We start from the raw sequence: 56,573 nt of genomic DNA, 5'->3' as shown, positions 1-56,573 counted from the left end.
GACGGCCAGGAGCGTTTCGCGCAGTGTTTCGTCATCGAGCGACGCGACCTCGGGCGAGCCGCCGGCGACGGCGATCCCCGCCAGCAGCACCTGCGCGGTCACGATCGCGGTGAGATCCGGATCCGGGCCGACCAGGATCTCCAGCAGCCGGTTCTTGAAACTGTCCGAGCTGTGCACGGACTTCTCGATCGCACGGGCGATGCCGGGGTCGCTGGAGAACAGCGCGACCAGCGAACGGTGCCGCACCACGAGATCGACGAAACCGTCCAGCAGATGGTCGATCTGCGCGCCCCGGGTGCGCTGGGCGCGGGCGTCGTCGACGATGCCCTCCAGCTCGCGCAGCACCGGCTCGGCGACCGACTCGGTGATCTCCGCCTTCGTCTTGAAGTGGTAGTAGACGGCGGCCTTCGTGACGCCGAGGGCGTCCGCGATCATCTGCAGCGAGGTGCCTTCCACGCCGTGTTCGGTGAACAACCGCAACGCCGTGCCCAGTAGTCGCGTGCGGGTGTCCTCCGCGTGGACGACGTCCATGTTCCCTCCTCGTTCAGCCGTCGGAGATTACGTCAAGCGTGCCCGCGCGGCCAAACGAGTACTAGCCGTGCGGCTAGTCACACACTTGCCGATCGGCTTGTAGGCCCCTAGCCGATCGGCTAGCTTGGAATGAACCTGATCGAGTGAACGGGAGACTTTCGTGGCCAGCTTCCTCTACCGCCTGGGCCGGTTCTCGTTCCGGCGCCGGGCACTGGTGACGGCGGTGTGGGCCGCCGTCCTGGTGGCCCTCGGCGCGGGAGCGCTGACCCTGTCCGGCCAGCTTTCGAACTCGGTGACCATCCCCGGCACCGAGTCGCAGAAGGCGATCGACCAGCTCGCCGACCGGTTCCCGGAGGCCGCCGCCGGTGGCGCGACGGGACGCGTCGTCATCTCGACCCCCGGCGACATCACCGACCCCGCCGGACAGGCGGCGATCACGGGTCTCGTCAAGGGACTCGAAAACGCCCCGAAGGTCGCCGGCGTGGTCAACCCGCTGCAGGTGCAGGCGATCTCGCCCGACAAGCACGTGGCGCTGGCTCAGGTCAGCTACCGCGTGCCGGGTTTCGAGCTCACCGACGCCGACCGCGAGGGCTTGATGGCCGCCGCGGACGCCGCCAAGGCGGCCGGGTACACAGTGGACTTCGGCGGTGACGCCGTGCAGGCGATGCCCGCGACCAACGCCACCGAAGGCCTCGGTGTCGCCGTCGCCGCGGTCGTCCTGATCATCACCTTCGGCTCGCTGCTCGCGGCCGGGATCCCGCTGCTGACCGCGCTCATCGGCGTCGGCATCGGCATGGCGGGTATCACCACGGCGTCCGGTTTCCTCGAACTGAACACGAACACGCCGGTGCTCGCGCTGATGATCGGCCTGGCCGTCGGCATCGACTACGCGCTCTTCATCGTTTCCCGGTATCGGCACGAACTCACCATCGGCCGCGATCCGGAGGAGGCCGCCGGACGCGCCACCGGTACCGCGGGCTCCGCCGTGGTGTTCGCCGGACTGACCGTCATCATCGCGCTGGCGGGCCTCACCGTCGTCGGCATCCCGTTCCTCGGCGAGATGGGGATCGCCGCGGCGATCACCGTCGCGATCGCGGTCGTCATCGCGCTCACCCTGCTTCCCGCCATCCTCGGTTTCGCGGGCGGCAAGCTGGCGGGCGGCAAGATCCGCTTGCGCCGCAAGGAAAGCACGACGACGCACGGCGAGCGCTGGGCGAAGTTCGTCGCCCGCCACCGGATCCCGGTGCTGATCGCCGCGATCGCCGGGCTCGCGATCGTCGCCGTGCCCGCCGCGAGCATGCAGCTCGGCTTGCCGAACGACAGCACCGCAGCGCCGGACACCACCCAGCGCAAGGCCTACGACACCGTCGCCCGCAGCTTCGGCGAAGGCGCCAACGGCCCGCTGGTGATCGTCGTCGACCTGAGCGGCAGCACCGACCGGCAAGCCGCGCTCCAGCAGGCGGCCGCGGGTATCGGCGGCCTCCCCGAACGCCCGATCGTCACGCCGCCCAAGACCAACCGCGCCGGTGACCTGGCGTTGCTGACCGTCATCCCGAAGAGTGGCCCGAGCAGCACCGCGACCGAAGACCTCGTCAGCGACATCCGCGGCCTGAATGCGGGACTGGGTTCGGCCACCGGCGCGTCGCTGGCCGTGACCGGCCAGACCGCGGCCAACATCGACGTCTCGGAGAAACTCGCCGACGCGATGCTGCCGTATCTCGCGCTGATCGTCGGGCTCGCGTTCCTGTTGCTGATGCTGGTGTTCCGCTCGATCGTCGTCCCGCTGAAGGCGACGCTGGGCTTCCTCGGCTCCGTGGTCGCGACGTTCGGTGCCGTGGTGGCCGTGTTCCAGTGGGGCTGGCTCACCGACCTGCTCGGCGTGAAGACGACCGGGCCGATCATGAGCATGCTGCCGATCCTGCTGATCGGCGTGCTGTTCGGGCTCGCGATGGACTACCAGGTGTTCCTGGTGACGCGGATGCGGGAGGAATACGTCCACGGCGCCGACCCGCAGCAGGCGATGGTGACCGGTTTCCGGCACGGCTCCCGCGTCGTGGTCGCCGCCGCGCTGATCATGATCAGCGTGTTCGCCGGCTTCGTGCTCGCGGAATCCTCGCTGATCCAGTCGATCGGGTTCGCGCTGGCCTTCGGGGTGCTGGTGGACGCGTTCGTGATCCGGATGACCATCGTGCCGGCGCTGATGTCGCTGCTCGGCCGCGGTGCGTGGTGGCTGCCGAAGTGGCTGGATCGCGTGCTGCCCGATGTCGACGTCGAAGGCGAGAAGCTCGCGAAGCAGCTTGATGCGCCTGATGAGCGGGAGCTGGTCGACGCCTCGAAGTAGCCGCCGTTGCGGCGCGGCACCCGCATAAGTACGTGAAGGCCCCCCTTCACTGCGCTAGACGCAGTGAAGGGGGCCTTCACGTACTTGGGTCAGAGAAGCCGCAAAGTCAGGCCAGCCAGGCGATCGCGCCGCCGATGGCCAGCAACGCGCCGATCCCCAGCACGACGGCCATGAACTTGACGCTCTTCCAGGTCGCGTAGACGCCGCCGATCAGGAAGCCGCCGAGCGCGAACAGCAGCACAGCGATGGTCGTGTTACTCACGACCGCCACCCTGCCACACGCCCGCGAGCCGGACCGCGCCGGGCTCGCCCCTTGTCACCGGGACCGGACCCGGCTAACGTACAACCACATGGTTGTACTTCGTGAGGAGAGCGAGGAGTCGCTCAATCAGCTCTTCCGCGCCTTGGCCGACGGCACCCGCCGCGACATCCTGGCGCGGGCGATCGTGGAAGCGCCGACGGTGTCCGGGCTCGCCGCGCACTACGAGATGAGCTTCGCCGCCGTGCAGAAACACGTCGCCGTGCTCCAGCGCGCCGGGCTCGTGCGGAAGCGCGCCAACGGCCGCGAACAGCTGGTGTCGACCGATCACGAGCGGCTCAAGCGCGCTACCGAGCTTCTCGATTCCTACGAAGTCCTTTGGCGCCAACGGGTGGCGCAGCTCGACGATGTCCTCCGGGAAGGGGAATGACGATGCCGATCACCTCGGTCACCAAAGATCCCGAGAAACTCTCGCTCACCGTCGTGGCGGACTTTCCCGTTTCGCAAGAACGCCTCTGGGCGGCTTGGGAGGATCCAAGACAACTGGAACGTTTCTGGGGGCCGCCGTTCGCGCCCGCCACGTTCACCCATCACGATTTCCGGACGGGCGGCCGCGCCGAATACTTCCTGACCGGACCCAACGGCGAGAAGTGGCCCAATTCCTGGAAGTTCGCCGCGGTGAATCCCATCGACTTCTTCGAGGCGGAGGACGGCGACGGCGACGACATGCCCACGTCCATGACTTTCACCTTCGAGACGACAGCCACGGGATCCCGGATGATCCATGTGACGCGCTTTTCCAGCGTCGAAGCCATGGAGAAGACGATTCCCGGGATGGAAGAGGGGTTCCGCGCCGCGATGCCCCAGCTCGACGCGCTGCTGGAGGCATGATGAGGAAGCTCAAGATCATCGAGCACATCTCGCTCGACGGCGTGATCCAGCATTCTGAGGACGAGAACGGCTTCCCGTACAGCGGCTGGAACATGCCCTACCGGACCCCCGCCGGCCGGGAAGCCCTCCTGGCCGCGCACACCGAAAGCTTCGACCTGCTGCTGGGCCGCCACACCTACGACCTCTGGTCGGAATACTGGCCGGACGCGCCGAGCGACCCCTTCGCGGACCGGCTCAAGACGGCGACGAAGTTCGTCGTCACCCACCGGCCGGAAAGCCTGAACTGGGGCCCGTTCGAGGGGGTCGGCCCGGACGTCGTCGAAGGCGTACGCCGCCTCAAGGCGCAGGACGGCCCGGACCTCATCCTCTCGGGCAGTTCCACGCTGACGTCGACACTGCTCGAAAACGGGCTCGCGGACGAAGTCGTGCTGGCCGTCTATCCGCTTCTTTTGGGCACGGGCAAGCGTTTCTTCGCCGAAGGAACGCCCGCCCAGACCCTGGACTTCGTCGGCTCCACGACGACTCCGTCCGGCGTCCAGCTCACCACCTACCGCCCCACGGGCCGCATTTAGTCCTCTAAATGCGCAAGGAACGTATCCAGAGGACTAAATGCGGGGGTTAGAGGACGCCCTTCGTGGACGGGATGCCGCCCGCCCGCGGGTCCGGCTCGGTCGCGGCACGCAGTGCCCGCGCGACGGCCTTGTACTCGGCCTCCGCGATGTGGTGCGGGTCCCGGCCGTGCAGAACCCGCACGTGCAACGCGATCTGCGCGTGGAACGACAGCGAGTCGAACACGTGCCGCGTCAGCACGAACGGGTAGTTCCCGCCGATGGTGAAGCTGTTGAACTGCTCGGGCTCGCCCAGGTGCACGCAGTACGGCCGCCCGGAGACGTCGATCGCGGCGTGCGCGAGGGTCTCGTCCATCGGAATCCACGCGTCGCCGAACCGCCGGATACCGCTCTTGTCGCCGAGCGCCTGCCGCAGCGCCTGGCCGAGCACGATCGCGGTGTCCTCGACGGTGTGGTGCGCGTCGATGTGCACGTCACCGGTCGCCTGCACCTTCAGGTCGAGCGAGCCGTGCACGCCGAACGCGGTGAGCATGTGGTCGTAGAACGGGACACCGGTGTCGATCTCCACCTGGCCCGTGCCGTCCAGATCGAGCTGGACCGAAATGGACGATTCCTTGGTGGTGCGGTCCACCTTGCCGACGCGACTCATCGCGGCACCTCCTTGCTGGCCTCGAGAAAGGCGTCGTTCTCTTCCGGTGTGCCGATGGTCACCCGCAGGTGCCCGGCGATGCCGACGTCCCTGATCAGCACACCGTTGTCCAAATAGGACTTCCAGGTCGCGGGCGCGTCCGCGAACCGTCCGAAGAGGACGAAGTTCGCGTCGCTCGGGACCGGCGTGAATCCCAAGCCCAGCAACGATTCCACCACGCGGTCGCGTTCGGCCGCGAGTTTGGCGACCGAGGCGAGGGTGGCGTCCGCGTGCCGCAGCGCGGCGCGCGCGGCGGCCTGCGTGAGCTTCGAGAGGTGATACGGCAGACGCACCAGCTGCAGCGCGTCGACGATCGCGGGCGCCGCCGCGAGATAGCCGAGCCGTCCGCCCGCGAAGGCGAACGCCTTGCTCATCGTGCGCGACACGATCAGCTTCGCCGGGTACTCCTCGATCAGCTCGACAGCGCTCGGCTGCGACGAGAACTCCGCGTACGCCTCGTCGACCACCACGATGCCCGGCGCCGCTTCGAGCAGCCCGCGCAACTCTCCGAACGGGATCGACCCGCCGGTCGGGTTGTTCGGGCTGGTCACGAACACGATGTCCGGACGGCGTTCGCCCACCAGCGCGGCCGCCTTCTCGGTGTCGAGCGTGAAATCGTCGCGGCGCGGCACCGGCAGCCAGTCGGTGCGGGTGCCCGCCGAGATGATCGGGTGCATCGAGTACGACGGCTCGAAGCCCAGTGCCGACCGGCCGGGACCGCCGAAGGCCTGCAGGATCTGCTGCAGGATCTCGTTGGATCCGTTGGCGGCCCACACGTTCGACTCCGACACCAGCACACCGGTGGACACCGCGAGGTAGTCCGCGAGGTCCTGGCGCAGCGCGACGGCGTCGCGATCCGGGTACCGGTGCAGCGAAGCGGCCTCGGCGCGGACGGCCTCGGCGACGTCGGCCACCAGCGCGTCCGGCGGCGGGTACGGGTTTTCGTTGGTGTTGAGCCGGATCGGCACGTCAAGCTGCGGTGCGCCGTACGGGGTCTTGCCCCTCAGGTCCTCCCGCAGCGGGAGCGCGTCGAGCGTGATCTCCTCGCCGATGCTCATGCCCGCTCCCCCTCGAACCGCGCCGTGATGGCCTCGCCGTGCGCGGGCAGGTCTTCGGCGTTCGCCAGCGCGACGACGCGGCCGGCGATCTCGCGCAACGCGTCCTGGCTGTAGTCGACGACGTGCACGCCCTTGAGGAAGCTCTGCACCGAAAGCCCGGACGAGTGCCGCGCGAATCCGCCGGTGGGCAGCACGTGGTTGGACCCGGCGCAGTAGTCGCCGAGCGAGACCGGCGCGTACGCCCCGACGAAGATCGCGCCGGCGTTGCGCACACGGGCCGCCACCGCACGCGCGTCCGCGGTCTGGATCTCCAAGTGCTCCGCCGCGTAGGCGTCCACAACCCGGATCCCGTCGTCCACAGTGGACACGAGGATGATGCCGGACTGCTTGCCGCCCAAGGCCTCCGTCACTCGCTCGGAGTGCTTGGTCGCGGCCACGCGACCGGTGAGCTCCTTGTCGACGGCGTCCGCGAGTTCCTCGGACGTGGTGACGAGCACACTCGCGGCGAGCGGGTCGTGTTCGGCCTGGCTGATCAGGTCGGCGGCGACGTGCACCGGGTCCGCGGTCTCGTCGGCGAGGATCGCGATCTCGGTCGGGCCCGCCTCGGAGTCGATGCCGATGATGCCGCGCAGCAGCCGTTTGGCCGCGGTGAGGTAGATGTTGCCGGGCCCGGTGACGATGTCGACGGGCTCCAGAGTCGTGCCGTCGGTGTCGGTGCCGCCGTACGCGAGCAGCGCGACGGCCTGCGCGCCGCCGACGGCCCAGACCTCGTCGACGCCGAGGAGTTCGGCGGCGGCCAGGATCGTCGGGTGCGGGAGCCCGCCGAACGCGGCCTGCGGCGGTGAGCACAGGACGAGCGTGCCGACGCCGGCGATCTGCGCCGGGACGACGTTCATCACCACGGTCGAGGGGTACACCGCGAGCCCGCCCGGCGCGTACAGCCCGACGCGCTCGACCGGGATCCAGCGCTCGGTGACGGTGCCGCCGTCGACGACCTCGGTCGTGACGTCCTGACGGCGCTGATCGCCGTGGACCTTGCGGGCGCGGACGATGGACTCCTCCAGCGCCTCGCGGACGGCCGGGTCCAGGTTCGCGAGCGCGCTGGTGAGTTCCGAGGCGGCCACGCGGACACCGGCGGGACGGACCTTGTCGAACTTCTCGGTGTACTCGAGGACCGCGTCGACGCCGCGATCGCGGACCGCCTCGACCACCGGCCGTACGTGATGCAGCGCCGCGTCCACGTCGTACTCGGCACGCGGGAGCGTGCTCCTGAGTTCGGCAACGGACGGGACCTGTCCACGCAGGTCGGTACGGTTCAGCATGGGTCAAGGGTACGAGGTGGCCGGATCGCCCCGAGCAGGCACACTGGGGTGGTGACCAGCGATCCCACGATGAGGGAGGCCTCCGTGCCGCGAATCGGGTTGTGCCAGCTCACGGCGGCCGAGGATCCCGAGACGAACCTGAAGCTGATTCGCGAAGGCGTGACGGCCGCGGCGGCCGAGGGCGCGCGGATCGTGGTGTTCCCCGAGGCGGCGATGGCGCGCTTCGGCATCCCGCTCGCGCCCGTCGCGCAACCCTTGGACGGTCCCTGGGCGTCCACAGTGACGGCACTCGCCGACGAACACGGCGTCGTGGTCGTCGCGGGCATGTTCACGCCGTCGCCCGACGGGCGCGTGAGCAACACGCTGCTCGTCACCGGCGCCGGGCATCACTTCGGCTACGACAAGATCCATCTGTACGACGCGTTCGGGTTCGCCGAGTCGGACACGGTCGCCCCGGGGACCGCCCCGGCCACCTTCGAGGTCGACGGCGTGACCTTCGGCGTCGCGACCTGTTACGACATCCGCTTCCCCGAACTGTTCCGGAAGCTGGCCGACGACGGCGCCGACATCGTCCTCGTGCCCACGTCCTGGGGCGCGGGCGAGGGCAAACGCGAGCAGTGGGAGGTGCTGGTGCGCGCCCGCGCGCTCGACTCCGGCTGCTGGGTGCTGGGCTGCGGGCAGGCCGATCCGGCCACGACCTCGACCCCGGTGAACCCCAAGGCGCCGACCGGGATCGGCTACTCCACGGTGTCCGACGGTTTCGGCCGCCTCCACACCCAGCTGGGCGCCGGGCCGGAACTGGTGATCATCGACGTCGACCCCGCGGTCAGCGGGAAGGCCCGGGCGGCGACGGGGGTTCTGGCGAACCGTCGCCTCTAGCGTCCACCGGGCGCTCGAAGAAGGATTCGAGCACCACGATCGTCTGCGTCCCGGTCACGCCCTCGATCGCGTACAGCCTGCGCAAGGACGCTTGCAGCTCTTCGGTGGTCGGCGTGCGCACCTTCACCAGCAGCGAAGCCGGGCCCGCGATGATGTGCGCCTCGACGACCTCCGGCAGCGCTTCCAGCGCCGCCTTGGTCGGCGGATCGCCCATCCACGAGCCCGCCTCGACCAGCACGAACGCCATCACGCCCCGGCCGACGGCCGCCGGATCGACATCGACGGTCGTGCGCCGGATGACGCCCTGTTCGCGCAGTTTGCGGACCCGCTCGTGCGCGGCGCCCGCGGACAGCCCGACCGCCTTGCCGAGCGCGGCGTACGCCTGAGTCGCGTCCTGCTGCAAGGCGGTGAGCAACATGCGATCCACGTCATCCATGGGTTGACCATATCAAGTTCGGCGGTTCATGATGATCGCAATATCTCATTCGGAACACTGGGGTTCTCATGGACATGGTCAAGGCGCAGTTCGAAATGCTCGACGAGCGGTTCGCCCGCGTCAACGGGGACGAGTGGATGCAGCGGCTGCACACCGGCTGCCGGTGGACCGAGGGGCCCGCCTACTTCCCCGCCGGGCGGTACCTGGTGTTCAGCGACATCCCGAACGACCGGGTCCTGCGCTGGGACGAGACCACGGGCGCGGTCGGGGTGTTCCGCGAGCCCGCCGGATTCCACAACGGGCACACCGTCGACCGGCAGGGCAGGCTCGTCAGCTGCGAACAGGGCAACCGCCGGGTGACGCGCACCGAGCACGACGGCACGACGACCGTCCTCGCGGGGACCTATCAGGGCAAGAGGTTCAACAGCCCCAACGACGTCGTCGAGTCCTCGGACGGCGCGATCTGGTTCACCGACCCGAGTTACGGCATCGACAGCGATTACGAGGGCCATCAAGCCGAGAGCGAGATCGGCGCCTGTCACGTCTATCGCGTCGATCCGGTGGACGGTTCGGTGCGGATCGTCGCGGACGACTTCTCGCGTCCGAACGGGCTGGCGTTCTCGCTCGACGAGTCGCTGCTCTACATCGCGGACACGCGGCAGAATCCCAGCCACATCAGGGTTTTCTCGGTGGACGACGGCCGGCTTTCCGGCGGTGAGGTCTTCGCGACGAGTGACGCCGGCGGTTTCGACGGCGTGCGCCTGGACGCCGCCGGGCGGGTCTGGGCCGCCGCGCACGACGGCCTGCACTGCTTCGCACCGGACGGCACGCGGATCGGGAAGCTGCGGGTGCCGGAGGTCTGTTCGAACCTGACCTTCGGCGGGCCGCGGCGGAACGACCTGTTCATCACCGCGTCCAGTTCGGTGTACACGCTGCGGGTGAACTTCTCGGCCCCCCGCGTTTAGAGGACGAAACGCGGAGGGGGTCTAGCGCAGCAGGCCTTCCCGGATCGCCACGCGGACGAAGCCGGCGCGCCGCCGCTCGCCGGTCTTGTCCCGGATCCGGTCGAGGTAGGACCGCACGGTCCGCACGCTGATGTTCAGGATCTCCGCCACGTCGACGTCCCGTTCGCCGGCCGCGACGAGGCGCAGGACCTGCTTCTCCCGCTCGGAGAGGACGATCTTGGGCCCGGCGTGGCGGTCTTCGCTGTCCTGGATGATCATCCCGGCCAACGTCGGCGACACGTACGCGTTGTCGTCGGCGATGGTGCGGATGGCGCGCAGGAGTTCGTCGCCGTCGACGTCCTTGGACAGGAAGCCCTTCGCCCCGGCCTGCATGGCGCCCAGGACCTCGGGCTGCTCGGCGTGCGCGGACACCACGAGCACCTTGTGCCCCATCTGCCCCACTTCGAGCACCGCGGCGGCGTCCTGGACACCGCGCAGCTTGAGGTCGAGGACGACCACGCTGCCGGGCGGCTGCTCCTGGACGGCGAACCGCGCGACGGAGTCCGCGACGGCGCCCAGCTCGATGTCGGGCGCTTCGGTGAGGACACGCGCGACGGCGTCCCGGTACAGCGGATGATCCTCGATCACCCCGACGTTGATCGTTTTACCGCGTTTCGGCTGCTGCTCGTCTGCGTTCACCGGCGTCCTTCGAATCCGCCCGCGTCGGCGCGGGGCGCGACCGGCCGAGACGGACCGGGCACCTCCGGCGGAGACGCGAGCCCGAGCTGGATGGCCTTGCGGACCAGACCGGCCCGCCTTCTCTCTCCGAGTTTGTCACGGATCCGGTCCAGATAACCGCGGACCGTCCGAACTCCGATGCCCAGGATGCGGGCGATGTCGACGTCGCGTTCGCCCGCAGCGACGAGCCGCAGCACCTGCTTCTCCCGCGCGGAGAGCGCGACGTCCGGAGCCGCCACGGGACGGTCGGCGTTGTCCTTGATGATCATTCCGGCCACCACCGCGGAAACGTAGGCCCGGCCGCGCGCGACCGTCCTGATCGCGGTCAGCAGCTCGTCGACGTCGACGTCCTTGGACAGGAAACCCTTGGCACCGGCCGCGATCGCGCCGAGCACCTGCTCGGGCTCGGCCTGCGCGGACACCACGAGCACGTGATGCCCCAGTTCGCACACCTGGAGCACGGCCGCCGCCCCGGCGATCCCCGGCAGGCCGAGGTCGAGCAGTACCACGCTGCCGGGCGGCTGCGGGTGGACGTGGAACCGGGCGACCGAATCGACCACCGCGCCCAGTTCGATGCCTTCGGCCTCGGTGAGGACCCGGACGACGGCGTGCCGGTACAACGGATGGTCTTCGATCACCGCGACGTCGACCCGGTCGGTCTCCGGCCTGTCTTCGGTCACCTGCACGTTCCCGATCACCCCGTCCCACCCGCCGCGGACACCGCACGACCCGCTTGCGCCGGATCCAGCGCGGGACCGCGCGGAACCAGTGCCAGCAATCCATTCGGAACCGGTTGCCGTTCGGCTTGGCCGTAGCCGAGGGAAGCGAGTGCCTCAGTGCTCGCCACCGGGTACTTCTGGCCCGTGTCGGTGACGACGTAGACCGTGCCGGAACCGGATTCCGCCACCACCGCGCCCCCCGACGGGGGCACGAAGACGGCGTCGGCGACCAACGCGTCCGTCCGCGCCGTCACCGGGATCGCCTTCGCACCTTGCGGCAACGGGACCTGTGCGGAGATAACGATTCGAGAACCCTGTGCGCATAACGTCACGGACTGTCCGGTAACGGGCGCTTTTCGCGGGATCCGGTCCGGATACTCCGCGGGATCGGCCCCGCCCGCCCTCGCCGTGCCGACCTTCGCCACCGCGGCGACGTCGGCCGCGCGCACCGCGACGGGCGCCGGGACGCCCGTGTAGGCGTCGGCGTTCTGCGGGGTGTTGATCAGCAGGCTCGCCTCGGTCTGGCCGATCGGTTCGAGCCCTTCGGCACGGACGAGGTAGTACGACGTCGCGTCGTTGGGCGACGCCATCGTGTCGATGACGCCGAGCACCGAGCCGACCTTCGTCGAGACGCCGCCGACCTTCGGGCCGGGCCGTCCGGCGTCGTCGACCGCGCGGTAGGCCAGATCGCGTCCGGCGGCGACGGTGCCGACCCACCGGGAGGACACCGCGATCGCCGGGTAGGTGTCGAACTGCAACGCCGTGGCGGCTTCGGAAGTGAGCTTGTAGCGGCGCCCTGCCGTCACGAGGTAGCGCTCCCCCTCGGGGACGCGGACCACGACGGCCTGATCCCTCGGCAGGTCGATCCCGGCGGCGGGCGCGCCGAGGAGCACCGTCGTCTCCGGTTCGGCCGACGCGGGCGCGTCCTGGGTCGTGCGCGAGCAGCTCGTCCACGGGGTGTTCACGAGCGCGGCCGCCGCGGGCAGCGAGTCGGGGGCGCCGGGGATGCCGATCTGCGAACCCCTCGGCGCCTTCGCGAGCTTGTCCGATGGGACGGTCACAGTGGCCTCGCCGTTGCCGCCCGCCATCAGCCGCGCGGAGGCGTAGTTGAGCACCGGATGCAGAGCGCCGTCCTGGCCGAGGATGTAGCGCGCGCCGGTGCCCTCCTCGACGATCACCTTGCCGCCCGCCAGCCAGTCCTTGCCGCCGGAGGGGTTCAGCAGGCCGATCACGCCGAACACCGCGGTGACCAGCAACGCCACGCCGAGTCCGCACAGGGTGCCGATGACGAGCCTGCGGCTCGGGGCGACCGGATGGTTGGCGTCAGCCGAGACCAGTGCCGAAACCAGTCTCCTGCGGAGGAATTGGTAGGCCTGGATCTGGTCCCGCTGCGTCCACACGCTCCCGTCCCCCGCCGTTCGTGCCCACCCGTTTCGAGGGTGCTCACGTTAGGTCCGGCCCAGGTTCGCGGTGAGGGTATTTTTTACGCCCCTCCCCCGCGCGGGGCGGGGTTACCGTCGGGCGCGTGCACGGAGAAGGGGAAGTCCTTGTCGGTTGATGCCCCGGCCCGCCCGGCCCAGGAACACGCTCCCGCGCGAGGTGTCGCGGGTGCGGCGCCACTGCCTTGGCTGCTGCCGGTCCGCCCGCTGCAGGCGGCGCTCTGGGAGATCGCCGGGATCGCGATCCTGCTGGCCTTCACCGTCGACGGGATCCCGCAGGCCGCGCGGATCAGCATCACCGCCGTCGCCGGCGTCCTCGTGCTGACGACTTCGGTCCGTTTCGCCGGACGCCATGCCGCGGGCTGGCTGCTCACTTGGGCCGGTTACCGGCTGAAGCGCCGGGAAAAGCCCGAAGTCCCCGATCCGCTGCACCGGCTCGCCGGACCAGCCAGGGTGCGTCAGCACGTCGACCGCGCGGGCAACCGGTTCGGCGTCGCCGAGGTGAGCGAGGGATGGAGCGCCATCGTCCGGCTCACCCCCGGCGCCGTGGCGCCGACGCCGGACCTGCTCGTCGGCATCCTGCGTGACGCGTACACGAACACCGGAATCCCTTTGTCCAGCGCGCAACTGCTGACCTGGACCGTCCCCAATGGACAGTCGGTGTTGCGCGTCCGCTGGCTCACCGTCCGGTACCGGCCAGAGGACGCGCCGATCGCGGCGCTCGCCAGGGGCGGCGGGGAACTGGGCGCGCTGCGGAGCACCGCCTGCGCGGCGCTGTCCCTCATGGGCGCGCTGGCCGAAGCCGGGTTCGAGAGCACCGTGCTCGAAGCCGGTGAAGTGGCGGAAAACCTGCGCGTCGCGCTCGGCAGCGGCCAGGGCGCGCCGGTCGACGGCTGGCGTTCCTGGGACTGGGGCGGCGCGTCGCAGGTCTGCTACCGGCCGCGGTCCGAGCGGGGTCTCGCGCGGACACTGGACCTTCACGTCCCCGGCTCGGCGTTCACCGCAACTTCGTACACGCTGTACCGCTCCCCCGGCGGGCGCGAGAAGTCCGAGGTGACCATCCGGGTCGGCGGGCGACCGGGGGCGGAAACGGTGCGGCCGAACGGGATCGCGGTGACCCCACTGCACGGACGGCACGCGGCTGCGGTCCGGCGGACCCTGCCGCTGGCGCTGGAGAACTGAGGGGACGGTCCGTGGAGGGTTCCTTTCTTCTCTGAGGGTAGGGAAGGAATCCTCCACGGACGTGACGCATTTCGTCCTCTGAATGCGGTCGTTGCGTCGCGCAACGATCGCATTCAGAGGACGAAATGCGGGAAGAGGGATCAGCCTCGCACGGCCTCGTAAACGCCCGCGATCATGCCGACGAACGGGATCAGCGAGAGCAGCACCAGGAACTCGACGATATCGAGAGTCCTTGCCCAGTAAGGGGAACGCCGTCCCTTCGCGACACGCGTCGCGTAGGTGAGACAGACGCCCGCCGCGACGACGACGGCACAGCCGGCGGCGAAGACGAACGAGCGCGGACCACCCGCCGCGAGCCAGAAACCGGCCGCCGCCAAGGCCGCCGCGCCGAAACCGACGAGCACGAGCCGCTGCGAACGGCCGGCGAACGCGCGCGAGCGCAGCATCAGCGCCAGGCCCAGCAGCGCGCACAGCCCCGCTTCCCAGGCCCCGTCGGACGACGACAGGACCACCGACGCCGAGACCACGACGAGCCCGAGCGCGACGAGCAGCCCGGTCAGCAACGCCTGCGCGTACGTCGTCCCGCCGACCATGTCCTCGCCGAGCGAAGGGTTCTCGTCGGCGCGGAACGAGTCCATGTCGTCCGGCACCCGCGGCAGCGGCAGCCTGCCGAGCCGCAGCGCCATCATCGGCGCCACCGCGGCCAGTGCCGTCGCCACGACGGCGACCACGGCGGCCGCCGAAACCGGGCGGACGTCGGCCAGCAGGACGACGGCGGTGGTGATCGCGCCGAGCCCGGCCGCGACGGTCACCGCGACGAACCACGGCAACCGGTCCGCCACCGAAACGGCCGCGATCACGCCGTACACGGTCACCACCGCGAGCCCCGCGGCCAGCGGTCCCGCCGACAGGGAGAACAGCGGATGCGGCGACAGGATCGACATCCCGGCCAGCAGGGCCGCGCCGACCCCGGCGAGGGCACCGGCGGCACCGGCCTCCGCGTCGCCGTACGCGCGGCTCAGCGCACCGCCGCCCAGCACCAGGACCAGCGCGAGCAGCCCGGTCCCGATCGGCGCGAGCACACTCCCGGACGCCGCCGCCTGCACCAGCAGCCCACCGGCGAGCAACAGCACCACGGACGCGACGATGCCCGCCTTGCGTGCCACCGACGGTCCCCAGCGGCCGGTGCCCGCCTCGGCGACGCTGGCGATCGAATCGACGACGTCGTCGAACAGCAGCGGACCCCGCGGGCGTTCCCGCGGGGTCAGATGGAGTACTTCGCCGTCGCGCACCTGCGCGGCGGCCACGGTGAGCCCGAGCGCGAGCGGCGCGCCGCCGAGGCGGGACAGCACCCAGCCGGGATGTTCGGCCGACGCCTGCCCCGAGGCACCCGCGAGCCGCACGAGCTGCGGGACGAGTTCGGCGAACGTGCTCTGCTGCGGCAGCGCCACATCGACGCGCGCCCGCGGTGTCACCACCGTGACGCGCCGGGTGGAGCCCGCGATCGCGGCCGTCATGCTTCGATCGACTTGGCGGACTCGATGACCGGGGCGAACTTCGCGCTGCTGGCCTCGGCCAGCTTCTGCAGCCCGTTGTTGACCGCCTCCAGCACGATCTCCGAGAGGTTGCGCGCGTCGTACTGACGCACCGCGCGCGGGTCGATGTCGATCGAGGTGAACCGGCCGTCCCCGCGCAGCACGACGGTGACCTCGTTCTGCCGGGAATGCGCCTTGACCTCCATCGCCTCGACCGAACGCTGGATGCGCTGTACCTCTTCGGTCTGCTTGCGGACCTGGTCCAGCAACTCGTCCATGTCCGGCATGGCGTAGGGGTCGGTGGTCACGAGTCTTCTCCTTCATCTGCGGTGGTATCCCGCCGGACGTGGACACTGCCCACGAACCGCCGGAAGTCGTCGCCGAGGCCGCGGGCCGCCTCGGGGGTCGCGGTGCAGGCGATCTCGAGGATCAGCCGCTCGGCCGGGCTCGCCCCCGGCACGGTCAGCTGCACCTGCGTCTGGACGAGGTCCTGTCCTTCGCCGGTGCGGATACGCAGCACCTGCGTCACGCCCGGCGCGATGCCGGTGCCGATCACCTTGCGCCGCACCACTTCGAGCGCGGCCATGGACCGGCCGAGACGTTCGACGGCCTCGTCGGCGATGTCGGTGATCTGCGCCTGGTCCGGCCGTTGCCCGACGCTCAGGGTGATGTTCGGGGTGAACTCCGACGCGGTCCCGCGATGCACCGCCACGAAGACGGCGCCCTCGGCACCCACGGACGACGGCTCGACCGGCACCCAGCCGTCGGGGATGTCGAAGCCGAGCGGAAGGGAGACCCGGTCCTGTGTCGCCATGTCGTTCATCCCCGTCACCACGTGCCCACGTAGGAGATCGCGTCGTCCCATGCCTCGCCGACGGCGTCGGCCGCCTGGCCGGCCGCACCGCTCACCGCGTCGACGGCCGCGCCGCCGTACTCGCCGAAGGTGTCCGCGATCTTCGGCAGGTCGATGTCGATCTTCGCGCCGATCCCGGCACCGAGCCCGAGCGCGACACCCGCCTTGAAGTTGACCTTGATGTGCCCGGCGTCGTAGACGGCCTGGCCGTCGAGCTGCGCGCCGAGTCCGTATTGGAGGGTGCCGCTCGCACCGACGCCCACGCCCGCCACGTCCGCCGCGAGCTCGCCTTCGATCTTGCCGCCCACGAAGGCGTTGGCGTGCACGCCGACCCCGTGCGCGCCCGCCTGCAGCGATCCGTTCACCTCGCCGCCGACGAACGCGGTCCCCTTGGCACTGGCCGAAGCGACGCCCCATTCCTTCTTGCCTTCGAGTTCTTCCTTGAAGGCGGCCAATTCGGCGTGCCCGGACGCCTTGAAGTCCCAGCCCTGTGTGGAGATCTTGGCGTCCCACCCCGGGGTGAAGCCGTCCTGCTCCTGCTTCCACTTGGCGTAGGTGATCTCGGTGTTGCCCCAGGCCTTTTCGCCCAGGCTCTCCGGCTTCGGCCTGCCGAACGGGGTGTCGCCCGCCCGCGGGGCGCGCGTGCCTTCGAGGCCGTCCCAGGTGAGCTTCTTCCAGCCGGAATTGCCGAACCACGAAGGATGCGAACGCGGGCGCTTGCGGCCGTCGAGCGCTTCGCCGTTGAGCCAGTACAACGGGCCGCGGCCCCATTTGCCGAGCTCGTGCTCGATCCGGCCGGTGCCCCCCGGCGGGAACAGCCGCGCGAGTTCCTCGCTCAGCTCCTCGGCGATCTCCTGCGCCGCCTGCGCGGCGCGTTCACCGAGCTGGCGGGCGGCGGAGATGAACGCGTTGACCGCGTTCGCGTTCGCCGTCCGCGCCTGGCTGGTGAGTTGCGCGGCGTACTGGTCGAACTGCGCGAGGATCGAGTCCACACAGGACTTCGCGCCCTGCAGCGCCTGCGCTCCCGCCCTCAGCCGGTTCGACTGGTCGCTCAGTTTCGCGCCGAGCTCGCCGAGTTCCTGGCACAGTTTCGTGGCGGAGACGGAAAACGCCGTGTAGGCGTCGCCTTCCCAAGACGCGTTGAGCGCCTTCGACGCCTTGCCGATCTCGTCCGCCCGGCCGGAAACCGTCGACGCCCGGTCGCCGCACCGCTGACCGGCCGCGGTCAGCGCCGAAGGGTCACCGGTGACCCGCCGCTGGTACTCGACCACGAGCCGCCGGTAATTCGACAGGATCGAGCTGACGACGCCCGAAGCGTCGACCACACCGCTCCCCCACACGGTTTACCTGCCCTTCGCCGGTGAATCCGCGCCTGCGTCGATGTCGATGTGCTGCTCGAAATGCTTGCCGCCGTAGTTCATGTCGATGTCGATATCGATGTCCTGACCACCCGGCGCCTGCACGGTGGACTTGCCGGTGCTCAGGTCGGTGGTGATGGTGACGGTGTTCCCGTTGCCCGCACCCGCGCCCGCTCCCGGGAACGAGCCCGGCGAACCCGCGCCGCCGCCCGAGGGTCTGTCCACCGGGATCCAGGCGTCGGCGCCACCCGGCCAGTTGCCCTGGGATCCGTTGCCGCCCAACGCCGGCGGCCGGTACTGGGTGAACGGCGGCGTCTCGCCCGGCGTCGAACCACCGCCCGCGCCGCCACCGGAACCACCGATCGCGGCCTGCCCCGAACCGCTGGCGACCGAACCCGGGGCCTGCGGGTTGGTGACCGGGGTGCCGGAGACCGCCGAGTTGCCCGCCGCGCCGTTGTCACCGGCGTCGTTGTGCCCGAACAGTTTCTGGACCTCGCCGATGATGGTGGCGATCTGGGTGATCTGGTTGGCGAGGTCGACCACGCCGAGCGCTTTCAGCAGCGCGCCGATCGCGGTGATGAACGCGCGCAGCGAAGCACTGGTGGCGGTGGAAAGCGCGACCGCGGCGCCGTAGGTCCACGGATTCGACATCAGGCCGGCGACCGTCGGGTTCACCGCCGAGACCACCGCCTTGTACGCGGTCTGCGCGGTCTTGATCAGCGTCCCGGCGATGCCGAGCAGCTCGGCACCCTTCTGCACGACCTGGATGATCTTGGTCAGCGAGTTCAGGGAATCGGTGATCTTCTTCAGCGCGGAGTCCGACGCGCCGCCGGACCAGATCTTGCCCAGCTGCTCGGCGGCCTTCGTCACCTCGTTGTACATGGTGAGGAACTCGTTGGCCTTCTTGAGCACCTCGAGCACGTGCTTCGCGATCTGCTCCGGCTGGCCGGTGAGGATCTGCGGCAGGATGGTGATCGGCCCGCCCGAGGACGCCGTGGCGTCCATCGCGCTGGAATTGGGGTAAGTCAGCATGTCGCTCCTCAGGCCGGAAGTCAGACGGAAGCCGGGCGGTAGACGCTGACCTTCGCCAGGCCGTTGATGTCCGCTTCGACGAGTCCGTGGTTGTAGAGCAGCCCGCCCTCTCCGGCGATGGCGATGATCGGCTTGCTGTCGGAGAACAGGAGCGGTTCGACCACGACGACGTCGCCGCTGTGCACACCGCCCGGCACGTCGCCGAAGTTGCGAGCCGTACCCGCGTAGACCTCGATGACCCCGACCCGCGCCTGGTTGTCGGCGTCACCGGCCAGCCAGTCGTTGAAGTCCGAGACGCCGTGGAACCGCGTGTCGGTGATCGGGTGGTCGCCGAGCTGTCCCAGCCGCGCGTCCTCCAGGTAGCGCAGCACGTTGCCGACCGAAGACGGCTCGCCGTTGGCGCCGGCGCTGTCGTTGATGGCCAGTGTCGCCAGCTCGGAGGCGTGCGAGTTCCCCCAGATCGACGAAGACGTCGATCCGGCACCGCCGCCGGGGCGGCCGCCGTATCCGCCCGCGACCGCCTCGTCGGCGGCCTGGTACGCGTCGGCGCTGCTCTTGATGAAGCCGTTGATCTGCTGCAGCAGCTGGAGCAGGGTGCGGACCGCGACCACCTGCTGGCTCTGCATCGCCGTGTTGGCCGCCGCCACCGCGCTGCCGAACGTGGCGAACGACATCGGCTGCAGGACGGTGCGTTCGAGGTCGGCGACGACGTTGATGCCCTGCATGATGATGCCGCCCAGGTTCCCGACCGCCGAGCGCATGGCCTCGGGCTCCGCCCGGTACTCGCCCGTGCCGACCATGGCTCTCCTTCTCTCGTTCCCCCACGTCTGCGTGACCAGCAGCGTAAGTTCGCCACCAGACGTGAGCGGACGGCAAAAGTACCCACCGCAAGGGCGGCACGAGTGGCCAGAATGATCGGCAGGATTACCCACAAGCGGCCAGAAAGACCCTGATGAGCGCCACTCGCGACCGCCTGCCGGCCCTGGGCGAGCAGCCCGGTGAGATCGTCCTGCAGTCCCCGCCGATGCTGCCGAAGGGCTCCTCCGGCGGAGCCATGCAGCTGCTGATGTTCATGCCGATGATGCTGGGCATGGGCGCCATGTCGTTCGTCTACATCGGACGCGACGGCGGGGTCATGACCTACATCTTCGGCGCGTTGTTCCTCACCGCGATGGTGGGCATGGTGGTGATGTCGCTCGGCCGCGGCGGCGCGCAGAAGAAGGCGCAGATCAACGAGGAACGCCGGGACTACCAGCGGTATCTGACCGGTTTGCGCGGCCAGGTCCGCGAGATCGCGGACAACCAGCGGGCGGCGATGGCCGCGTTGCAGCCCGACCCGGCGGATCTGTGGGCGTACATCGAGACGGGGAAGCTGTGGGATCGCCGCAAATCCGATCCGCAGTTCGGGCAGGTGCGCGTCGGGACAGGGCCGCAGCGGCTGGCGACACCGCTGAAGGCGCCGCAGACCGTGCCACTGGAAGACCTCGACCCGGTGTGCTCGACGAACCTCAAGCACTTCATCCGCACCTACTCGACGGTGGACGGTCTTCCGGTCGCGATCTCGCTGCGGTCGTTCGCGCAGGTCAGCCTGTCCGGCCGCCGTCCGGACACCCTCGGCACGGCGCGGGCGCTGCTGACCCAGCTCGCGACCTTCCACTCGCCCGGTGACCTGCGGATCGCGTTGTGCGTCAAGGACGACAGGCTGCACGACTGGGAATGGGCGAAGTGGCTGCCGCATGTCGCCTCGACCGCGGCCGACGCCGCCGGCCCGCGACGGCTCGTCGACGCGGACTCCGGGAAGCTCGCCGATCTCCTCGGCCCCGACCTCGCCGACCGGCCCGCGTTCACCCGGCGGCCGGACGCCCGGCTGGACCTGCCGCACGTCGTCGTGATCGTCGACGGCGGGCACGTCCACGGCGACACCCGGCTCGTCGCCGAAGAAGGCAGGCTCGGCGTCACCGTGGTGGAGATCGGCACGGAGCAGCCGCGCTCGGTCTCGTCGGAACGGTTGTTGAGCCTGCACATGAGTCCCGAACAGCTCGGCATGGTCGTCGGCGACGGGACGGAGCAGCGGCTCGGGTTCCTCGGCAAGCCGGACACCTTGGACCGCGGGGCCGCCGAAGCGCTGTCCCGGATGCTGACGCCGCTGTTCCAGGGGGCGGCGGTGGTCAGCGAGGCGCCAATGTCGGCGACGTTCGGGCTGGCGGGGCTGCTCGGCATCGGCGATCCGCGCGACACCGACACCGCGGTCACCTGGGCACCGCGTTCGGCGCGGGACCGGCTGCGGATCCCGTTGGGCGTCAACCCCGAAGGCAGGCCCGTCGACCTCGACCTCAAGGAGTCGGCGGAAGGCGGCATGGGTCCGCACGGCCTCGTCATCGGCGCGACCGGATCCGGCAAGAGCGAGCTGCTGCGGACACTGGTCACCGCGCTCGCCGTCACGCATTCTTCGGAGAAGCTCAACCTCGCGCTGATCGACTTCAAGGGCGGCGCGACGTTCGCGGGGATGACCGGGCTGCCGCACACCTGCGCCGTCATCACCAACCTGTCCGACGACCTCGCGCTGGTCGACCGCATGGCGGACGCGCTGAACGGCGAACTGTTGCGGCGTCAGGAGCTCCTGCACGCCGCCGGGAACTACGCGTCGGTGCGGGACTACGAAAAGGCCAGGGAATCGGGTGTCAACCTGCGGCCGCTGCCGTCGCTGCTGGTGATCATCGACGAATTCAGCGAGCTGCTGTCGTCGCGGCCGGAGTTCATCGACCTGTTCGTCGCGATCGGGCGGCTGGGCCGGAGCCTCGGGATCCATCTGCTGCTGGCCTCGCAGCGCCTGGAGGAAGGACGGCTGCGCGGGCTCGATTCGCATCTGTCGTACCGGATCGGCCTGCGGACCTTCTCCGCGTCGGAGAGCCGCGCGGTGCTCGGCGTCGCGGACGCCTACCAGCTGCCGCCCGTGCCGGGTTCGGCGTATCTGAAGTCCGACAACGACACCCTCATCCGGCTCAAGGCCGCGTACGTCTCGGGGGAACTGCCGCCGCGCAGCAAGATCGTGCGCAAGGACGGCCGGAGTCTCGGCCTGATGCCGTTCACGCTGGCGCCGGTCGAGATCCCGGTGACCGTCGAGGCCGAGGAACCGGTCGAAAAGGGCACCGGCGAGACGATCATCGGCGCGATGATCTCGCGGATCGAAGGCAAAGGCCCGGAGGCGCACCAGATCTGGCTTCCGCCGCTGGCCGAACCGCCCACCCTGGACCAGCTGCTGCCGCCGCTCGGTGAAGACCCCGAACGCGGCCTGTGCCCGCTGGGCTGGGGCGGCAACGGCAAGCTGATGATCCCGGTCGCGTTGGTGGACAAGCCCTTCGAGCAGCGGCGCGACATGCTGTGGGCCGATTTCTCCGGCGCCGCCGGGCACGCGCTGATCGTCGGGGCGCCGCAGAGCGGCAAGAGCACGCTGATGCGCGACATCGCCGCGATGCTCGCGCTGACCCACACACCGGAAGAGGTCCAGTTGTTCGTGCTGGACATGGGTGGTGGCGCGCTGGCACCGATCGCCGGGTTGCCCCACGTGTCCGGCTACGCGACGCGGCGCGACGCCCAGCGATGCCGCCGGGTGGTGGCGGAGCTGACGACCCTGCTCGAACAGCGCGAGGAGTTCTTCTCCGCCAACGGGATCGAGTCGATCACGACGTTCCGCCAGCGGCGCTCGGAGTTCCGGGAGAGTACGGAAGGCCGCGAGTTCGGCGACGTCTTCCTGTTCGTGGACAACTGGACCACGATCCGCCAGGAATACGAGCAGCTGGAGGAGCAGATCACCAGCCTCGCGTCACGCGGGCTCGGTTTCGGCATCCACGTCGTCGTCTCGATCAACCAGTGGATGGGCATGCGGGCGCCGTTGCGGGACGCGATCGGCACCAAGTTCGAACTGCGGCTCGGTGAACCGGCGGACTCGCTGATCGACCGCAAGATCGCGCAGAACGTCCCGGCGGACCGGCCGGGGCGCGGGTTGACCGCGGACAAGCTGCACTTCCTCGCGGCGCTCCCGCGGATCGACTCGGACCAGCGGCCGGACACCGTCGGCGTCGGTGGGCTGGATCTGAACCGCCGGATTTCGGCGGCTTGGAAGGGTGCGGCGGCACCTTCCGTGCGGCTGCTGCCGCCGGAGGTCCCGCTCGACTCGCTGGAATCCGGGCCGCGCAAGCAGATCACGCTCGGCATCGCGGAATCGAACCTGCGGCCGGTGCACCTTGATTTCGCCACCGAACCGCATTTCCTGGCCTTCGGCGACGTGGAATCCGGCAAGAGTTCGCTCCTGCGCGCGATCGCTCAAGGCATCGTGTCGAAGTACTCCCCGGAAGAAGCGGCCATCGTGGTCGCCGACTACCGGCGAGGGATGCTGGGCGCGGTGCCGGATTCGCATCTGCTCGGCTACGCGGGTTCGGAAACCGTGCTGAGCGGGCTGATCGAGCAGTGCCAGCAGGCGATGCGGAACCGGCTGCCCGGCGCGGACGTCACGCCGGAGCAGTTGCGGAACCGGTCCTGGTGGCGCGGTCCGGAGCTGTTCGTGCTCGTCGACGACTACGAGATGGTCGCGACCGTCGGCCGGAACCCGTTGCAGCCGCTGCTGGAATTCCTGCCGCAGGCTCGGGACATCGGCCTCCACCTCGTCATCGCGCGCGGCAGTGGCGGCGCCGGACGGTCCCTGTTCGAGCCCGTGCTGCAACGGATCCGGGAGCTGGGTTCGCCCGGCCTCGTGATGTCCGGCTCGCGGGACGAAGGGGCGCTGCTCGGCGACGTGAAGCCGGGACCGCAGCCCGCCGGGCGGGGTGTACTGGTCTCGCGGCGGGATGGGACCGGGCTGGTGCAGGTGGCGTGGACGAAGCCGGTGGAGGACTGAGCGCCGCTCACAACCGGTCGACGAGCGCGTCGACGTACTCCGGCGTGAGCGGGCCGGTGCCGAACAGGGTTCGGATGTAGAGAGGCGCCAGGATGTGATCGAGCACCTCGAGGGCGTCGGGTGGGTGTTCGCCCCTGGTGCGTGCGCGGTCGAGCATCGTCTGGAGTTGCTTGCCGCGTTCGGCGAGGAACTGGTCGCGGGCCTCGCCTTCCTTGGGCAAGGCGATGACCAGGCGCAGGATCGCCAACCCCGCGGGTCCGCCGATGTCGCGCGCCACGCCGGACGCGTAGGCGCGCAGGTCGCCGTCCAAACTGCCGGTGTCCGGGATCGGTGAGTTCGTGGTGAGCCAGGTCAAGGCCACGTCGGCGGTCAGGTCTTCGAGGGTGCCCCAACGACGGTAGATGCTCGTGTCCGCCACGCCGGCTCGCGCGGCCACGTCCCCGACGGTGAACATGCCGTAGCCGCGTTCGACCACCAGGTCCATGACCGCCTGGTGCACCGCCGCGCGCACCCGTTCGCTGCGCCCTCCGGGCCTTCGTGTCGGTTCCGCCATGAAACTCAGCCTAACGCAGCTCGTGGTTGCGTTTGTTTGCTAGGGTCCGTTGCTAAAGCAGTCTTCAGCTGCTTTAGAGACTCTGGAGCACGGCATGATCAACCGCATCGACAGCGCCATCGACGTCACCGCCGCCATCGTCGAGGGCATCCACGCCGACCAATTACCGGCACCGTCACTGTGTTCCGGCTGGGACAACCGCTTCGAGCTCAACCACCTCGTGGGCGGCATGCGGATCTTCGCCGGGGAACTGTCGGGCGCCTCGGTCGACAGGGACCACCACGACGACTGGCTCGGCGCCGACCATCACGCCGCCTTCAAGACCGCCGCCGAACTCGACCGGGCAGCCTGGCACCGTCCGGACGCGTTGCACACCACCGTCCACTTGGGATTCGGACGCGTACCCGGACATTTGGCCGCGCTCATCCATCTCACCGAAGTCGTCGTCCACGGTGTCGACCTCGCTGTCACGACCGGACAGGAGGAGCTTGTCGACCAGCGTCAGTGCGCGGAACTTCTGGACACTATGCGGGATATGGACTTTGGGGCTTTTCGGCGGCCTGGGATGTTCGGGCCCGAGCTTGCAGCTCCGGACGGGGTTGCCGCTCATTGGCGGCTACTTGCCTTTGTTGGGCGGGATTTTGGGGATACGTGGATGGGTTCACGGATTGGTTGATCAGGTCGGCGGCGCGCCGAGTCTCGGCAGATTTACGGGCCACTGCACCAATATCCCCAAACGATCCGACTTGCCAGGATACTTGCGAGGCAAAACTCGTTGGCATCACAGGAAAATTTGACGACCGGCTACGGCAGGCGCCGGGATGCCAACCCAGAGGCGGCGCGCTCACCAGCTGAAACCATCCGGCGGATTCAGTGGCGGTCGAACTCATGTTCGAGTATGATCTTGGTCATGACCCAATCACTTGCTTTCAATCCGAAAGCCGCTCAGCTTCTCGATGCCGCCCACGACGAGGAGATCGTGCTTCGCCGCGCACAAGGCCGACAGGTGCGTTCGTTAGCCGGATTCGCCGCGGTGGGTGGCTCACGAAGATCGGTGACCGAGGAGGTCGCTCTGGCCTTCTCGGTCTCCCGCAATCACGCTTTCCTGCTGGTCGAAACCTCGTGCGCGTTGGTTCGCCGGTTGCCGAACACGTTGCGGGCACTGGAACTGGGCGACATCGATCTGTACAAGGCGTCGAAGGTCTGCCGGCTGACCCGCGAGGTCTCCGATGAGGTCGCCGCCCTGGTGGACGATTTCATGGCCGGACGGCTCGCCGAGCGAGATCCCGGAGCGATCGGCAAATCGGTGAGTTACGCCGTGCAGAAGTTCGACCCCGACGGCTATCGGGTACGGGCCGCGAGAAAGCGCGCGTCGCGACATGTCTCGTTAAAACACGAGGACGACACCATGTCCACCCTCAGCGGTTTCTTGCCTTCCGAAGTGGCCGGCTCGATCTACGCCTCATTGGCCCGTGCGGCCAAAGCCCGCCGCCAATCCGACAAGACCCGCACTCTCGATCAGCACCGGGCGGATATCTTCGCCGAGCGGCTGCTGGCCGAGGATGGTCACGGCACACCTCGCGCGCACGTCCACGTCTATGTCGACCTGTTGACCTTGACCGGTGCGCGGGAGGATCCCGCGACGCTGGCTGGTTACGGGCCCATCCCCGGTTGGCTTACCCGGGAGATCGCCGCCGCCCCCGGCTCGACCTGGTCCCGGTTGATCACCGACCCCACCACCGGACAGCTCCTCGAAGCCAGCCCCGGCACCTACCGGCCCCCGGCCTCACTCGCTCGTCTGATCAAGGCGCGGGACCGCGAATGCACCCACCCCGGCTGTCACCGCCCTGCCGAATTCTCTGAGATCGACCACATCACCACCTGGGCGCGGAACGGCGACACCGACCACCACAACTGCCACGCCGCCTGCAAGATCCACAACATGCTCAAAGAGGAGCCCGGCTGGTCGGCAGAACCCACCGGCAACGGCGGCATGACCATCACCACCCCCACCGGCCACACCTACACCGCAGCCCCCGAACCACTCCACGACCCACGGCCGGAACCGGAGGACGAAACCCCGCCCTTCTAACCGGCGCAGACACACTCGGGGCCACCCGGACACACTCCGGGCGGCGACACCGGCGAGCCCAAATCCGGCCTGGCAGCTGTGCGGCGCCACTCCGGGAGCATGTCGGCCGGTGACACCGGCACCCATGCGGCCTGCCCGGCTGCAAGCCATGCGGCACAGCACCTTGACGGCTACTCAGCTACATACCGGGCGGCAACACCGACACGCCCTTCGTCGTGGGCAAGGCCCGGAACGACCGCGTCCCGAGCCCTCGTCTTACCACGACAAGAGCCCAGACCTACCACCGATCCGAGACTCGGCGACCACGCGCCAAGCCGCCCGAGACCATCGGCCGACTCACGCTCCCACGAACAAAACCCTTGTCCATCAACAAACCAACCACAAAGAACAGCGCCTCAGCCACGACCCCGACGAACAACTACCCCTCAGGACAAGTGCTGATACAACGCACCGCGATCGTGGTGCTCATCTCGTTGCCAGGCCCGGAGATCATGCCGGTCAGCAGCTTGTCCAGATCCTCCCGCACCCCACACCCCGAGAACGGCGGGATCTCGAAGCTGCTCGTGAGCACTGTCGGCGGCGCCGTGTCCTGCAGCCCGGTCAGCCCCTTGACCTTGATCGTCAGCGGAGCCGCCGTTTTGCAATTAGGCCCCAGATCGAGCACCTTGCCATCGACCTTGGTGTCGCTCAGGCGAAGGCCGAGGCTGAGCGTCAGGTCGATGATCACCGACAGGTACTTCTTGCCGTCCGGGAAAAGCCGGGGAGCCACCACACCCGCGTCGCCGGGGTTCTTCACCAATACCCCGTGTTGGTCGCCCTCGGAAACCAGGCTGACGGTGCTCGTCACCGGCATGAAGCGAAAAGCCACGAAATACGCGTTCACAGTGGGCGGCAGAGTGATCGAACCCGTCAGGGTTTCTTTCACCGAGTCGACAGTGCCATCGAAACGTCCCTCACCGGTAGCCAGTTGAGAGTTCAGCTTCGCAATGCGCGATACGGTATTCCGCACGAAATACGACGCCTTCAAACCCGCGGCCATGGCGGGCGCGTCCGCACGCGGAGCGTCGACCTCGCCCTGGGCGGCGGAAGCCGAGCTCAGCGAAAAGGCTCCCAGCGAGAGCACCACGCCGGCCGTGAGCAGCCGGAAGGCGCGTCGATTCGCCAGAGTCATAGGGCTCAAATCCTTCACAGCCAACGGAATCGAGGTAGCGAACCGAACCGTACTCGGCGCCGTTCGCGCAAGGCAATCCATACCCGCGCGCTTGTCATCCGCCTCAGAAATCCGACGCACTCGATTGTGACGCGCGTGATAACGAATCGAAGGGGTTGACGCCTCTCGCATAACGACGGCAGGCTGGGAAAGCGAATCAGACACGAGGGGGAATTATGAAACTTCCGAGGCGCGCAATCACCACTGCGGTCACCACTGCGGTCACCGCGGCGATCGCCGTCGTCGGCCTGTCCGGCACGGCGACGGCCCAGGCGCAAGCCTGGACGATGTCCGTGTCACCGTCGACGAATCTCGCCGCCGAGCAGACCGTGACCGTCACGGCCGGCGGCCTCGACGCCAACCGCCAGATCCTGCTGCTCGAATGCCCCACCGAGGACGGCAGCTGTTACATCATCGGATATCCGACAGCGGACGCCAACGGCGTCATCTCGACCACCGCCACGGTCTACCGGCATATGTCGTTCGACGACCGCGCTTACGATTGCAAGACCTTGAGCGGGGGTTGCTCGGTCGTCGGCAGCGATTTCTCGACAGGCGGCGAATTGGTCAAGGTGCAGCTCACCTTCCAATAGCGGAGGCGATCACCCTGGCACAGGCCAGAGCCTCGTTCACTCCGGTGTCCACCTCGACGTCGTAGACCACGCCCCGGTGCACGATCTCGGCCTGTGCCTCCGCCATTCCCGCGACCCGGTCCCCGCGCGCCGTCTCCCGCCCGGCGGCCACGGCACCGTCACACCGGACGCCGACCCAGAGCACTTCGAGCCCGTCCAACGCGTCGCGCCACCGCTGCTGCGACGCGGCGCCACCCAGGAAAACGTCGTCGATGACGACCCTGGCCCCCGCCCGCACCATCGCCGCGACACCGGCCATCCACGCGTCCTCGAGCCGCCGGAAACCGGATCCGACGCTCACCCCGCCGTCACCGGCGAAGTCGATCCCCTCGTCGACCGCGGCGGGCATGGCGCCGATCAAGGTGTCCACGCCGAGGGTGAGCCAGGGATCCGGCAGCACCGCTTGCAGGCACCGGGCGATCCCCGATTTGCCGGAACTGGAGCCGCCGTTCAACACGATCACCCTGGTCGTCACTCCGACAGCCTAAAGACGAACACTTTTCCAGCAAAACGGATACAACGGACGCGCCAATACATTCCTCACGGCGGTTACCGACTTCGGTAGGTTACTAAAACCCTTACCGCGACCTAACTTGGTGAAACCGTTTCGACTCGAAACGGTTTCCCCGACGCAGGCCGAAGGGCGTATTCATGCGTATGTCCAAGATCGTCGCAACGGTGGCGGGCGCCGCCGCGGCGCTGACCCTTGCCGCCACCCCCGCCGCGAACGCGGGCCAGGACATCATCGGCGGCGGCACCGTGAGCTCCGCTCCGTGGGGCGCCCAGATCTACTGGGACGACGCCACCGCGTTCGGCGGCTTCAACTGCTCCGGCACGATCATCGCGCCGCAGTGGGTCCTCACCGCGAAGCACTGCCTCAACAAGCCCGGAATGCACGTCAAGGTCGGCAACGTCAACCTGAACCAGGGCACCGAGGCCGACGTCGACCAGCAGAAGGCCGCCCCGAGCGGCGACATCGCCCTGCTGCACCTCACGACCGCGGTCAGCACGACGTACATGAAGCTCGGCTCCGCGAACCCGGCCAACGGCACCACGAACCAGATCTACGGCTGGGGCCGCACCCAGGGCAACAACCCGCCTTCGAGCGTCCTGAAGACGGCCAACGTCCGCATCACCGGCACCAGCAGCGACGCGTACGGCGGCCAGGCCATCGCCAGCGTCGGCATCAACGGTTCCGCCTGGCACGGCGACTCGGGCGGACCGCAGCTCGCGAACGGCGTCCAGGTCGGCGTCTGCTCGACCGGCAGCAACTCCGGCACGAACCCGCAGGGCACCCAGAACTACGCCAGTGTCGCGGCGAGCCGCAGCTGGATCCGCACCACCGCGGGAGTCTGAGACGACCGGCTGGGGCCGTTCGCTGGCGAACGGCCCCAGTCCAATGTGGACATACTGAGCGTCAGACCAGTTGGTGCATCGGCCGCCTCGCCCGAAGCGAAAGCGCCGAACCCGCCGCCACGACGGCGATGATCCCGGTGCCGGCGACCAGCGTCCAGAAGTCCGGGTGCACGATGGACTGTCCTCGCTGAGCCTGCCAAGTGAGCAGCACGAGCAATCCCGCGAAGCCCACCGAAGCGGTCCGCACCAGGTTCCGCCGGACGAATTCCGATTCGAGCACCGGATACCGCCTGGCGAGTTTGAGCAGCCCGAAAGCGACCAGCGGCAGCACCTGGATCGCGTGGATGCCGAAGAAGTGCGGGATCCGCATGTCCCCGCCGACCGTGCTCCACCCCAGCACCGGCAGCCCCGGTCCGCCGTCGGGCACGCCGACCGCGTGGGCGCCGACGATCGACGGCCGTTCACCGGCGCGGAACTGAGCCATTTGCTGTTCGTTCGGCCCGAACATCAGCAGCGCGATCCCGATCCCGGCGACCGACAACGCGGCACCCGCGCGCAACGCGGAATTCATCGCCCGGTCGGGAAGACGTTGGAACAGCAGGAGAATCGCGATGGCCGCCGTCGCAGCCCAGCCGGTGAAGGCACCGTTCGCGACCATGTTGTTGATCCACTGGTCGACCGGGGTCTCGCGGTTGAAGTGCAGCGTCCGCCCGCGGACGGCGATCTGCCAGAACAGCAGCGCCATGTCCATGCCGAGGCCGACCGCGAACACCGTCCCGAGCCACCAGCCGATCCGTTTGCCACGGGTCAGCTGTCCGATCAGCCAGGCCAGCGTGACCGCGTAGAGCCCCACGGAAATCGTGAACTTGAGCGGTTTGAGCCAAATGGGCGCGTTGACGAGGCTGCGATCGTCGAAGACCAGGCCCCCGAGCGCGATGACGCCGAGCACTGCCATCGCCGCCGCCAAGATCATCAACGGACGATGCAGTACTGCCCTGGATCCCTTGTCCACCATGGATTCGAGCGTGCCGGGAAGCTCCGATCCGGACACTGGAGTACTCCCCCTGATCGGGGGTGGGGAAAGCCCTACCGCCGACCTGTGGGTAATAGTGCCGTCACCGCGACCGGCAGTTGTGCCGTTTGACCGCACTCCCCTCTTTTCTAGCGTGTCCTTCACAAGAGCAGACAGGGCGTCCCCTGGTGCTCACCGGGATTTCCAGCGAGATGAGAGGAGGTGGCCCATCAATGACCGGTACGGGATATCAGGCAGACGCAGCTGCGATGGCGCGCGCCGTCCAGGGGTTCGAGGAAACCGCGTCGAACGCCAAGACCACGATGGCCAGCCTGGAGAGCGAGCTGACCCAGACCCTGCACAACTACAAGGGTGACCAGGCGGTCGCGTTCTGGGACCTGCAGCGCCGCCTGCAGGAGAAGATGACCATCGCCGTGAACGAGCTCAACACGATGTCGCGCCTCGTTCACGAGAGCAACCGGAACTACAACTCGGGTGACGAGCAGGTCCGGGAAAGCCTCACCGGGGTCAGCGGAACCGTCGACCAGACCGTGATCCACCGGCTGAACCCCTGATCCGCGAGAGGACCACCAATCATGGCTGACGTCGTCGAAATCAACTTCGCCGCGCTGCAGCACAGCTCGGCCTCGCTGGCCGCCAAGGCCAAGGCGCTCACCTCACAGCTCGAACAGCTGCACACCAACCTGCAGCCGATCACCCAGACCTGGTACGCCTCCGGCAGCTCCGCCGGTGAGGCCGCCCGTGCGTCTGAAACCCGCCTGCGCCAGGCCACCGCGGACATCGTGGCGATCATCGCGCAGTTCGGTGGCAAGGTCGGCGACGCCCACGATCTCCAGCACAGCCTGGAGAACCGCAACCAGGGCCTGTTCGCCGGCTGATCCCCAACCGTCGGCCGGCCGGTGCTTTCACCCCCCTCGGCACCGGCCGGCCGGCTTTGCGCGTAGTCGTCCCTTGTTGGCATGGCCGATTTCGAGAGAGCCGGGATCAATGCAAGACCAGTCGTACTACGTCCATCTGGAATCACTGAAGGACTTCGTGCGGGAACTGGAGACCCAGATCCACGCGATGTCCAAGCCGAACGACTTCCTGCTGACCCTGAGCGAACAGCCGTTGCTGTTCGGCGAGTTCGGGGAGGCGGGTTCACTCAACAAGGCGCACCAGGCGGCCGTCGCCGAGATGCAGGGCCTGCTGGATCAGGTCAAGGGCGCGATCACGTTCGCGCAGGACGTCACGACGACCGTCGCCGACGGTTACGCGGCGGCCGACGATTCGGTGGCGGGCGACATGAACCACTCGAGCCAGCAGACCGGGCTGCTCGATCCGCTGCTCAACGTCCTCGGGGGCGTGCTGGGCGGTAACAGCGGCTCGAACGGCGGGGGGAACAAGGGATGACCGACACCGCTCACACGAACTTCGCCGCGTATTCGCACCAGCAGCTCTACGCGATGCTTCAGGCGGGCGACCCCAACACGGCCCGCCACGCGGCCCACAAATGGCAGTCCACCGGCTCCGGGCTGTTCGAACAGGCCGAAAACCTGACCGGCGAGCTGAAGGACTTCTCCACCAGCTGGACCGGCGGAGCGGCCGACAAGTACCACACGATGATCACCGACCTCGTCGGCGGAATCCGCAAGGTCGCCCAGACCGCGAACGCGATGAACCACCTCCTCGAGGACGCGGCGGACGCGCTGGTGAAGGCCAAGAAGGAGATGCCGCCGCCGGTCGCGGTGCCGGACGTCTCCCCCGCCGATCTCGCGCTGGCCGTCAATCCGCCGCTCCTGCCGCCGGATTCGTCGCAGGCGACGATCATCAACGCCGCCCAGCAGCGTCAGCAGGCCATCGCGAACGTCGAAGCGCAGCAGCAGGCGGCGGGCGCGGCCAGCGCGGCGCACAGCAAGGCGATCGTGGTGATGACGCAGCTCGCGGGCGAGTACTCCACGGCCGAGGAGTCGATTCCGGCCTCGCCGAACGCCGTCGCCCCGCCTCCGGTCACCGGTGGCGGCACGGCCCCTGGCGGTTCGATCGGCAACAACATCGGCGGGACGCCGAACGTCGGCGTCGTTCCGGGCGACAACACGCATCCGCTGCCCTCGGACGGCTCCACGCCGCCCACCGCCGGGCAGCCCGGCCAGCCGCCCAAGTCGAACCCGTTGTTCGGCGACATGTTCACCGCCGGTCTCGCCGCGGCCTCGGCCGCCGCGTTCGGCCGGTTCGGCTCGATCATGCCGCGGGTGCCCGCGTGGGCGAACGGCAAGAACGACAAGGACAAGAACGGCGAGCCCGCGGGCGGCGGTGCCGGTGCGGCGGGCGCGACCGCGGGTGGCGCCGGTGGCGGTATCCCGGTCGGTGGTGGCGGCGCGCCGTCGCTGGACGGTGGCGCGATCGGCGCCGGTGGCGGTGGCGGGTTCTCCGGCCCCGGCGAGGCCCCGGCCGCGTTCTCCGGTCTGGCTGGCGACGGCGGCTCGGGCAGCGCGATGAGCGGGCTCGCCGGCGGAGCCGCCGGTGCCGCGGGCGCGGCGGCGGCCAAGGGCGCGATGCCGATGATGCCCATGATGCCGATGGGCATGGGCGCGGGCGGCGACATGGGTTCCGGACGGCGGATCCCGCCGTGGCTCGTGGAGACCGAGAACGTCTGGGGCCAGTCGTCCCCGGTCGCTCCCGCCGTGCTCGGCGAAGAACCCGAACAGTACTGATTTTCCCGACCAGGAGAGGCGGCTCGGTGATGGCATCCAGTGCGGGCGGTTACCGAGTCGCCCCCGCCAGGCTCGAAGCGGCGGCGGCCGAACTCGAACAGCGCGCCGGCGTGCTCAAGACCGCGCAGACCGCGCTGGCGGGTGAGAACGTCCCCGCGACCGCGTTCGGCCAGGTTTCGGCCTCCAGCGCGGCTTCGGCCACGTACACCAAGACGATCAAAGACGTCTCGGGCAAACTCGACGGGCAGATCACCAAGGCGACGGTGATCCATCAGGGACTGACGGCCGCGGGTGGCGGATACCGGCGCGCCGACGTCCAGGTCGCCGCCTCGTACCGGTCGCTGATGCCGGAGAACCCGTTGCCCAAGGCCGGGAATCCGGCAGGCGTCGGCGGCGCGGCCGACACCGGATCGTGGGCCACCGCGATCGCCGAGAACCGCACGAAGGTCACCGACGCGCTGACCGCCGAACGCGAGCGGCTCGCGAACCTCCTGGCACAGGGCGGGAAAGCCGACGACATCGCGAGCGCACGTACGCGGATCGCGCTCTACGAGGACATCCTCGCCAACGACCGGCAGATCCTGCGGTTCGACCCGTCCGGGAACGGGCGCATCGTCGAACTGGTCGGCCGCATCGAGCCGGGCACCCGCAACGTCGGGTTGTTCGTCCCCGGCGTCAACACGTCGTTCGACAACTTCCAGAGCTACGCCGACCTCGGCAAGAGCCTGGTCGCCGCGGACGCCACCGGCCGGACCGCGATGGTGGTCTGGGCCGACGGGGTCTTCCCCCAGAACGTCGTCACCGAAGGCCCGGCCGCGCACTACGCGCAGACGATGGCGCCCGATCTCAAGGCGTTCGGCGACGAACTGCGCGGCCAGATCGACAGCCACGCCGGACCGGGTGTGGTGGTCACCGCCGTCGGGCACAGCTATGGCGGCGCGACCGTGGGCCTCGCCGAGCAGCTGGGGCTCAGGGCCGATCAGGTGCTGCACGTCGAGTCCGCGGGCATGGGACACGGGATCTGGAGCCCGAGCGACCTCCCGGCCAGCCAGGCCGGTGTGCAGCGGTACTCCATGACGGCCCCCTTCGACCCGATCGTGGTCGCGCAGGGCAACGCCGGCCTCATCGAATGGCTCGGCGCCGGGCACGGAGCGGACCCCGACCGCTTCCCCGGCGTCGTCGAACTGGAAACCGGCCGCGACGCGAACGGCGATCTGCAGTGGGGTTTCGATTCCCATAGCGGAGTGCTCAAACCGGGTTCCGATTCGTGGAACAACATCTACGGTGTGATCACGGGCGGCGCGGTCACGCACGAAGGCTTCACCGGCGGCTCGCTGCGCGAGATGGTCATCGAAGGCGTCGGACGAGGCTTGTGAGGGACTGTTCATGATCACGAAGCACACCGAACTCGATCCGCTGGCCGAGGACCTCACGGCGGTCATCGACGGTGTCGCGGGCACCTTCGGCACCACCGCGGAGCGCACCGTGGAAGGCGAACTGGACTGCGACCCCACCCAGCCGGGCCGGTCGCTCTGCTGGCAGTACGGCCTCCGCGTGGACGACGCGACCGACGCGATCCGCAAACTCGTCGACGACGTCCTGCCCATGCTGGAGGGCCAGGGCTGGCGGTGGCGCGACCGCAGCAACCCGCGTGAGCTGATCGCGCAGTTCAGCCGCGACGGCGCCGACTTCAACGTGCACGTCTCCCGCGTCGGCGACGGCGTGGCCATCGTGGGCTCGACCGCCTGCGTATCCGTCCCCTAGTGTCCTGCGTCGGAAATGTGGTGCGTATATCGGTGGATCCAGGTTGCTGACGGCAAGGCGCCGGTTCGTCCTCGTACCGGGTTGTACTCGGGCGAACCGGCAACGCAGCCGTCAGTAACCTGGGCCGCCGAGATACGCGCCGGATTTCCGACGCAGGACACTTACCCCCAGGGGGTCGCGAAAGACCTCGTGGGCGGTGGCGGTGTCCCCCAGTACACCGCTGCCGCTCACGAGGCGCGGAATCGCGAAGGTTTCCAGCCCCGGCGCTTGCCCCGCCGGACCGCCGCCACCACGACGCCCGCCGCGATGGCGAGGGCCACCCCGGAGATGGCGAGCACACCGGAGACCTTGTCCGCCCTGGTCGGTGCCGGAGCCGCCGCGGGGACCACGAAGGTGTCCGGACCGACGCTCGGCGGTCCTCCCGGGCCGGGTGTACCTGCGGGGATCGAGGCGGAAACGGCGGCGTAGGCGTCGATCGCACCCCAGCCCCGGCGGGGATCGTGCCCACCGCTCGGGCCCCGGTGCGCGGTCAGCGTCAGCCGCGCGACGACCTGCTCCGGCGACAGCTCGGGGTGATACGCGCGCACGAGCGCGGCGACCCCGGCGACGTGCGCGGCGGCCAGGCTCGGGTCGCTCACCGGCCACCGGTGCGCCACCGTCCCGCCCGCGCCGGCGGACGTGCTGACCAGCTCGGCGCCGGGCGCGGAAATCCCCACGTACGAACCGGATTCCGTCTGTACGGCCTCGCCTGCCTGGTTCGTCGAACCCACGGCGAGCACGCCCGGCGTGGCCGTCGGGTACGACGTCTGGCCCTGTTGGGTCCCCGCGGCGGGCGAGACGATCAGCGCGCCCTTCTCCTTGGCGCGCGAGACGGCGCCGGTCAGCGCGGGGCTGTCGGAGGCGGCCGGGACGGCGATCAGGATGATCCCGGCGCCGCGGTTCAGCGCGGTTTCGATGGCGCCCGCGAGCTGCCCGGGATCGCCGCCGCCGTTCACCTGGGTGTAGCGGATCGGCAGGATCTTGGCGCCGGGCGCGATCCCGGTGAACGTCGTGGACGGATCCGGTTGCGCGCCGACGATCCCGGCGGCGATCGTGCCCCGGCCGTCGCAGTCTTCGGCCTCGGTGCCCGGCCCGCCGAGCAGCTGCCCCGGCGCGAACTGGCCGTTTCCGCCGTCGACGCCGGTGCCGATCACCGCGACCAGCTGGCCGGCGCCGCGGGACAGCGGCCAGAGCCGCACCGGATCGATCAGCCGCTGGCCCCACGGAACTGCCGCGGTGTAGGTGCCCGTCGGGTTGGCGCACTGCTCAGCGACCGCCGTCGACGGGACGGGGGTGCCGAGCAGTGCCATGAAACCGACGCATCCCGCGACGGCACTTTTACCGGCAAAGCCCACCATTCCTCCAGAATCCCCTTGTCACACAAGGGAATTCTAGTGCCGGAGGTCAGCGCAGGTCCATCCCGAGGTCGAGTGCGGGTGAGGAATGCGTGAGCGCCCCGACGGCGAGGAAGTCCACACCGGACTCCGCGTACGCCCGCGCGACGTCGAGCCGCAGACCACCCGAGGATTCCAGGCGGGTCTTCGGGGAAACCTCGTCACGCCGGTCGACCGCTTTCGCGCATTCGTCGGGCGTGAAGTTGTCCAGCAGCACCTCGTCGGCGCCCGCGGTGAGCGCCTCCTCCAGCTGCGCGAGGTCGTCGACCTCGACCTCGCAGTGCAGTTCGGGCGCGTGCTCGCGCGCGGCGGCGAGCGCGGCGGTCACCGAACCGGCGGCGACCACGTGGTTGTCCTTGATCAGCACCGCGTCGCCGAGCCCCAGCCGGTGGTTCACCCCGCCGCCCGCGCGGACGGCGTACTTCTCCAGCAACCGCAGCCCGGGCAGCGTCTTGCGGGAATCCCTGACCCGGCAACCGGTTCCCTCCACCGCGGCCACCCAGGCGGCGGTCGCGGTGGCGATGCCGGACAGGTGACACAGCAGGTTCAGCGCGGTGCGTTCGGCGGTGAGCAGGCCCCGCACCGGACCGCGCACGACCAGTGCGGGCTCACCGGCGGTCAGCCGGTCGCCGTCGTCACGGGCGGCCAGGATCTCCAGGCTCGAACCGAGCACGACGTCGAACACCGCCAGCGCCACCGGGATCCCGGCGACCACCCCGGCCGTCCTCGGCGTGAGTTCGGCCAGCGCACGCGCGGATTCGGGCACGGTGGCGTTCGTCGTCGCGTCGGGCCCGTATCGCAGATCCTCGGCCAGTGCCGTCGTGACGACGCGCTGCACGTCGGCGACGTCGAGGCCGTGATCGGCCAGCGCCTTGACGACCCACGGGGAGAATTCGCTCATGCCACACCCTCCAAGGCGATCGGATCGGCCAGTACCGGCTGCCCCGACGGGCTGAGCCGGATGAGCTGACCGCGCTGCCAGCTGTCGTCGTCGCGTTCGGGGAAATCGGTCCGTACGTGACAGCCGCGGGATTCCGTCCGGCGCGCGGCCGCCGCGACCAAGGCCTCCGCCACCAGGGTGAGCGCCGCGTCCTCGACGATCCGAGGCGTCCACAAAGGACTCTCGACGACCGAAAGATCCAGCACCGAACCGACGACCGACAACCCTTCGGCGTCGCGGCCGATGGCGGCGTACCGGCTCATCGCCCGCTGCAACGCGTCACGGTCGGCCACCGGCGCCTGCACCGGAGGCGCGAGCACACCGCGACGCGGATCGGCCAGCCGCCCGATGGCGAAATCGGCGGCGATCGCGTCGGCCACCCGCCGCCCGACCACGAGGCCTTCGAGCAAACTGTTGGAGGCCAAGCGGTTCGCGCCGTGCAGACCCGTCCTCGCGACCTCGCCCGCGGCGTAGAGACCGCGAACACCGGACCGTCCGTCCACAGTGGTCACCACACCGCCGCACGCGAAATGCGCTGCGGGCGTGACCGGGATCGGCTCCTTCGCCGGGTCCAGACCGATCGCCGCGCACGCCGCGTGCACGGTCGGGAACCTTTTGGCGAAGCCGGAAATCCCGGTGGCGTCGAGGAAGACGTGGTCGTCGACACCGCCGGGCGCCTGCACCATGCGGCGCGTGATGGCCGCGGAAACGACATCCCGGGGCGCGAGATCCCCGAGCGGGTGGACCCCGCGCATCACCGAGGCACCCGTCGCGTCGTGCAGGGTCGCGCCCTCGCCGCGTACCGCCTCGGTGACCAGCGGGAGCCGGCCACGCGCGCCGGGCGTAAACAGGACCGTCGGGTGGAACTGGACGAACTCCACGTCCGCGACCTGCGCTCCCGCGCGCAACGCCAGCGCCAACCCGTCCCCCGTGGCGAGTTCCGGATTGGACGTCGCCTGATAAAGCTGCCCCAGTCCGCCGCTGGCCAGCAGCACCGCGGGCGCCCGGACGACACCGGGCACACCGTTGTGGTCCAGGACGGTCACCCCGACGACCTCGCCCGCGGGCGTGCGGATCGCGTCGACGGCGATGTGGTGCTCCAGCACCGGGATCCGCCGTCCTCCGGCCGTCGCGACCAGCGTCCGCTCGACCTCGGCGCCGGTCGCGTCGCCACCCGCGTGGATGACGCGGAACGCGCTGTGCCCGCCTTCCCGGGTGCGGGCCAGTTCGGGCCGCCCTTCTGCCGCGGGGTCGAAGCGCGCCCCCTCGGCCCGCAGCCGGGCCACCGCGGCCGGGCCGCCGGCGATGATCGACCGGACGGCGTCCTCGTCGCAGAGCCCGGCACCAGCGGTGAGCGTGTCCTCGGCGTGCTTGCCGACCGAATCGCCCCGCTCGTGCTCGCCCTCCAGCACGACCGCGATACCGCCCTGCGCCCAGCGGGTGTTGCCGTCGGAGACCGTCGCCTTGGTGACCACCAGGACGTGCAGGCCGAGCTCCTGCGCGCGCAGCGCGGCGGTGAGCCCGGCCACCCCGCTGCCGATCACCACGAGATCAGCGGCGGCCTCCCAGACCGGGTGGGTTTTCGCCTGGAGAGCGGTAACCGGGTCGGTCATTCTCCGCCGCCAGGCTGCCCGATCTCGATCATGCGCTGCACGGAAGCGCGGGCACGGGCGGCGGTTTCGGCGTCGACGTGGACCTCGTCGGCTCCCTCGCGCAGCGACCGCAGCAGGGCGGCCGGCGTGATCATCTTCATGTACCGGCAGGACGCCCGGTCGTTCACCGCGCGGAAGTCGATCTCCGGCGCGGCCTTGCGCAGCTGGTGGATCATCCCGATCTCGGTGGCCACGAGGACCGACTTCGCCTTGGTGTCACGGGCGGCGTGGACCATGTCGCCGGTCGAGAGGATCTTGACCCGCTCAGGGGCGACGGCACCCTCGCCCGCCAGGTACAGCGCCGAGGTCGCGCAGCCGCATTCCGGGTGGATGAACAGGTCGGCGTCCGGGTTCTCCGAGGCCCGCTCGGCCAGCTCGGCGCCGTTGATCCCGGCGTGCACGTGGCACTCCCCGGCCCAGATGTGCATGTTCTCCCGGCCGGTCACGCGTTTGACGTGCGCGCCGAGGAACTGGTCCGGCAGGAAGAGAACTTCCTGGTCAGCGGGGATGGAGGCGACGACGTCAACGGCGTTCGACGACGTGCAGCAGATGTCGGTCTCCGCCTTGACCTCGGCCGTGGTGTTCACGTACGACACGACGACCGCGCCGGGGTGCTCGGCCTTCCAGGCACGGAGCTGGTCGCCGGTGATCGAGTCCGCCAGCGAGCAGCCCGCCCGCGCGTCCGGGATCAGGACCGTCTTCTCCGGCGCCAGGATCTTCGCCGTCTCGGCCATGAAGTGCACGCCGCAGAAGACGATGGTGGACGCGTCACTGCTCGCCGCGATACGGCTGAGCGCGAGGGAGTCGCCGGTGAAATCGGCGATGTCCTGGATCTCGGGGACCTGGTAGTTGTGCGCGAGCAGGACGGCGTCGCGTTTGCGCGCGAGGCTGCGCACCTCCTCCGCCCAAGCCGCGTCGGCGACCACGCCACCGTACGGGGTCAAGTCGTTCTGCAGAGTGCTCGTCATCGTTCTGGCCCTCCTGGACCTGTCTCCGGTTTTCGCCTTATAATCGAAAACCGTGCGAAGTCATCTTAACACCCAGACCCCCCTCGCCCACGAGGTCTTGGGAGCGGTCCTTCAAGTGCGCTCGGACACACTCCGGGTCCTGCTGTGGCGGCGCGCGCTCGATCCGCACCTGGGTCGCTGGTCCCTTCCCGGCGGCAGGCTTCGCCCGGATGAAGACGTCGAGGCGTCCATCCGGCGGCAGCTCGCGGAGAAGGTCGACGTACGCCAGCTGAAGCATGTGGAGCAATTGGCGGTCTTCAGCGCGCCGGACCGGGTGCCGGGCCCCCGCGTCGTCGCGACGGCGTTCCTCGGCCTCGTACCGTCCGATGTGGACCCCGAGATCCCCGAAGACACCGAGTGGCACGACGTTTCCGAGCTCCCCCGGACGGCGTTCGACCACGAGTCCATCGTCCTGCGCGCGCGGGACCGGCTCCGCTCGAAGCTCTGCTACACGAACCTCGGCTTCGCCCTCGCCCCGGAAGAGTTCACCGTTTCGGCTTTGCGGAGGCTGTACTCGGCTGCGCTGGGTTACCGCGTCTCCGCGACGAACCTGCAGCGTGTGCTGTCCCGGCGCGGGCTGCTCCTGCCCACCGGCCACACCGCTCCGCCCGGGCGCAGCGGCGGCCGTCCGGCGGCGCTGTTCTCCTTCGCGGGCAAGGGGATGCAGATCACCGACCCGTTCGCGGTGTTCCGTCCGCCCACCGGGAAGTGACCGTCCTGCGAAGTCCTCCCGGTCCCCGTACCTTGAACGGGTGACCGAGCCGAGCGAGGAGTCCACCGGGAAGGCGATCTTGCCGCTGTTCCCGCTACAGACCGTGCTTCTGCCCGGAACACACCTTCCGTTGCACATCTTCGAACCGCGGTACCGGCAGCTGATGGCCGACCTCGTCGCCGAAGTCGTCCCGGACCGCGAGTTCGGGGTAGTCGCGCTGCGTTCGGCGATGATCAGGGAGGTCAGCGGGCCCGAACACGTCCACGAATTCGGCTGCAGCACGGTGTTGCGCGAGGCGAAACGGCTGCCGGACGGCAGATTCGACGTCGTCACCACCGCGCGGCGCCGGTTCCGGCTGCTGGAGATCGACCGTGTTTCCGCGCCGTACCTGATCGGCTCGGTCGAATGGGTGCCCGACGACCGCGTCGCCACGGTGCACGGCGACACCGTGACCAGGCTCGCCGACGTCGCGAAGGCCGCGCACCGGCGCTACTGCGAGTCCGCCTGGAACGACGAAGACTGGACCACCCCGCCCGAAGACGGCGACATCGCGGCGCTCGCCTACCGGCTCACCGCCGACTGCCTGCTCCCGCTGGAGGACCGGCAGCGCCTGCTGGAGGAGACGAACCCGCTGCGGCGGCTGCGGATCGCGTGCCGCCTGCTGACGCGGGAGGCCGGGTTCCTGAGCACACTGGGCGCGGTCCCGATGCCGCCGGGGGAACTCGGCGAGTTCACGCGCCCCTCGAACCTGAACTGAGCCCCTCCGGGGAGGGGTGAAGGACGCTTTCCCCGCATGCCACGCGACGAAAGCTCCCCTCACCACACGAGGCGCGGTGAAAGTCCCCTTCAGCCCGCCCTCCCCTGCCCCTGACGCTATGAAAGGTCCTTTCCTTGCAAAATTTGCAAGGAAAGGACCTTTCATAGCACTCGCGAAGCGCTACTTGCCCGGCTCCGACGAAGACCCCTCGTCCGACCCGTTGCCGGTACCGAACTTGCTCCACACCTTGCCCGCCGCCCCGGACACCGCCTCGCCGACGTCGCTGAACACCTTCGTCAGCGGGTCGGTCGAGCTGTTCCAGGAGTCCTTGTACGACTTCGCGGCCGACTTCAGGTCGTCGGTCCAGGTGGACGAAGGCGCGTCCTCGTCACGGCGTGGGTACTCGCCGGCCAGGATCCCCCGGTACTCCTCGGACGCCGCCCATTTCTGCAACTGGGCGGCACGCACGACGGCCAGCGGATGCGACATCGTCTCGACGTAACGCAGCTTCAGGTAGCTGTCGCGGATGTCGTCGACCGACTCGTACTCCGACGCCTGCTGCAGGAACGCCGGAATGTCGATCTTCGACGGGTCGATCCCGCCCGCGACCAGGATCTGCGAACGCAACGCCGCCGTCGGGTCCTGCGAGCACAGCAGCCCGGCGCGGTCGCAGGACAGTTCGGCCTTGCGGTACCACTCGCGCAGCGCCGCGATGACGACGCGGATGCCGATGGCGCTCACCGGCGTCCACGACATCGACATCTGCAGGCCGATCAGCCGGATCATGATCGTGCGGTACACCGCGTGCCCGGACAGCACGTGCCCCATCTCGTGCCCGATCACGAACCGCAGCGACGCGAGGTCCATCGCCTCGACGGCCGCGGTGTTGAGCACGATGAACGGCTCGTCCATCCCGATCGTCTGCGCGTTGACCTCGGGACTGCGGGCGACGAACAGATTCGGCACGCGGTCGAGGTCGAGTGTTTCGGCGCATTCGTTGCGCAGCTTGTCCAGTTCCGGATACTGCTTCGGGCCGACCCGGATCGCGGACGCGAGCGCCATGAGCCGCTCGCCGCGTTCGGCGTAGAAGCCTGAAACCGCCTTCACGACCTGCGCGAACCCCGGAACGGCGCGCAGGGTGGCCAGTGCGCCGCGGTCGACGGGGTGTTCGTACGCGCGCGGGCTGATACCTGGGAAGCGGACGGCGTTGTGCCGGGAAACCTCGATGTCGTCGGTCAAGAGAAAGCCCCCTAGAGATGTGTCCTGCCCCACCCTAGAGGAATTTCGTCAGCCGAGGCGGCGACCCAGGTCTTCCCGTCCGTTCCACGCGGTCAGCAGCGTGTACGCCAGCGTCGTCATCAACGGCGCGGCGAGCATGATCCACGGGGATTCGATCTGCGGCGCCTTCGCGATGACGTCGCCGACGGCGGGCGCCGCGCCGATCTCGTAGCGGCCGTTGGCGAACGAGACGCCCATCGTGGTCCCCAGCCAGCCCGCGAGGGTCGCGCCGCCGGTCGCGGCGATCAGCACGACCGGCCCGCGGCGTTCCCGCAGCAGCCAGGTCACGATGCCGATCAGCAGCCCGGCGCCGAGCGCGAGGAAACCGTAGACGGCGAGGTCGTCGAAGCGGTGCCAGCTCTCCAGCTCCAGCGGGGCGAGGCCGCCGTGGTCGTTGATCACCCGCATCCGCTGGGGCGGCGCCAGCCGCGCCCACAGCCAGGCCAGCGGGAAGCCGAGCAGCCCCGCCGTGGACAGGACGCTGACCGCCGGCAGCAGATCGGCCTTGACGACGACCTTGGGGAACGGGCGGCGTGGCCTCGGCAGTACGGGCACCGACCAGGGGTCGGGCACGCTGGAAGACAGGTGCGCCGGTTTACCCGTCGTCTCGCCCAACCCCGGACTCCTCCCTCGAGCTGCTTGTGCAGAGCGTAACCAATGACGCCCCCTGCGCACGCGACCCGGCACATATCGCCCCGCGTTTCGTCCTCTGAACGCGATGCTTGCGCGTGCAACTACCGCATTCAGAGGACTAAATGCGGGAAGTCAGCCGGCGAGTTCACCGTGACGGCTGCATCGGGCCGTCCAGCCGACCGGGGTGATCTGGACGACCATCCGCCGCGCGCAGTACGTGCAGTACCGCGGCGGCTCGAGTGCCGTTCTGGGGTTGTGGCAGGCCGGATGTTCCGCGCCACCGTCGGACGTCTGTCCACAGTGGACGCAGTACGCCGCTGGGTCAGAGGACGTCACTGATCGCCTTCACCGGCATCTTCAGCTCGTCGAGCATCGCCAGATCCGCGGTGGCCGGGCGGCCGAGGTTGGTCAGGTAGTTGCCGACGATGATCGCGTTGATACCGCCGAGCATGCCCTGCTTGGTACCCAGGTCGCCGAAGGTCAGCTCACGGCCGCCGGAGAAGCGGAGCAGCGGGCGGGGCATCGCGAGCCGGAACGCGGCCACGGTGCGCAGCGCGTCCTTGCCCTCGACGACCTCGTAGCCCTCGTACGGCGTGCCCGGCTGCGGGATGAGGAAGTTCATCGTGCACTCGTCCGGGTTCAGCTCGGCCAGCTGCGCGGCGAACTCGGCGCGCTGCTCGATGCTCTCCCCCATGCCGATGATGCCGCCGCAGCAGACCTCCATGCCCGCCTCGCGGATCATGCGCAGGGTCTCCCAGCGCTCTTCCCACGTGTGCGTGGTGACGACGTTCGCGAAGTGCGAGCGCGCGGTCTCCAGGTTGTGGTTGTAGCGGTGCACGCCCATCTCGACGAGCTCGTCGACCTGCTCCTGGGTGAGCATGCCGAGCGAGCAGGCGATCTGGATGTCGTTGCCGTCCTCGCGGATGGCCTTGATCCCCTCGCGGACCTGCGAGAGCAGCCGCTTGTCGGGGCCGCGGACGGCGGCGACGATGCAGAACTCGGTCGCGCCGGTCTCGGCGGTCTGGCGGGCGGCCTTGACCAGGCCGGGGATATCCAGCCACGCCGACCGCACCGGCGTCGGGAACCGGCCGGACTGCGAGCAGAAGTGGCAGTCCTCCGGGCAGCCGCCGGTCTTGAGGCTGATGATGCCCTCGACCTCGACCTCGGGGCCGCACCAGCGCATCCGGACCTCGTGGGCCAGCGCCAGCAGGTCCGTCAGGTGGTCGTCGTCGAGCCGCAGGACTTCGAGGATCTGCTCCTCGCCGAGCCCGACACCACGCTCGAGGACCTGGTCACGCGCCACGGCGAGGATGTCGACGGTCTCCGGGGCAGTGGTCACGAGGCGGCTCCTGTTCGGGGTGGGGCGGTGAAGCGAAGGCACATCATCGTGCACGACCGGGCGGCTCGGCCACAGCGACGCAGGTCACTTCTGTGCCGACGCGCGGCCGACGAAGCATTCCGGATCGAACTCCCCGCCGAACCACGGCGAGAGACCCGCCTTGGCCCGGTCCGCGAACTCCTCGGGCCCGGCCGTGCCCAGCCCGGCGGGCAGCACGCCCAGCAGCGGGGCCCCGGCGGCGACCGGCAGGTCCCGCAGGTTCGACACCGCCGCCAGATCCGGCTCGTCCGGCCAGGATCCGATGATCACCCCGGCCACGGTCAGCCCGCGTTTGGTGGCGACCTCGGCGGTCAGGGCGGTCGCGTTGAGCGTGCCCAGCCCGGCCTCGGCGACGATGATGACCAGCGCGCCCAGCGACCACGCGACGTCGGCCAGCGTGGCCCCGTCGGCGTCGAACCGGACCAGCAGCCCGCCCGCGCCCTCGATGAGGGTCAGGTCGTGGTCGCCGTCGAGGTCGCTCGCCGCGGCGGCGATCTCGCTCGGGGCGAGCGTCGGCAGTCCCGAAAGCCTGGCCGCCGCCTCCGGCGACAGCGGATCCGGGTACCTCCGCAGCTCGCGGGTGGTGACCGGGCCGGCGAGGCGGAGGACGTCGGAGAGGTCGCCCGGCTCGTCCGGGCCCACTCCGGTCTGCGCCGGTTTCAGCACGGCGACACGCTGGCCCTGACCGGCGGCCAGAGCGGCGATGGCGGCGGTGGAGATCGTCTTGCCGACACCCGTACCGGTGCCGGTCATGACCAGCATGCTCACGTGCGTTGAACTTAGTGGGTCCGGATCGAGTCCCGCTGAACGGCTTCCGTTAGCCCCCGGATGTGGTGACGGCCCCGACCGGGGTGAACGACGGGCTCCCCTCGTCCGACAGGTAGACCTGCGCCGCCCCGACGTCGAAGTACATCCCGGTCAGGTGCAGCTCGCCGCGCGCCTCCGCCTCGGCGATCAGCGGATAGTGCCGCAGGTGCTCCAGCTGCTGCAGCACGTTCTTCAGCGCCAGCCGGTCGACCTCGGTGTCCGGGCGTTCGCCGTCGAGGGTCACCGTGGCGTCGCGGTGCGCGCTCGGCTCGGCGTGCCGCAGCCAGGAGGCCAGCATCGGCGCGCCGTCCGGGGCTCCGGTGGCCAGCGCCTGCATCGCGCCGCAGCCGGAATGACCGCAGACCACGATCTCGCGCACCTTCAGCACGCCGACGGCGAACTCGACGGTGGCGCCCATAGACGGATCGGCCCGGCGGGCGGGCACCAGGTTCCCGATGTTGCGCACGGTGAACAGGTCGCCGGGACCGCTCGTGGTGATCATGTTCGGCACGATCCGCGCGTCCCCGCAGGTGATGAAGAGGGTGTGCGGCGACTGGCCGCCCGCCAGTTTGCTGAGCGCCGGCTGCATGAGCGCGGCCGTGCGCCGCTGGAACTCGGTCGCCCCGCGCAGGGTGGGCCCGCCGCGCTGGCCGGGCAGTTCGACGTCCTTGGCCTGCCAGTCGGACCACGGCGCGAGGAACCGCGGCACCGACCGCGCCGCCGCCGTCCGGGTCAGCGTGGGGTCGCCGGACTTGCCCTTGGCGAACCACGGATGCCCGACCTCGTCGACGATCACCGTGCCGCCGGCGCGTTCATGGCCCTGCTGCCAGTTCGACAGGCTCTCGAAGGCGGCGTGGTCGAGGTAGTCGACGACCAGTTCCAGGGTCACCTTCGCGCCGTCGGGCACGGTCGCGAGCACACGGCTGAGCCTCGGCACGGAAAGGAACGTCAGGACGCCCTCGACGACGACGCGCCATTCGCCGCCGTCGCGCTCGGCGTGGATCCCGGACCACACCGTGCGACGCAGCATCAGCAGCACCGAAAGCGCGATACCGAGCAGGACGCCGGTGAGCAGGTCGAAGACGACGACACCGGCGAGCGTCACCAGGTACAGCCCCAGGTCGCCGTGTTTGAGGACCTGCTTCATGTGGCCGGGGTTCACCAGTTTCGCGCCGACGTGGACGAGCAGGCCGGCCAGCGCGGCGAGCGGGATGTTCTGGATGAGCCCGGCGAACGCGGCGACGAACACCAGGATCCAGACGCCGTGCAGGATCGCGGACGCCCGGGTGCGGGCGCCGGCGGTGACGTTGGTCGAACTGCGGACGATCACACCGGTGACCGGGAGGCCGCCGAGCGCGCCGGAAGTCATGTTCGCGGCACCCTGGCCGATCAGTTCGCGGTCGAGGTTCGACCGCGGCCCCGTGTGCATCTTGTCGACGGCGACGGCCGACAGCAGGCTTTCCACGCTCGCGATCAGGGCGATGGTGACCACCGCGACGGCGAACGCGCCCCAGCCGGTGTCCGGGAATTCGGGCGCGAAGCGGATGTTGAGCAGGTCACCCGGCAGGTTGACGCGGGGCAGGGTCATCGCGGTGGCGACGGAAAGCACGGTCACCAGCGCGATCGCGGCGAGCGGGCCGGGCACCTTGCGGACGGCCTTGGGCAGCCGCGGCCACACGAGCAGGATGCCGATCGTGAGCACGCCGATCAGCGCGGCGGTGTCGTGGTGGCCGACGATCTGCGCGGGCAGTTGCGCGATGTTCTCGAGCGCCGAACTCTGCGCCGATCCGCCCAGCACGACATGGAGCTGGCCGAGGACGATCGTGACGCCGATTCCGGCCAGCATGCCGTGGACGATGGCGGGCGAGATGGCGAGCGCCGCGCGGGCGATGCGGCTCAGCCCCAGCAGGATCTGCAGCGCGCCCGCGGCGACGGTGATCGCACAGGTGGTCGCCCAGCCGAAGGTCGCGATGGTCTCGGCCATGATCACCGTCAGGCCGGCGGCGGGGCCGCTCACCTGAAGCGCCGAGCCGCCGAGCGCCCCGGCGACCACACCTCCCACCACGGCCGCGATCAGCCCCGCGACGATCGGCGCCCCTGACGCGAGAGCGATCCCGAGTGAAAGCGGGACGGCGACGAGGAACACCACCAACGAGGCGGGCAGGTCGTGACGAAGCACGGCGAGAGGTTGTTTCATGATCACCAGGAAACTGGTGAATTGTCCGATATGCACCACCTGATCGAGTGAATATCACCCAACGGACGGGTGGCGTGGCCCACTTTCGGCCCGATTCGTTGCCCGGAGATGTCCCCCGCGTTGCGAAAAGCCTTATCCGGTCCCGAATCCTGGGAAATATCGGTTGGGCGCCCGGCCAAGCCACGCCCCGATCTCGCGTGATGGCCCTACCTCAGGACTTCACCGGGGCCGCCCCCGACATGAGTGGCGACTCGGGTTCTCGTGAGGGGTAAGGCAAGGTGCCGTGTTGCGAAAGCCGCTTTCGCAACGTCTGGCTGAACCGGGCTTCAGATGACCGGTCGGACGACACACGTGATCCATCGGACGACACGCGTGACTGGAGGGACGACACACGCGAGCCGTCCGCCTGGACACACGTGTCGTCCGTCTGATCACGTGTGCCGTCCCTCCCGTCACGCGAAAGCTCCGATTACGCGTGATCGCCCTAACTCAGGACTTCACCGGGGCCGCCGCCGACGTGAACGACCGCAGCGCTTCGTCGAGCAGGTACACGTTCGCCTTCCCGACGTCGAAGTACATCCCCGTCAGCCGCAGTTCCCCGCACGCCAGCGAGGCGTCGACCACCGGGTACGAGCGCAGGTTCTCCAGTTGCTGCACAACGTTGTGCAGCGCGAGCCGATCGCCTTCGTGCGCCGGTCGTTCGCCGTCGAGCAGCACCGGCCCTTCGCTTTCCCTGCGCCGCATGGTCGCCTCGCCGTGGCGGAGCCAGCCGCCGAGATGCGCGAGGCCGTCGGGCGCGTCCCCGAGCAGCGCCTTCATCGCGCCGCAGCCGGAATGCCCGCACACCACCACTTCCCGCACCCGCAGCAGCCCGACGGCGTACTCGATCGCCGCCCCCACCGAGAAATCCGCTTCCGCGCGCGGGACGAGATTCCCGATGTTCCGCACGGTGAACAGGTCGCCGGGTCCGCTCGTGGTGATCAGGTTCGGCACGATCCGCGCGTCGCCACAGGTGATGAAAAGCGTATGCGGCTGTTGCCCGTTCGCCAGCCCGTCCCAGGTGCTGCGCAGCAGCGGCGCCGTCCGCCGCTGGAACTCCGAAGCGCCGCGGCACAACGGGACACTGCCGCCGCGCTGGCTCGGCAGTTCGAGATGTTCGGCCTGCCATTGCGACCATGGCGCCAGCCAGCGCGGCACCACCCGGGACGCGACGCCGCGGCGCACGGTCGGCACGCCCGCCTTGCCGCGTTCGAACCACGGATGCCCGATCTCGTCGACGATCACCGTTCCCCCTGCGCGTTCGTACGCGCGCTGCCAGCCGCGCAGGCAGTCGAAAGCGGCGTGGTCGAGGTAGTCGACGAACAGCTCCAGCGTCACCTCCGCCCGCTCGGGGACTTCGGCCAGGACGGTCGTGAGCCTTGGCACGGAAAGGAAAGTGAGCGCACCTTCGATGACGACGCGGGTCCGCGAGCCGTCCCGTTCGACGTGGATCCCGGAGAACAGCATCCGGCGCAGCATCAAGGCGAGCGCCACCGCGATCCCCGCGGCGACGCCGGTCAGCAGGTTGACGGCGACCGCGCCGATCAGGGTCGCGAGATAGACCGGCAGGTCGCCGTGGCGGCGGACCTCGCGGAGGCTGGTGATGTTGACCAGTTTGGCGCCGACGTGGACGAGGAGGCCGGCCAGCGCGGCGAGCGGGATCAACCGCAGCGCGCCCGCCAGGAACAGGCAGCAGCCGAGGATCCAGACGCTGTGCAGGATCGCCGACATCCGGGTGCGGGCGCCCGCTTCGAAGTTGGTCATGGTGCGCACGACGACGCCGGTGACCGGGAAGCCGCCGAGCGAACCGGCGGCGACGTTCGCGAGGCCCTGGCCGACCAGTTCGCGGTTGAGGTCGGTGCGCGGCCCGTCGCGGAGTTTGTCGATGGCGACGGCGGAAAGCAGGCTCTCCAGGCTGGCGATGAGCGCGATGGAGAGGACGGCGGCGATGATCGCCGCCAAGGATCCGGACGGCGCCTGGGGGACGAAACCCAGCCCCGGCAGCCCGTTCGGGAGGTCGACGCGCGGCAGGTCCATCCCCGCCGCGACGGAAAGGCCGGTCGCCAGCGCGACGGCGGCCAGCGGGCCGGGGACGCGGCGCACCGTACGCGGCAGCCGGGTCCACGCCAGCAGGACGCCGACGGTGACCACGCCGACCAGCGCGGCTTGGTCGTGGTGACCGACGATCCGGCCCGGCAGCGCCAGGATGTTCTCGATCGTGGAACTCCGCGCCGCACCGCCGAGAACCACGTGCAACTGGCCGAGGACGAGGATCAGGCCGATCCCGGCGAGCAGGCCGTGCACGATCGCGGGTGAGATCGCCAGCGTCGCCCGTGCCACGCGGGTGAGGCCGAAGAGGATCTGGACCACGCCCGCCGCGGCGGTCATCGCGCAGGTGGCGGCCCAGCCGAAGGTGGCGATGGTCTCCGCGATGACGATGGTCAGCGCGGCGGAGGGACCGCTGACCTGGAGGGCGGAGGCGCCGAAGAAGCTCGCGACGATCCCGCCGACGACGGCGGAGACGAGTCCGGCGAGCAAGGGTGCTCCGGCGGCATGGGCGACGCCGAGCGAAAGCGGGACGGCCACGAGAAAGACGACGACCGAAGCCGGAACGTCGTGGCGAAGGTTCTTCAGGAGGGTCGATGCGGGATTGCGGCGGCCCGGAGGCCCGGTGTCGTGCTCGTCACCAACGATGTCGATCATGGGGGCAGGAAACCCGATCCGCGCGCAAAAGTCCGCTACGCAAAGGTTTCTCAGGTTTGCTTGTGCACCCGAGAACTAGGGCATACCAGGCTTTCGGGGCAAACCGCCCGAGAAGGACCCCGATCGGACTCGCCCGTTCGCTTGACCAAGATCAACTCCCGACCACGCTCTGTACCCAGCGTGGCCTCTCCGGATTGCTGTGGCCGCTGTCACACTCTTTGGGCTGAACTTCGCCGTTTTTACGCTTTTTGTGCGGCCGAGACCATTGCGGAAGTGATCGCGACGAGGTCTTCCGCCTCGGAGATGTAGGGCGGCATCGTGTAGATCAGGTTCCGGAACGGGCGCAGCCAGACCCCGTTCCCGGTGAGGACCTCCGTCGCCACCGCCATGTCCACGGGATGGTCCAGTTCGATCACGCCGATCGCGCCGAGCACCCGCACGTCGGCGACCGACGGCAGCTCGCGAGCCGGTTCGAGCCCGGCCTTCAGCGCGGCCTCGATCCGCGGCACGTCGGACTTCCAGCCGCCTTCGGCCAGGATCCCCAGGGAGGCATTGGCGACGGCCGAGGACAGCGGGTTCGCCATGAACGTCGGGCCGTGCGCCAGCACGGGCAGCTCACCGCGCGAGATCCCGTCGGCGATCTCCGGCGTGCACAGCGCCGCCGCCATCGTCAGGTACCCACCGGTCAGCGCCTTGCCGAGGCACAGGACGTCGGGCGTGACCCCGGCGTGCTCGGCGGCGAACATCCGGCCGGTGCGGCCGAAACCGGTGGCGATCTCGTCGAAGATGAGCAGGACGCCGTTCGCTTCGGTGATCTCGCGCAGCGCGCGCAGATACGCGGGCGGGTGGAACCGCATACCGCCGGCGCCCTGCACGACCGGCTCGACGATGATCGCGGCCAGTTCGCCCGCGTGCCGCCCGATCTCGGTGGCGAGCAGGTCGAGGTAGTCCTGATCCGGCTCGTCGGCGAACCCGCCGGGCGGCCTGGGCAGGAACAGCTGGTCCGGCAGGATCCCGCGCCACAGCGAGTGCATCCCGCCCTCGGGGTCGCAGACGCTCATCGGCGTGAACGTGTCGCCGTGGTAGCCGCCGCGCCAGGTCATCAGGCGCCGCTTTTCCTTGCGCCCCACCGACTGCCAGTACTGCAGGCACATCTTGACGGCGACCTCGACCGACACCGAACCCGAGTCGCACAGGAAGACGTGCCGCAACCCCTCCGGCGCGAGGTCGACCAGGGTCTTGGCCAGCCTGATGGCCGGTTCGTGGGTGAGCCCGCCGAACATCACGTGACTCATCCGGCCCGCCTGCTCCGCCAGCGCCGCGTCCAGCACCGGGTTCCGGTAGCCGTGGATCGCCGCCCACCAGGACGACATGCCGTCGACCAGTTCGCGGCCGTCGTCGAGGGTGAGCCGGACCCCGCTCGCCTCGCGGACCAGCAGGGAGTCGATCGTGCTCGGCATCGGCCCGTACGGGTGCCAGACGTGTTCCGCGTCGAGCGCGAGGAGTTCGGCGGCGTCCATCCGGCGACCCTACGACACGCCCTCCTCAGCGCAGGCGCACAGGGAGGGTCTCCAGCCCGTGGACCAGGGTGCTTTCCCGCCACCGCAACGTTTCCGGTTCGGCGTCCAGGCCGAGGTCGGGGAACCGCTCCAGCAGCCCGCGCAAGGCGATCTCGGCCTCCAGACGGGCCAGCGGGGCGCCGACGCAGTGGTGGATGCCGTGCCCGAACGCGAGATGCCCCGCCGCCGACCGTGTGACGTCCAGGCGGTGCGGGTCTTCGAACCGTCCGGCGTCCCGGTTCGCGCCGAGCAGGGAGACGAGCACGAACTCGCCCGCCGGGATCTCGACTTCGCCGACGGGCACGGCTTCCTTGGTGAACCGGATGGTCGCCAGGTGGATCGCGCCGTCGTAGCGCAGGAACTCCTCGACCGCGCCGGGCAGCAGCGTGGGATCGGCGCGCAGGGCGGCCAGCTGTTCCGGCTCGCGAAGCAGCGCCAAGACACTGTTCGCGATCAGGTTGACCGTCGTCTCGAACCCGGCCACCAGCAGCAGGAACGCCATGGCCAGCAATTCGTCCGCGGTGAGTGAATCGCCTTCGTCGCTGGCGTGGATCAGACCCGAAAGCAGGTCTTCGGCGGGCTCGGCGCGTTTCTCTTCGATGAGGTCGACGAGGTACGCGTGCATCTTCGCGGCCGCGGCCTGCAGTTCCTCCGGCGTTGACCAGGCGACCATCGTGTTCGACCAGGTCGCGAACGCCGGCTGGTCGCCCGCGTGGACGCCGAGCAGTTCGCAGATCACCCGGATCGGCAACGGGACGGCGAAAACGGGCAGCAGGTCGACGCGCTCGGCGTCGCCGATGCCGTCCAGCAGTTCCGCGGTGATCTGCTCGATCCTCGGCCGCAGCCGGGAAACCGTACGCGAGGTGAAGGCCTGGTTGACCAGTTTGCGCAACCGCGTGTGGTCCGGCGGATCCGAGTTGAGCATGTGCGCGCCGAGCGCGCGTACGGCGCTGTCGGCCGCGGATTCGAAGCCGTCGCGTTCGAAGAGACGCTGGATGGCAGCCGGATCCTTGCCCACACGGGGATCCGCGAGGATCGCGCGGGCTTCGGCGTATCCGGTGACGATCCAGGTGGCGAGGCCGCGCGGCAGGCGGACCTTGCGGGCCGGGCCCTCTTCACGCAGCAGCGCCGAAACCCGGTGTGACTCCTGGACGAGATCCCAGTCCAGGTTCTTCGGTTCCCCCATCGGTACGCCTCCCCGGCGCGCCGGTCAGCGTTCGGCCAGCGCGGCCACGACTCGCTCGGTCACTTCGGTCCAGTATGCCCGCTGTTCCTCGCGCTCGTCGGCGCCCGCGAGCCATTCCTGGTGGAACCGGAGCGTGGTCTTCTGGTCGGTACCGCTCACCGTGATCTGCAGGGTCGAGTCGTGGTCCCAGTCCTTCGGGCGCCAGGTCAGCCGGAGCTTGTCGCCTTCGGAGCGGCCGCGGATCTCGCCGGTCGTCCCGTTGGCCGTCTCGTACGCCGCGCCCAGCTCGTGGCCGAGTTCGGCGCCCGGACCGAGCCAGATGCCCACACCCTCGCGTCCGACCAGGAAGTCCCACACCTGGGTGCCGCTGTACGGCACCGTCTGGGAAACGCCTACCTGCCAACCACTTCCGGCTGTTTTGGCCGTTGTCTTGGTCACCGGGCCATCATCCCATCGGGTGTACCGTGCGGCAGTCACCGGTCCGGGTGGAGGATGTCTTCCCGTGCGCTACCGTCCGATTTCTCCCGCTCTGCTGGTGTCCGAACTGACCGAACGCATCACCTCGATCACGGGCCGCCGCCGGATCGCGGTCGCCGTCGACGGCGCGGCCGGTGCGACCAACACCACAGAACTCGCCGACGCCCTGGTCGATCCCCTGCGGATCGCCGGTCACGCGGTGTTGCGGATCTCGGCGAACGACTTCCTGCGCCCCGCTTCATTGCGCTTCGAACGCGGCAAAGAGGACCCGGACTCGCGCTACAGCGACTGGCTCGACCTCGGCGCCCTGCGGCGCGAAGTGCTCGACCCGCTCGCCGAGGACGGCAGCGGTCTCGTCCTTCCGTCGCTATGGGATCCGGTCCGTGATCGCGCCACACGCGCCGAACGCGTCGAACTGCCCGAGGGCGGCGTCGTCCTGCTGGACGGGGAGTTCCTGTTCGGCGCGGGGCTCGCGTTCGACCTGAGCGTGCATTTGTGGCTCTCCCCCGGCGCGCTGAGGCGGCGGGTGCCGGACGCCTGGGCGCTCCCCGCTTACGCGCGCTACGAACAGGAAGTCGATCCGTCGGCGCTGTCGGACGTGGTGATCCGCGTCGACGATCCGAAGCATCCGGCGCGCTACGAACCCTGATTCCTCAGCGCACCGCCGCGACGGGGTCGCCGTCGAGCAGGCCGGAGAGCCGGCTCGCCATGGTGTCCCACCGCCAGTTCTCGCCGACCCAGTCGCGACCGGCGGCCCCCATCCGCCGTGCCCGCACCGGATCGGCCAGCAGCGCCGCCAGCGTCTCCCTCAGCTGCTGCTCGTCGCGTCCGTCGACGACGTGCCCGGTGACCTCGTCCAGCACCGTTTCCGGCGCACCACCGGAATTCCCCGCGACGACCGGCAATCCGGTCGCGGAGGCTTCCAGGTACACGATGCCCAGCCCCTCGACGTCGAGCCCCTTCCCGCGCGTCCGCGCCGGCATCGCGAAGACGTCGCCCGCGTTGTAGTGCGCGGGCAATTCCTTCCAGGGCACCGATCCGGTGATGACGACGCTGTCTTCGACCTCCAGCGCTTCGACGAGCCCGGTGAGCGTCTTGCGGTACGGGCCGCCGCCGACGAGCAGCAGCGCCACGTCCGGGATCCGCTTGCGGAGCTCGGGCAGGATCTTGATCAGCATGTCCTGGCCTTTTCGCGGTACCAAACGCGAAACGCAGACGATCGTCGGCCGGTCGGCGAGCCCGTGCCGCTCGCGGATCTCCTTGCCCGCGGCCGGATCCGGCCGGTAGAGCGCGGTGTCCACGCCGCACGGGAGCATCTCCAGCCCAGCCATCGGGCCGAAAGCGGCCGAAAAGCGGGAGCGCGTGTACTTGCTGACGTAGGTGACGACGTCGACGGTGTCGCCGATCCGCCGCAATGCCTGCCGTGAACCGGGAAGCATCGACCAGCCGACCTCGTGGCCGTGCGTCGACGCCAGCACCCGGCGCGCGCCGGCCGAACGCAGCGGATGCCCCAGCAACGCCAGCGGCGCCGCGGCGCCGAACCAGACGGCCTCGCAGTCGCGGGCGCGCATGATCTCCTTCGCCCGCTTGAGCACGTCCGGGGTCGGCAGCATCAGCGACGTCGGATGGCGCACCACCTCGAACGGGGCGGCGGCGTCGAACTCGCCGTGCGAGCCGGTGCTCGATTCCCAGGAGGGGGCGTAGACGACCAGGTCGTCGGCGGGCAGGCGGGTGGCCAGCGAATTCAGGTAGTTCTGGATACCGCCCGGCCGGGGCGGGAAGTCGTTGGTCACCAGCAGGGTCCTCAGCACCCCTGCAGGCTACTTGGCCCTCCGCATACGAAAGGGGCGGCACCGCTTGCGCGGTACCGCCCCTTGTCGTCTGTTCGTCAGGCCGTCGGGCGACGGGCGCCGACGTAGTTGTTCTGCAGCGGCGACACCTTGACGACGTCACCGGTGGTCGGCGCGTGCACCATCATGCCGTTGCCGACGTACATGCCGACGTGCGAGACCGGCGAGTTGTAGAACACCAGGTCGCCCGGCTGGAGCTGCGACCTCTGCACCGGGGCGCCGAAGGTCGACTGCTGACGGCTGGACCGCGGCAGGGTCAGACCGGCCTGCTTGTACGCCCAGAGCATCAGACCGGAGCAGTCGAAGGACGACGGTCCGGTGTCACCCCAGCCGTACGGGCTGCCGAGCTTGCTCTTCGCGGCCGCGAGGGCCGCCGCCGCGGCGGGACCCGGGGCGGGCAGGTTGGGGAACGCGCCGCCCTTGTCCTTCTGGGCGTTGCGATCCGAGGCACTCAGGTTGCCGCCGGCCCGCTCGATCTCCTTGAGCTGGTCGCTCAGCGTCTTCTGGCGCGCCTCGATGTCCGTGGTCAGCTTGGCGGCCGTGTCACGGGCGGCGGTGGCCGTGTTCTGGGCGTCCGCCGCCTGCTTGGCCGCGGCCGCGGCCTGGGCGACGGCACCGCTCAGGTTGGTCAGAGCGGTGTTCTTGTTCGCGGCGAGGACCTCGAGTGCCGAGGAACGCTCCAGGAAGTCCTGGGTCGACGCGCCCGACAGCAGCGACGACAGCTTGTTCAGCTGCACACCGCTGGTGAAGGAGGCACCGGCGAACTTGTTCACCTCGGCCTGGAAGGTCTTCTCGTCACCGGCCGCCTTGATGCCGAGCTCCTTGGCTGCGGCGGCGTCGGCGGTCGCCTTGTCGAGCTCACCCTGCTTCGCGGCGAGGTCGTCCTTCGCCTTGAGGAGGTCTTCGTTCGCCTTCTCGGCCTGTGCCGCGAGGTCGCGGTACTTGGCGAGCGCGTCCGAGCCGG

Annotated in this window: 56 protein-coding genes (2 of these 56 cut by a window edge); 21 read left to right on the top strand and 35 right to left on the bottom strand. The window is 69.5% G+C overall.

Annotated elements, in window-relative coordinates:
- Nucleotides 1-531: the 5' portion of a TetR/AcrR family transcriptional regulator gene (locus AJAP_RS11030; protein WP_016335985.1), read on the bottom strand. Its footprint begins 39 nt before the window's first position; the window shows 531 of its 570 coding nt (coding positions 1-531); the start codon lies at nt 529-531; the stop codon falls past the left edge of the window.
- A 160-nt stretch (nt 532-691) separates the two neighbouring features.
- Here AJAP_RS11030 and AJAP_RS11025 point away from each other — a divergent pair, with 160 nt between their 5' ends.
- Complete coding sequence (locus AJAP_RS11025; RefSeq protein WP_038510320.1) at nt 692-2,872, top strand: MMPL family transporter; 2,181 nt, start codon at nt 692-694, stop codon at nt 2,870-2,872.
- A gap of 106 nt (nt 2,873-2,978) precedes the next feature.
- On the opposite strand, the gene AJAP_RS44345 is transcribed toward AJAP_RS11025, so the two are convergent.
- Nucleotides 2,979-3,134, bottom strand: coding sequence for a hypothetical protein (locus AJAP_RS44345; protein ID WP_016335988.1), 156 nt, complete (start codon nt 3,132-3,134; stop codon nt 2,979-2,981).
- Between the two features lie 88 nt (nt 3,135-3,222).
- On the opposite strand from AJAP_RS44345, the gene AJAP_RS11020 reads away from it, so the two are divergent.
- The 3 genes from AJAP_RS11020 to AJAP_RS11010 are packed head-to-tail and all read left to right on the top strand — an operon-like array spanning nt 3,223 to nt 4,594.
- Complete coding sequence (locus tag AJAP_RS11020; RefSeq protein ID WP_038510317.1) at nt 3,223-3,561, top strand: ArsR/SmtB family transcription factor; 339 nt, start codon at nt 3,223-3,225, stop codon at nt 3,559-3,561.
- A gap of 2 nt (nt 3,562-3,563) precedes the next feature.
- A complete protein-coding gene (locus AJAP_RS11015; RefSeq protein WP_038510313.1) occupies nt 3,564-4,022 on the top strand; it encodes an SRPBCC family protein in 459 nt (152 codons plus the stop codon).
- Nucleotides 4,022-4,594 carry a dihydrofolate reductase family protein gene (locus tag AJAP_RS11010; RefSeq protein ID WP_038510310.1) on the top strand — a complete coding sequence of 191 codons (573 nt, stop codon included), beginning with the start codon at nt 4,022-4,024 and terminating at the stop codon, nt 4,592-4,594. Before AJAP_RS11015 ends, AJAP_RS11010 begins: the two co-directional genes overlap by 1 nt.
- A gap of 46 nt (nt 4,595-4,640) precedes the next feature.
- On the opposite strand, the gene hisB is transcribed toward AJAP_RS11010, so the two are convergent.
- The 3 genes from hisB to hisD are packed head-to-tail and all read right to left on the bottom strand — an operon-like array spanning nt 4,641 to nt 7,659.
- Nucleotides 4,641-5,240, bottom strand: coding sequence for an imidazoleglycerol-phosphate dehydratase HisB (gene hisB, locus AJAP_RS11005; RefSeq protein ID WP_007029930.1), 600 nt, complete (start codon nt 5,238-5,240; stop codon nt 4,641-4,643).
- Nucleotides 5,237-6,337 carry a histidinol-phosphate transaminase gene (locus AJAP_RS11000; RefSeq protein ID WP_016335992.1) on the bottom strand — a complete coding sequence of 367 codons (1,101 nt, stop codon included), beginning with the start codon at nt 6,335-6,337 and terminating at the stop codon, nt 5,237-5,239. Before AJAP_RS11000 ends, hisB begins: the two co-directional genes overlap by 4 nt.
- Nucleotides 6,334-7,659 (bottom strand): histidinol dehydrogenase, encoded by a 1,326-nt coding sequence (gene hisD / locus AJAP_RS10995; RefSeq protein ID WP_038510303.1) that lies wholly within the window; start codon nt 7,657-7,659, stop codon nt 6,334-6,336. Before hisD ends, AJAP_RS11000 begins: the two co-directional genes overlap by 4 nt.
- A gap of 84 nt (nt 7,660-7,743) precedes the next feature.
- Between hisD and AJAP_RS10990 the strand changes: the two genes are divergently transcribed.
- Nucleotides 7,744-8,538, top strand: coding sequence for a carbon-nitrogen hydrolase family protein (locus AJAP_RS10990; protein ID WP_038522823.1), 795 nt, complete (start codon nt 7,744-7,746; stop codon nt 8,536-8,538).
- Here AJAP_RS10990 and AJAP_RS10985 read toward each other — a convergent pair.
- Entirely contained in the window at nt 8,486-8,974 is a 489-nt protein-coding gene (locus tag AJAP_RS10985) for an Lrp/AsnC family transcriptional regulator (protein WP_038510301.1), read from the bottom strand. The two genes, AJAP_RS10990 and AJAP_RS10985, sit on opposite strands and share 53 nt — an antisense overlap.
- A gap of 68 nt (nt 8,975-9,042) precedes the next feature.
- Between AJAP_RS10985 and AJAP_RS10980 the strand changes: the two genes are divergently transcribed.
- A complete protein-coding gene (locus AJAP_RS10980) occupies nt 9,043-9,939 on the top strand; it encodes an SMP-30/gluconolactonase/LRE family protein (protein ID WP_038510299.1) in 897 nt (298 codons plus the stop codon).
- A gap of 21 nt (nt 9,940-9,960) precedes the next feature.
- On the opposite strand, the gene AJAP_RS10975 is transcribed toward AJAP_RS10980, so the two are convergent.
- From AJAP_RS10975 to eccB, 3 genes are read right to left on the bottom strand one after another with little or no spacing between them, the layout of a single operon-like run.
- Nucleotides 9,961-10,617, bottom strand: coding sequence for a response regulator (locus AJAP_RS10975; RefSeq protein WP_038510296.1), 657 nt, complete (start codon nt 10,615-10,617; stop codon nt 9,961-9,963).
- Nucleotides 10,614-11,354, bottom strand: coding sequence for a response regulator transcription factor (locus tag AJAP_RS10970; protein ID WP_038510294.1), 741 nt, complete (start codon nt 11,352-11,354; stop codon nt 10,614-10,616). Before AJAP_RS10970 ends, AJAP_RS10975 begins: the two co-directional genes overlap by 4 nt.
- Nucleotides 11,351-12,775, bottom strand: a complete 1,425-nt coding sequence (eccB, locus tag AJAP_RS10965) for a type VII secretion protein EccB (RefSeq protein ID WP_038510291.1) — start codon at nt 12,773-12,775, stop codon at nt 11,351-11,353. Before eccB ends, AJAP_RS10970 begins: the two co-directional genes overlap by 4 nt.
- A 147-nt stretch (nt 12,776-12,922) precedes the next feature.
- Between eccB and AJAP_RS10960 the strand changes: the two genes are divergently transcribed.
- Entirely contained in the window at nt 12,923-13,996 is a 1,074-nt protein-coding gene (locus AJAP_RS10960) for a type VII secretion protein EccE (RefSeq protein ID WP_038510289.1), read from the top strand.
- 140 nt (nt 13,997-14,136) lie between these two features.
- Here the strand turns inward: AJAP_RS10960 and eccD are convergent, their stop codons facing one another.
- From eccD to AJAP_RS10930, 6 genes are read right to left on the bottom strand one after another with little or no spacing between them, the layout of a single operon-like run.
- Nucleotides 14,137-15,513 (bottom strand): type VII secretion integral membrane protein EccD, encoded by a 1,377-nt coding sequence (gene eccD / locus AJAP_RS10955; RefSeq protein WP_038510286.1) that lies wholly within the window; start codon nt 15,511-15,513, stop codon nt 14,137-14,139.
- Nucleotides 15,510-15,839: a YbaB/EbfC family nucleoid-associated protein gene (locus AJAP_RS10950; protein WP_016336001.1), complete on the bottom strand. Its 330-nt coding sequence runs from the start codon at nt 15,837-15,839 to the stop codon at nt 15,510-15,512. Before AJAP_RS10950 ends, eccD begins: the two co-directional genes overlap by 4 nt.
- Nucleotides 15,836-16,345: a hypothetical protein gene (locus AJAP_RS10945; RefSeq protein ID WP_038522815.1), complete on the bottom strand. Its 510-nt coding sequence runs from the start codon at nt 16,343-16,345 to the stop codon at nt 15,836-15,838. Before AJAP_RS10945 ends, AJAP_RS10950 begins: the two co-directional genes overlap by 4 nt.
- A gap of 14 nt (nt 16,346-16,359) precedes the next feature.
- Complete coding sequence (locus AJAP_RS10940) at nt 16,360-17,709, bottom strand: WXG100 family type VII secretion target (protein ID WP_084098098.1); 1,350 nt, start codon at nt 17,707-17,709, stop codon at nt 16,360-16,362.
- Nucleotides 17,710-17,727: 18 nt separating this feature from the next.
- Complete coding sequence (locus AJAP_RS10935) at nt 17,728-18,774, bottom strand: hypothetical protein (RefSeq protein ID WP_038510281.1); 1,047 nt, start codon at nt 18,772-18,774, stop codon at nt 17,728-17,730.
- Between the two features lie 20 nt (nt 18,775-18,794).
- Nucleotides 18,795-19,574: a WXG100 family type VII secretion target gene (locus AJAP_RS10930; protein WP_037344800.1), complete on the bottom strand. Its 780-nt coding sequence runs from the start codon at nt 19,572-19,574 to the stop codon at nt 18,795-18,797.
- A gap of 152 nt (nt 19,575-19,726) precedes the next feature.
- On the opposite strand from AJAP_RS10930, the gene eccCa reads away from it, so the two are divergent.
- Nucleotides 19,727-23,668: a type VII secretion protein EccCa gene (gene eccCa / locus AJAP_RS10925; protein ID WP_051972403.1), complete on the top strand. Its 3,942-nt coding sequence runs from the start codon at nt 19,727-19,729 to the stop codon at nt 23,666-23,668.
- Between the two features lie 7 nt (nt 23,669-23,675).
- Here eccCa and AJAP_RS10920 read toward each other — a convergent pair whose 3' ends face one another.
- On the bottom strand, nt 23,676-24,221 hold the full coding sequence (locus AJAP_RS10920) for a TetR/AcrR family transcriptional regulator (RefSeq protein ID WP_038510275.1): 546 nt from the start codon (nt 24,219-24,221) through the stop codon (nt 23,676-23,678).
- Between the two features lie 94 nt (nt 24,222-24,315).
- Between AJAP_RS10920 and AJAP_RS10915 the strand changes: the two genes are divergently transcribed.
- Both AJAP_RS10915 and AJAP_RS10910 read left to right on the top strand, forming a co-directional pair.
- A complete protein-coding gene (locus AJAP_RS10915; protein ID WP_038510268.1) occupies nt 24,316-24,897 on the top strand; it encodes a TIGR03086 family metal-binding protein in 582 nt (193 codons plus the stop codon).
- Nucleotides 24,898-25,275: 378 nt separating this feature from the next.
- Complete coding sequence (locus AJAP_RS10910; protein ID WP_038510265.1) at nt 25,276-26,313, top strand: HNH endonuclease signature motif containing protein; 1,038 nt, start codon at nt 25,276-25,278, stop codon at nt 26,311-26,313.
- Nucleotides 26,314-26,731: 418 nt separating this feature from the next.
- Here the strand turns inward: AJAP_RS10910 and AJAP_RS10905 are convergent, their stop codons facing one another.
- Nucleotides 26,732-27,484 carry a hypothetical protein gene (locus tag AJAP_RS10905; RefSeq protein ID WP_038510264.1) on the bottom strand — a complete coding sequence of 251 codons (753 nt, stop codon included), beginning with the start codon at nt 27,482-27,484 and terminating at the stop codon, nt 26,732-26,734.
- Between the two features lie 215 nt (nt 27,485-27,699).
- Between AJAP_RS10905 and AJAP_RS10900 the strand changes: the two genes are divergently transcribed.
- Nucleotides 27,700-28,116: a neocarzinostatin apoprotein domain-containing protein gene (locus tag AJAP_RS10900; RefSeq protein WP_038510262.1), complete on the top strand. Its 417-nt coding sequence runs from the start codon at nt 27,700-27,702 to the stop codon at nt 28,114-28,116.
- Here AJAP_RS10900 and cpt read toward each other — a convergent pair.
- Complete coding sequence (gene cpt / locus AJAP_RS10895; RefSeq protein ID WP_038510259.1) at nt 28,103-28,630, bottom strand: chloramphenicol phosphotransferase CPT; 528 nt, start codon at nt 28,628-28,630, stop codon at nt 28,103-28,105. The genes AJAP_RS10900 and cpt overlap by 14 nt on opposite strands.
- A gap of 182 nt (nt 28,631-28,812) precedes the next feature.
- Between cpt and AJAP_RS10890 the strand changes: the two genes are divergently transcribed.
- Nucleotides 28,813-29,511, top strand: a complete 699-nt coding sequence (locus AJAP_RS10890) for a trypsin-like serine protease (RefSeq protein WP_038510256.1) — start codon at nt 28,813-28,815, stop codon at nt 29,509-29,511.
- A gap of 61 nt (nt 29,512-29,572) precedes the next feature.
- On the opposite strand, the gene AJAP_RS10885 is transcribed toward AJAP_RS10890, so the two are convergent.
- Entirely contained in the window at nt 29,573-30,562 is a 990-nt protein-coding gene (locus AJAP_RS10885; protein WP_148311490.1) for a hypothetical protein, read from the bottom strand.
- Nucleotides 30,563-30,756: 194 nt separating this feature from the next.
- Here AJAP_RS10885 and AJAP_RS10880 point away from each other — a divergent pair, with 194 nt between their 5' ends.
- The 6 genes from AJAP_RS10880 (at nt 30,757) to AJAP_RS10855 (ending at nt 35,001) form a co-directional block, all read left to right on the top strand.
- Nucleotides 30,757-31,098 carry a WXG100 family type VII secretion target gene (locus AJAP_RS10880; protein WP_073848466.1) on the top strand — a complete coding sequence of 114 codons (342 nt, stop codon included), beginning with the start codon at nt 30,757-30,759 and terminating at the stop codon, nt 31,096-31,098.
- 21 nt (nt 31,099-31,119) lie between these two features.
- Nucleotides 31,120-31,422 (top strand): hypothetical protein, encoded by a 303-nt coding sequence (locus tag AJAP_RS10875; protein ID WP_005155348.1) that lies wholly within the window; start codon nt 31,120-31,122, stop codon nt 31,420-31,422.
- Nucleotides 31,423-31,531: 109 nt separating this feature from the next.
- Nucleotides 31,532-31,936, top strand: coding sequence for a hypothetical protein (locus tag AJAP_RS10870; RefSeq protein ID WP_038510253.1), 405 nt, complete (start codon nt 31,532-31,534; stop codon nt 31,934-31,936).
- A complete protein-coding gene (locus tag AJAP_RS10865) occupies nt 31,933-33,237 on the top strand; it encodes a WXG100 family type VII secretion target (RefSeq protein WP_038510250.1) in 1,305 nt (434 codons plus the stop codon). Before AJAP_RS10870 ends, AJAP_RS10865 begins: the two co-directional genes overlap by 4 nt.
- A 29-nt stretch (nt 33,238-33,266) precedes the next feature.
- On the top strand, nt 33,267-34,613 hold the full coding sequence (locus tag AJAP_RS10860) for an alpha/beta hydrolase (protein WP_038510248.1): 1,347 nt from the start codon (nt 33,267-33,269) through the stop codon (nt 34,611-34,613).
- Nucleotides 34,614-34,623: 10 nt separating this feature from the next.
- The gene (locus AJAP_RS10855; RefSeq protein ID WP_038510245.1) at nt 34,624-35,001 is read left to right on the top strand and encodes a hypothetical protein; all 378 of its coding nucleotides are present in this window, start codon (nt 34,624-34,626) and stop codon (nt 34,999-35,001) included.
- A 227-nt stretch (nt 35,002-35,228) separates the two neighbouring features.
- On the opposite strand, the gene AJAP_RS10850 is transcribed toward AJAP_RS10855, so the two are convergent.
- From AJAP_RS10850 to nadA, 4 genes are read right to left on the bottom strand one after another with little or no spacing between them, the layout of a single operon-like run.
- Entirely contained in the window at nt 35,229-36,398 is a 1,170-nt protein-coding gene (locus AJAP_RS10850) for a S8 family serine peptidase (protein ID WP_038510242.1), read from the bottom strand.
- Nucleotides 36,399-36,444: 46 nt separating this feature from the next.
- Complete coding sequence (nadC, locus tag AJAP_RS10845; protein WP_038510239.1) at nt 36,445-37,335, bottom strand: carboxylating nicotinate-nucleotide diphosphorylase; 891 nt, start codon at nt 37,333-37,335, stop codon at nt 36,445-36,447.
- The gene (locus AJAP_RS10840) at nt 37,332-38,987 is read right to left on the bottom strand and encodes an L-aspartate oxidase (RefSeq protein ID WP_073848461.1); all 1,656 of its coding nucleotides are present in this window, start codon (nt 38,985-38,987) and stop codon (nt 37,332-37,334) included. Before AJAP_RS10840 ends, nadC begins: the two co-directional genes overlap by 4 nt.
- On the bottom strand, nt 38,984-39,994 hold the full coding sequence (gene nadA, locus AJAP_RS10835) for a quinolinate synthase NadA (RefSeq protein ID WP_037344779.1): 1,011 nt from the start codon (nt 39,992-39,994) through the stop codon (nt 38,984-38,986). Before nadA ends, AJAP_RS10840 begins: the two co-directional genes overlap by 4 nt.
- Nucleotides 39,995-40,109: 115 nt before the next feature.
- Here nadA and AJAP_RS10830 point away from each other — a divergent pair, with 115 nt between their 5' ends.
- Both AJAP_RS10830 and AJAP_RS10825 read left to right on the top strand, forming a co-directional pair.
- On the top strand, nt 40,110-40,745 hold the full coding sequence (locus tag AJAP_RS10830; RefSeq protein WP_016336019.1) for an NUDIX hydrolase: 636 nt from the start codon (nt 40,110-40,112) through the stop codon (nt 40,743-40,745).
- Nucleotides 40,746-40,785: 40 nt separating this feature from the next.
- Entirely contained in the window at nt 40,786-41,502 is a 717-nt protein-coding gene (locus tag AJAP_RS10825; RefSeq protein ID WP_037344777.1) for an LON peptidase substrate-binding domain-containing protein, read from the top strand.
- A gap of 180 nt (nt 41,503-41,682) precedes the next feature.
- Here the strand turns inward: AJAP_RS10825 and AJAP_RS10820 are convergent, their stop codons facing one another.
- The 10 genes from AJAP_RS10820 to AJAP_RS10780 form a co-directional block, all read right to left on the bottom strand.
- Nucleotides 41,683-42,741, bottom strand: coding sequence for a M48 family metallopeptidase (locus AJAP_RS10820; protein WP_038510233.1), 1,059 nt, complete (start codon nt 42,739-42,741; stop codon nt 41,683-41,685).
- Nucleotides 42,742-42,789: 48 nt separating this feature from the next.
- Entirely contained in the window at nt 42,790-43,395 is a 606-nt protein-coding gene (locus AJAP_RS10815) for a DUF2567 domain-containing protein (protein ID WP_038510231.1), read from the bottom strand.
- A 150-nt stretch (nt 43,396-43,545) separates the two neighbouring features.
- Nucleotides 43,546-43,749 carry a biotin synthase auxiliary protein BsaP gene (gene bsaP, locus AJAP_RS42915; protein WP_081809725.1) on the bottom strand — a complete coding sequence of 68 codons (204 nt, stop codon included), beginning with the start codon at nt 43,747-43,749 and terminating at the stop codon, nt 43,546-43,548.
- Nucleotides 43,736-44,752 (bottom strand): biotin synthase BioB, encoded by a 1,017-nt coding sequence (gene bioB, locus AJAP_RS10810; RefSeq protein ID WP_038510228.1) that lies wholly within the window; start codon nt 44,750-44,752, stop codon nt 43,736-43,738. Before bioB ends, bsaP begins: the two co-directional genes overlap by 14 nt.
- An 84-nt stretch (nt 44,753-44,836) precedes the next feature.
- A complete protein-coding gene (bioD, locus tag AJAP_RS10805; protein WP_038510225.1) occupies nt 44,837-45,559 on the bottom strand; it encodes a dethiobiotin synthase in 723 nt (240 codons plus the stop codon).
- A 49-nt stretch (nt 45,560-45,608) separates the two neighbouring features.
- Nucleotides 45,609-47,795: a SulP family inorganic anion transporter gene (locus tag AJAP_RS10800; protein ID WP_174492017.1), complete on the bottom strand. Its 2,187-nt coding sequence runs from the start codon at nt 47,793-47,795 to the stop codon at nt 45,609-45,611.
- A gap of 489 nt (nt 47,796-48,284) precedes the next feature.
- Entirely contained in the window at nt 48,285-50,537 is a 2,253-nt protein-coding gene (locus AJAP_RS10795; protein ID WP_038510222.1) for a bifunctional SulP family inorganic anion transporter/carbonic anhydrase, read from the bottom strand.
- A 239-nt stretch (nt 50,538-50,776) separates the two neighbouring features.
- The gene (locus tag AJAP_RS10790; protein ID WP_038510220.1) at nt 50,777-52,057 is read right to left on the bottom strand and encodes an adenosylmethionine--8-amino-7-oxononanoate transaminase; all 1,281 of its coding nucleotides are present in this window, start codon (nt 52,055-52,057) and stop codon (nt 50,777-50,779) included.
- Between the two features lie 25 nt (nt 52,058-52,082).
- Nucleotides 52,083-53,282 carry a cytochrome P450 family protein gene (locus AJAP_RS10785; RefSeq protein ID WP_038510217.1) on the bottom strand — a complete coding sequence of 400 codons (1,200 nt, stop codon included), beginning with the start codon at nt 53,280-53,282 and terminating at the stop codon, nt 52,083-52,085.
- Nucleotides 53,283-53,306: 24 nt separating this feature from the next.
- Nucleotides 53,307-53,660: an SRPBCC domain-containing protein gene (locus tag AJAP_RS10780; RefSeq protein ID WP_016336029.1), complete on the bottom strand. Its 354-nt coding sequence runs from the start codon at nt 53,658-53,660 to the stop codon at nt 53,307-53,309.
- A 124-nt stretch (nt 53,661-53,784) separates the two neighbouring features.
- Here AJAP_RS10780 and AJAP_RS10775 point away from each other — a divergent pair, with 124 nt between their 5' ends.
- Nucleotides 53,785-54,408, top strand: coding sequence for a nucleoside/nucleotide kinase family protein (locus tag AJAP_RS10775; RefSeq protein WP_038510215.1), 624 nt, complete (start codon nt 53,785-53,787; stop codon nt 54,406-54,408).
- Between the two features lie 4 nt (nt 54,409-54,412).
- Here the strand turns inward: AJAP_RS10775 and AJAP_RS10770 are convergent, their stop codons facing one another.
- Both AJAP_RS10770 and AJAP_RS10765 read right to left on the bottom strand, forming a co-directional pair.
- Complete coding sequence (locus AJAP_RS10770; RefSeq protein ID WP_174492016.1) at nt 54,413-55,570, bottom strand: glycosyltransferase family 4 protein; 1,158 nt, start codon at nt 55,568-55,570, stop codon at nt 54,413-54,415.
- Nucleotides 55,571-55,647: 77 nt separating this feature from the next.
- Nucleotides 55,648-56,573, bottom strand: the 3' portion of a protein-coding gene (locus AJAP_RS10765; RefSeq protein WP_174492015.1) for a C40 family peptidase. It continues 127 nt past the right edge of the window; only the last 926 of its 1,053 coding nucleotides appear in the window; its start codon lies off the right edge, out of view; the stop codon is at nt 55,648-55,650.

This window comes from Amycolatopsis japonica, assembly GCF_000732925.1.
GTDB lineage: Bacteria > Actinomycetota > Actinomycetes > Mycobacteriales > Pseudonocardiaceae > Amycolatopsis > Amycolatopsis japonica.
The sequence above is the reverse complement of the archived record's forward strand: the minus strand, read 5'-3'. Positions and strand labels throughout refer to the sequence as shown.

Coding starts and splice junctions, on each gene's coding strand:
- AJAP_RS11020 (WP_038510317.1), top strand. CDS start 3,223: ATGGTTGTACTTCGTGAGGAGAGCGAGGAGTCGCTCAATCAGCTCTTC.
- AJAP_RS11015 (WP_038510313.1), top strand. CDS start 3,564: ATGCCGATCACCTCGGTCACCAAAGATCCCGAGAAACTCTCGCTCACC.
- AJAP_RS11010 (WP_038510310.1), top strand. CDS start 4,022: ATGAGGAAGCTCAAGATCATCGAGCACATCTCGCTCGACGGCGTGATC.
- hisB (WP_007029930.1), bottom strand. CDS start 5,240: ATGAGTCGCGTCGGCAAGGTGGACCGCACCACCAAGGAATCGTCCATT.
- AJAP_RS11000 (WP_016335992.1), bottom strand. CDS start 6,337: ATGAGCATCGGCGAGGAGATCACGCTCGACGCGCTCCCGCTGCGGGAG.
- hisD (WP_038510303.1), bottom strand. CDS start 7,659: ATGCTGAACCGTACCGACCTGCGTGGACAGGTCCCGTCCGTTGCCGAA.
- AJAP_RS10985 (WP_038510301.1), bottom strand. CDS start 8,974: ATGGATGACGTGGATCGCATGTTGCTCACCGCCTTGCAGCAGGACGCG.
- AJAP_RS10980 (WP_038510299.1), top strand. CDS start 9,043: ATGGACATGGTCAAGGCGCAGTTCGAAATGCTCGACGAGCGGTTCGCC.
- eccD (WP_038510286.1), bottom strand. CDS start 15,513: ATGACGGCCGCGATCGCGGGCTCCACCCGGCGCGTCACGGTGGTGACA.
- AJAP_RS10945 (WP_038522815.1), bottom strand. CDS start 16,345: ATGGCGACACAGGACCGGGTCTCCCTTCCGCTCGGCTTCGACATCCCC.
- AJAP_RS10935 (WP_038510281.1), bottom strand. CDS start 18,774: ATGCTGACTTACCCCAATTCCAGCGCGATGGACGCCACGGCGTCCTCG.
- AJAP_RS10930 (WP_037344800.1), bottom strand. CDS start 19,574: ATGGTCGGCACGGGCGAGTACCGGGCGGAGCCCGAGGCCATGCGCTCG.
- eccCa (WP_051972403.1), top strand. CDS start 19,727: ATGAGCGCCACTCGCGACCGCCTGCCGGCCCTGGGCGAGCAGCCCGGT.
- AJAP_RS10920 (WP_038510275.1), bottom strand. CDS start 24,221: ATGGCGGAACCGACACGAAGGCCCGGAGGGCGCAGCGAACGGGTGCGC.
- AJAP_RS10915 (WP_038510268.1), top strand. CDS start 24,316: ATGATCAACCGCATCGACAGCGCCATCGACGTCACCGCCGCCATCGTC.
- AJAP_RS10905 (WP_038510264.1), bottom strand. CDS start 27,484: ATGACTCTGGCGAATCGACGCGCCTTCCGGCTGCTCACGGCCGGCGTG.
- AJAP_RS10900 (WP_038510262.1), top strand. CDS start 27,700: ATGAAACTTCCGAGGCGCGCAATCACCACTGCGGTCACCACTGCGGTC.
- AJAP_RS10890 (WP_038510256.1), top strand. CDS start 28,813: ATGTCCAAGATCGTCGCAACGGTGGCGGGCGCCGCCGCGGCGCTGACC.
- AJAP_RS10880 (WP_073848466.1), top strand. CDS start 30,757: ATGACCGGTACGGGATATCAGGCAGACGCAGCTGCGATGGCGCGCGCC.
- AJAP_RS10875 (WP_005155348.1), top strand. CDS start 31,120: ATGGCTGACGTCGTCGAAATCAACTTCGCCGCGCTGCAGCACAGCTCG.
- AJAP_RS10870 (WP_038510253.1), top strand. CDS start 31,532: ATGCAAGACCAGTCGTACTACGTCCATCTGGAATCACTGAAGGACTTC.
- AJAP_RS10865 (WP_038510250.1), top strand. CDS start 31,933: ATGACCGACACCGCTCACACGAACTTCGCCGCGTATTCGCACCAGCAG.
- AJAP_RS10860 (WP_038510248.1), top strand. CDS start 33,267: ATGGCATCCAGTGCGGGCGGTTACCGAGTCGCCCCCGCCAGGCTCGAA.
- AJAP_RS10855 (WP_038510245.1), top strand. CDS start 34,624: ATGATCACGAAGCACACCGAACTCGATCCGCTGGCCGAGGACCTCACG.
- AJAP_RS10850 (WP_038510242.1), bottom strand. CDS start 36,398: ATGGTGGGCTTTGCCGGTAAAAGTGCCGTCGCGGGATGCGTCGGTTTC.
- nadC (WP_038510239.1), bottom strand. CDS start 37,335: ATGAGCGAATTCTCCCCGTGGGTCGTCAAGGCGCTGGCCGATCACGGC.
- AJAP_RS10840 (WP_073848461.1), bottom strand. CDS start 38,987: ATGACCGACCCGGTTACCGCTCTCCAGGCGAAAACCCACCCGGTCTGG.
- nadA (WP_037344779.1), bottom strand. CDS start 39,994: ATGACGAGCACTCTGCAGAACGACTTGACCCCGTACGGTGGCGTGGTC.
- AJAP_RS10800 (WP_174492017.1), bottom strand. CDS start 47,795: ATGAAACAACCTCTCGCCGTGCTTCGTCACGACCTGCCCGCCTCGTTG.
- AJAP_RS10795 (WP_038510222.1), bottom strand. CDS start 50,537: ATGATCGACATCGTTGGTGACGAGCACGACACCGGGCCTCCGGGCCGC.
- AJAP_RS10790 (WP_038510220.1), bottom strand. CDS start 52,057: ATGGACGCCGCCGAACTCCTCGCGCTCGACGCGGAACACGTCTGGCAC.
- AJAP_RS10785 (WP_038510217.1), bottom strand. CDS start 53,282: ATGGGGGAACCGAAGAACCTGGACTGGGATCTCGTCCAGGAGTCACAC.